50 protein-coding genes and 4 pseudogenes (1 of these 54 running past the window's edge) are annotated in these 57,671 nt (G+C 73.7%); 20 read left to right on the plus strand and 34 right to left on the minus strand.

What is annotated here, in order from left to right:
• The 3 genes from LPA42_RS20610 to LPA42_RS20620 form a co-directional block, all read right to left on the minus strand.
• A partial coding sequence (locus tag LPA42_RS20610; protein ID WP_228986786.1) for a DEAD/DEAH box helicase occupies positions 1–1,739 on the minus strand: 1,739 nt, incomplete at its 3' end.
• Between the two features lie 205 nt (positions 1,740–1,944).
• Complete coding sequence (locus LPA42_RS20615) at positions 1,945–2,595, minus strand: trimeric intracellular cation channel family protein (RefSeq protein ID WP_077936790.1); 651 nt, start codon at positions 2,593–2,595, stop codon at positions 1,945–1,947.
• Between the two features lie 40 nt (positions 2,596–2,635).
• Complete coding sequence (locus LPA42_RS20620) at positions 2,636–2,854, minus strand: DUF3039 domain-containing protein (RefSeq protein WP_043962508.1); 219 nt, start codon at positions 2,852–2,854, stop codon at positions 2,636–2,638.
• An 87-nt stretch (positions 2,855–2,941) separates the two neighbouring features.
• On the opposite strand from LPA42_RS20620, the gene LPA42_RS20625 reads away from it, so the two are divergent.
• Positions 2,942–3,868 carry a pseudouridine-5'-phosphate glycosidase gene (locus tag LPA42_RS20625; RefSeq protein WP_077936789.1) on the plus strand — a complete coding sequence of 309 codons (927 nt, stop codon included), beginning with the start codon at positions 2,942–2,944 and terminating at the stop codon, positions 3,866–3,868.
• Positions 3,865–4,782: a carbohydrate kinase family protein gene (locus LPA42_RS20630; RefSeq protein WP_077936788.1), complete on the plus strand. Its 918-nt coding sequence runs from the start codon at positions 3,865–3,867 to the stop codon at positions 4,780–4,782. The genes LPA42_RS20625 and LPA42_RS20630 overlap by 4 nt, the downstream gene beginning before the upstream one ends.
• Positions 4,783–4,831: 49 nt before the next feature.
• On the opposite strand, the gene LPA42_RS20635 is transcribed toward LPA42_RS20630, so the two are convergent.
• Positions 4,832–5,188, minus strand: a complete 357-nt coding sequence (locus tag LPA42_RS20635; protein WP_077936787.1) for a DUF3099 domain-containing protein — start codon at positions 5,186–5,188, stop codon at positions 4,832–4,834.
• Between the two features lie 125 nt (positions 5,189–5,313).
• On the opposite strand from LPA42_RS20635, the gene LPA42_RS20640 reads away from it, so the two are divergent.
• Positions 5,314–5,628 carry a hypothetical protein gene (locus LPA42_RS20640; RefSeq protein ID WP_228986787.1) on the plus strand — a complete coding sequence of 105 codons (315 nt, stop codon included), beginning with the start codon at positions 5,314–5,316 and terminating at the stop codon, positions 5,626–5,628.
• 12 nt (positions 5,629–5,640) lie between these two features.
• Entirely contained in the window at positions 5,641–5,952 is a 312-nt protein-coding gene (locus LPA42_RS20645) for a hypothetical protein (RefSeq protein WP_043964213.1), read from the plus strand.
• Positions 5,953–6,040: 88 nt separating this feature from the next.
• Here the strand turns inward: LPA42_RS20645 and LPA42_RS20650 are convergent, their stop codons facing one another.
• Entirely contained in the window at positions 6,041–7,246 is a 1,206-nt protein-coding gene (locus LPA42_RS20650) for a low temperature requirement protein A (protein WP_077936786.1), read from the minus strand.
• Between the two features lie 57 nt (positions 7,247–7,303).
• Positions 7,304–7,888 carry an HhH-GPD-type base excision DNA repair protein gene (locus LPA42_RS20655; RefSeq protein WP_077936785.1) on the minus strand — a complete coding sequence of 195 codons (585 nt, stop codon included), beginning with the start codon at positions 7,886–7,888 and terminating at the stop codon, positions 7,304–7,306.
• Positions 7,889–8,019: 131 nt separating this feature from the next.
• Here LPA42_RS20655 and LPA42_RS20660 point away from each other — a divergent pair, with 131 nt between their 5' ends.
• Positions 8,020–9,504 carry a methyltransferase gene (locus tag LPA42_RS20660; protein WP_228986788.1) on the plus strand — a complete coding sequence of 495 codons (1,485 nt, stop codon included), beginning with the start codon at positions 8,020–8,022 and terminating at the stop codon, positions 9,502–9,504.
• Between the two features lie 55 nt (positions 9,505–9,559).
• The gene (gene dtd, locus LPA42_RS20665; RefSeq protein ID WP_077936784.1) at positions 9,560–9,982 is read left to right on the plus strand and encodes a D-aminoacyl-tRNA deacylase; all 423 of its coding nucleotides are present in this window, start codon (positions 9,560–9,562) and stop codon (positions 9,980–9,982) included.
• Between the two features lie 85 nt (positions 9,983–10,067).
• On the opposite strand, the gene LPA42_RS20670 is transcribed toward dtd, so the two are convergent.
• Positions 10,068–10,856, minus strand: a complete 789-nt coding sequence (locus tag LPA42_RS20670) for a sporulation protein (RefSeq protein ID WP_043964209.1) — start codon at positions 10,854–10,856, stop codon at positions 10,068–10,070.
• 251 nt (positions 10,857–11,107) lie between these two features.
• On the opposite strand from LPA42_RS20670, the gene sigB reads away from it, so the two are divergent.
• On the plus strand, positions 11,108–12,112 hold the full coding sequence (gene sigB, locus LPA42_RS20675; protein WP_091277515.1) for an RNA polymerase sigma factor SigB: 1,005 nt from the start codon (positions 11,108–11,110) through the stop codon (positions 12,110–12,112).
• A 132-nt stretch (positions 12,113–12,244) separates the two neighbouring features.
• Here sigB and LPA42_RS20680 read toward each other — a convergent pair whose 3' ends face one another.
• The 3 genes and pseudogenes from LPA42_RS20680 to LPA42_RS20690 form a co-directional block, all read right to left on the minus strand.
• Positions 12,245–14,803 (minus strand): bifunctional GNAT family N-acetyltransferase/acetate--CoA ligase family protein, encoded by a 2,559-nt coding sequence (locus LPA42_RS20680; protein WP_228986789.1) that lies wholly within the window; start codon positions 14,801–14,803, stop codon positions 12,245–12,247.
• Between the two features lie 30 nt (positions 14,804–14,833).
• Complete coding sequence (locus LPA42_RS20685) at positions 14,834–16,015, minus strand: acetoin utilization protein AcuC (RefSeq protein WP_077936783.1); 1,182 nt, start codon at positions 16,013–16,015, stop codon at positions 14,834–14,836.
• A gap of 133 nt (positions 16,016–16,148) precedes the next feature.
• A pseudogene (locus LPA42_RS20690) lies at positions 16,149–16,985 on the minus strand (sulfurtransferase); the annotation flags it as partial.
• Positions 16,986–17,141: 156 nt separating this feature from the next.
• Here LPA42_RS20690 and LPA42_RS20695 point away from each other — a divergent pair.
• Positions 17,142–17,825 (plus strand): metal-dependent transcriptional regulator, encoded by a 684-nt coding sequence (locus LPA42_RS20695; RefSeq protein ID WP_043962497.1) that lies wholly within the window; start codon positions 17,142–17,144, stop codon positions 17,823–17,825.
• Between the two features lie 33 nt (positions 17,826–17,858).
• On the opposite strand, the gene LPA42_RS20700 is transcribed toward LPA42_RS20695, so the two are convergent.
• The 9 genes and pseudogenes from LPA42_RS20700 to nrdR form a co-directional block, all read right to left on the minus strand.
• Positions 17,859–18,410 (minus strand): hypothetical protein, encoded by a 552-nt coding sequence (locus LPA42_RS20700; protein WP_077936781.1) that lies wholly within the window; start codon positions 18,408–18,410, stop codon positions 17,859–17,861.
• 146 nt (positions 18,411–18,556) lie between these two features.
• Complete coding sequence (locus tag LPA42_RS20705; protein ID WP_043962494.1) at positions 18,557–18,799, minus strand: DUF5522 domain-containing protein; 243 nt, start codon at positions 18,797–18,799, stop codon at positions 18,557–18,559.
• Positions 18,800–18,909: 110 nt separating this feature from the next.
• Complete coding sequence (locus LPA42_RS20710) at positions 18,910–19,590, minus strand: class I SAM-dependent methyltransferase (protein ID WP_077936780.1); 681 nt, start codon at positions 19,588–19,590, stop codon at positions 18,910–18,912.
• A 96-nt stretch (positions 19,591–19,686) separates the two neighbouring features.
• Complete coding sequence (locus LPA42_RS20715; protein WP_228986790.1) at positions 19,687–21,135, minus strand: alpha/beta fold hydrolase; 1,449 nt, start codon at positions 21,133–21,135, stop codon at positions 19,687–19,689.
• Positions 21,136–21,212: 77 nt separating this feature from the next.
• The gene (locus tag LPA42_RS20720; RefSeq protein ID WP_077936779.1) at positions 21,213–22,166 is read right to left on the minus strand and encodes a DUF2332 domain-containing protein; all 954 of its coding nucleotides are present in this window, start codon (positions 22,164–22,166) and stop codon (positions 21,213–21,215) included.
• A 133-nt stretch (positions 22,167–22,299) separates the two neighbouring features.
• Positions 22,300–24,756: pseudogene (locus tag LPA42_RS34545) on the minus strand (vitamin B12-dependent ribonucleotide reductase); the annotation flags it as partial.
• A gap of 189 nt (positions 24,757–24,945) precedes the next feature.
• Positions 24,946–25,824 (minus strand): annotated as a pseudogene (locus tag LPA42_RS34550) (LAGLIDADG family homing endonuclease); the annotation flags it as partial.
• Positions 25,825–26,292, minus strand: a pseudogene (locus tag LPA42_RS34555) (vitamin B12-dependent ribonucleotide reductase); the annotation flags it as partial.
• A gap of 64 nt (positions 26,293–26,356) precedes the next feature.
• The gene (gene nrdR, locus LPA42_RS20730) at positions 26,357–26,869 is read right to left on the minus strand and encodes a transcriptional regulator NrdR (RefSeq protein ID WP_043962490.1); all 513 of its coding nucleotides are present in this window, start codon (positions 26,867–26,869) and stop codon (positions 26,357–26,359) included.
• A gap of 584 nt (positions 26,870–27,453) precedes the next feature.
• Here nrdR and lexA point away from each other — a divergent pair.
• A complete protein-coding gene (lexA, locus tag LPA42_RS20735) occupies positions 27,454–28,239 on the plus strand; it encodes a transcriptional repressor LexA (protein WP_043962489.1) in 786 nt (261 codons plus the stop codon).
• Between the two features lie 148 nt (positions 28,240–28,387).
• On the opposite strand, the gene LPA42_RS20740 is transcribed toward lexA, so the two are convergent.
• Positions 28,388–30,064, minus strand: a complete 1,677-nt coding sequence (locus LPA42_RS20740; protein ID WP_228986791.1) for a hypothetical protein — start codon at positions 30,062–30,064, stop codon at positions 28,388–28,390.
• Positions 30,065–30,393: 329 nt separating this feature from the next.
• Between LPA42_RS20740 and LPA42_RS20745 the strand changes: the two genes are divergently transcribed.
• Entirely contained in the window at positions 30,394–30,933 is a 540-nt protein-coding gene (locus LPA42_RS20745; protein WP_077936772.1) for a peptidoglycan-binding protein, read from the plus strand.
• Between the two features lie 570 nt (positions 30,934–31,503).
• Here the strand turns inward: LPA42_RS20745 and hflX are convergent.
• Positions 31,504–32,922 (minus strand): GTPase HflX, encoded by a 1,419-nt coding sequence (gene hflX / locus LPA42_RS20750; RefSeq protein ID WP_077936771.1) that lies wholly within the window; start codon positions 32,920–32,922, stop codon positions 31,504–31,506.
• Between the two features lie 206 nt (positions 32,923–33,128).
• On the opposite strand from hflX, the gene LPA42_RS20755 reads away from it, so the two are divergent.
• Positions 33,129–34,604, plus strand: coding sequence for an NAD-dependent malic enzyme (locus tag LPA42_RS20755; RefSeq protein WP_091277321.1), 1,476 nt, complete (start codon positions 33,129–33,131; stop codon positions 34,602–34,604).
• 129 nt (positions 34,605–34,733) lie between these two features.
• Here the strand turns inward: LPA42_RS20755 and dapF are convergent, their stop codons facing one another.
• Genes dapF through LPA42_RS20770 form a run of 3 tightly spaced genes read right to left on the minus strand, consistent with a single transcriptional unit; the run spans position 34,734 to position 37,346 of the window.
• Positions 34,734–35,579 (minus strand): diaminopimelate epimerase, encoded by an 846-nt coding sequence (dapF, locus tag LPA42_RS20760; protein WP_228986792.1) that lies wholly within the window; start codon positions 35,577–35,579, stop codon positions 34,734–34,736.
• Between the two features lie 7 nt (positions 35,580–35,586).
• Positions 35,587–36,525 carry a tRNA (adenosine(37)-N6)-dimethylallyltransferase MiaA gene (gene miaA, locus LPA42_RS20765; protein WP_096761607.1) on the minus strand — a complete coding sequence of 313 codons (939 nt, stop codon included), beginning with the start codon at positions 36,523–36,525 and terminating at the stop codon, positions 35,587–35,589.
• Positions 36,522–37,346, minus strand: a complete 825-nt coding sequence (locus LPA42_RS20770) for a hypothetical protein (RefSeq protein WP_198956487.1) — start codon at positions 37,344–37,346, stop codon at positions 36,522–36,524. Before LPA42_RS20770 ends, miaA begins: the two co-directional genes overlap by 4 nt.
• A gap of 152 nt (positions 37,347–37,498) precedes the next feature.
• Between LPA42_RS20770 and LPA42_RS20775 the strand changes: the two genes are divergently transcribed.
• The 3 genes from LPA42_RS20775 (at position 37,499) to LPA42_RS20785 (ending at position 42,015) form a co-directional block, all read left to right on the plus strand.
• Positions 37,499–38,707 (plus strand): DUF349 domain-containing protein, encoded by a 1,209-nt coding sequence (locus LPA42_RS20775; protein ID WP_077936770.1) that lies wholly within the window; start codon positions 37,499–37,501, stop codon positions 38,705–38,707.
• A 389-nt stretch (positions 38,708–39,096) separates the two neighbouring features.
• On the plus strand, positions 39,097–40,749 hold the full coding sequence (locus LPA42_RS20780) for a cellulase family glycosylhydrolase (RefSeq protein WP_077936769.1): 1,653 nt from the start codon (positions 39,097–39,099) through the stop codon (positions 40,747–40,749).
• A gap of 300 nt (positions 40,750–41,049) precedes the next feature.
• On the plus strand, positions 41,050–42,015 hold the full coding sequence (locus LPA42_RS20785; protein WP_077936768.1) for a polysaccharide lyase family 1 protein: 966 nt from the start codon (positions 41,050–41,052) through the stop codon (positions 42,013–42,015).
• Positions 42,016–42,064: 49 nt separating this feature from the next.
• Here the strand turns inward: LPA42_RS20785 and miaB are convergent, their stop codons facing one another.
• Positions 42,065–43,564: a tRNA (N6-isopentenyl adenosine(37)-C2)-methylthiotransferase MiaB gene (gene miaB, locus LPA42_RS20790; RefSeq protein WP_077936774.1), complete on the minus strand. Its 1,500-nt coding sequence runs from the start codon at positions 43,562–43,564 to the stop codon at positions 42,065–42,067.
• Positions 43,565–43,616: 52 nt separating this feature from the next.
• Between miaB and LPA42_RS20795 the strand changes: the two genes are divergently transcribed.
• Complete coding sequence (locus LPA42_RS20795) at positions 43,617–43,853, plus strand: DUF2277 family protein (RefSeq protein ID WP_043962479.1); 237 nt, start codon at positions 43,617–43,619, stop codon at positions 43,851–43,853.
• Between the two features lie 114 nt (positions 43,854–43,967).
• Here LPA42_RS20795 and LPA42_RS20800 read toward each other — a convergent pair whose 3' ends face one another.
• Positions 43,968–44,447 (minus strand): hypothetical protein, encoded by a 480-nt coding sequence (locus LPA42_RS20800; protein WP_043962478.1) that lies wholly within the window; start codon positions 44,445–44,447, stop codon positions 43,968–43,970.
• Between the two features lie 190 nt (positions 44,448–44,637).
• Entirely contained in the window at positions 44,638–45,627 is a 990-nt protein-coding gene (gene selD / locus LPA42_RS20805) for a selenide, water dikinase SelD (RefSeq protein WP_077936767.1), read from the minus strand.
• A gap of 194 nt (positions 45,628–45,821) precedes the next feature.
• On the opposite strand from selD, the gene LPA42_RS20810 reads away from it, so the two are divergent.
• The 4 genes from LPA42_RS20810 (at position 45,822) to LPA42_RS20825 (ending at position 49,174) form a co-directional block, all read left to right on the plus strand.
• Complete coding sequence (locus tag LPA42_RS20810) at positions 45,822–46,577, plus strand: amino acid ABC transporter ATP-binding protein (protein ID WP_077936766.1); 756 nt, start codon at positions 45,822–45,824, stop codon at positions 46,575–46,577.
• Between the two features lie 58 nt (positions 46,578–46,635).
• A complete protein-coding gene (locus LPA42_RS20815; protein ID WP_077936765.1) occupies positions 46,636–47,571 on the plus strand; it encodes a glutamate ABC transporter substrate-binding protein in 936 nt (311 codons plus the stop codon).
• 77 nt (positions 47,572–47,648) lie between these two features.
• Positions 47,649–48,305, plus strand: coding sequence for an amino acid ABC transporter permease (locus tag LPA42_RS20820; RefSeq protein WP_077936764.1), 657 nt, complete (start codon positions 47,649–47,651; stop codon positions 48,303–48,305).
• Positions 48,302–49,174 carry an amino acid ABC transporter permease gene (locus LPA42_RS20825; protein WP_077936773.1) on the plus strand — a complete coding sequence of 291 codons (873 nt, stop codon included), beginning with the start codon at positions 48,302–48,304 and terminating at the stop codon, positions 49,172–49,174. Before LPA42_RS20820 ends, LPA42_RS20825 begins: the two co-directional genes overlap by 4 nt.
• Before the next feature lie 91 nt (positions 49,175–49,265).
• Here the strand turns inward: LPA42_RS20825 and rny are convergent, their stop codons facing one another.
• The 7 genes from rny to LPA42_RS20860 all read right to left on the minus strand — a co-directional run bounded on the left by rny (position 49,266) and on the right by LPA42_RS20860 (position 57,582).
• Positions 49,266–51,032 (minus strand): ribonuclease Y, encoded by a 1,767-nt coding sequence (gene rny, locus LPA42_RS20830; RefSeq protein WP_043962473.1) that lies wholly within the window; start codon positions 51,030–51,032, stop codon positions 49,266–49,268.
• Between the two features lie 707 nt (positions 51,033–51,739).
• Positions 51,740–52,516, minus strand: a complete 777-nt coding sequence (locus tag LPA42_RS20835) for a regulatory protein RecX (RefSeq protein ID WP_077936763.1) — start codon at positions 52,514–52,516, stop codon at positions 51,740–51,742.
• A 14-nt stretch (positions 52,517–52,530) separates the two neighbouring features.
• A complete protein-coding gene (gene recA / locus LPA42_RS20840; RefSeq protein ID WP_043962471.1) occupies positions 52,531–53,577 on the minus strand; it encodes a recombinase RecA in 1,047 nt (348 codons plus the stop codon).
• Between the two features lie 184 nt (positions 53,578–53,761).
• Entirely contained in the window at positions 53,762–53,962 is a 201-nt protein-coding gene (locus LPA42_RS20845; protein WP_077936762.1) for a DUF3046 domain-containing protein, read from the minus strand.
• A complete protein-coding gene (locus LPA42_RS20850; RefSeq protein ID WP_077936761.1) occupies positions 53,953–55,314 on the minus strand; it encodes an MFS transporter in 1,362 nt (453 codons plus the stop codon). The genes LPA42_RS20845 and LPA42_RS20850 overlap by 10 nt, the downstream gene beginning before the upstream one ends.
• A 149-nt stretch (positions 55,315–55,463) precedes the next feature.
• Complete coding sequence (locus LPA42_RS20855; protein ID WP_077936760.1) at positions 55,464–56,168, minus strand: UdgX family uracil-DNA binding protein; 705 nt, start codon at positions 56,166–56,168, stop codon at positions 55,464–55,466.
• 76 nt (positions 56,169–56,244) lie between these two features.
• The gene (locus LPA42_RS20860) at positions 56,245–57,582 is read right to left on the minus strand and encodes an aminotransferase class I/II-fold pyridoxal phosphate-dependent enzyme (protein WP_228986793.1); all 1,338 of its coding nucleotides are present in this window, start codon (positions 57,580–57,582) and stop codon (positions 56,245–56,247) included.
• Between the two features lie 38 nt (positions 57,583–57,620).
• Here LPA42_RS20860 and LPA42_RS20865 point away from each other — a divergent pair, with 38 nt between their 5' ends.
• Positions 57,621–57,671, plus strand: the 5' end (the start) of a protein-coding gene (locus tag LPA42_RS20865) for a bifunctional pyridoxamine 5'-phosphate oxidase family protein/GNAT family N-acetyltransferase (protein WP_228986794.1). Its footprint extends 1,194 nt past the window's final position; 51 of the gene's 1,245 nt are visible here — the first part of the coding sequence; its start codon is at positions 57,621–57,623; its stop codon lies off the right edge, out of view.

Consider the following 57,671-nt stretch of genomic DNA (forward strand, 5'->3'; position numbering starts at 1 on the left):
CCCGGACACCGGGTCTGGACCGTGGCTATCCGTTCCTCGAGCTGTTCGATCGTGGCCTGGGCGCTGGGCGGGCCGCCGCACAGCCGGCGCAGCTCGGCGTGGATCTTGCCGTGCGGGAGGCCGGTGCGGTGGTGCCGCGCGGCCACGAGGGCGTTCAGTTGCCGCCGTAGCGCCACCCGGCGCTGGGCGGCGCTCATCGGCGGCGGAGGCGCCACCGTGGCCGTAGCGGCCGACTCAGCGGCCCGCTCGGTGGCCCGGCGGCGCTGGGCGGCCAGTTGCTCGGCCTGCCGCTTGGTGAGCAGCAGGGAGACCTGGTCGGCGGTGAGCAGCCCGGGCAGCCCCAGGTATTCCTCCTCCTCGGGGGTGCCGGCCTGGGCGGCCGTGCCGAAAGACGCGCCGTCGAAGATCACCTGGTCCAGCTCGGCGGTGGCGGACAGGGCGGCGAACCGCTTCTCCAGCTCCCCGCTGGCCTGGTCGTCGCGCTGGGCGCGCTCCAGCAGGTCGTCGTCGAAGCCCTCGCGGTCCTTCGGCTTGCCGAGCACGTGGTCCCGCTCGGCCTCCATCTCGCTGGCCAGCCCCAGCAGGTGCGGGACGCTGGGCAGGAACACCGACGCGGTCTCCCCGGGGCGGCGGGCCCGGACGAACCGGCCGATGGCCTGGGCGAAGTAGAGCGGGGTGCTGGCGCTGGTCGCGTAGACGCCGACCGCCAGCCGGGGGATGTCGACGCCCTCGGAGACCATCCGGACCGCCACCAGCCAGCGCTGCTCGGACGCCGCGAACGTCGCGATCCGGGCGGACGCGCCCTGGTCGTCGGAGAGCACCACCGCGGCCTTCTCGCCCGTGAGCCGCTCGATCAGCTTCGCGTACGAGCGGGCGGTCTGCTGGTCGCTGGCGATGATCAGCCCGCCGGCGTCGGGCATCCCCGCGTTGCGCAGCACGGTCAGCCGGGCGTCGGCGGCCCGCAGCACCTGCGGCATCCAGTCGCCGGCCGGATCCAGGGCGGTACGCCACGCCTGGGCGACGAGATCCTGGGTCATCGGCTCGCCCAGCCGGGCGGCCAGCTCGTCCCCGGCGTTCGTCCGCCACCGGGTCTCCCCCGAGTACGCCAGGAACAGCACCGGCCGGACCACGTTGTCGCGCAGCGCGTCGGCGTAGCCGTAGACGGCGTCGGCGCGGGACCTCAGCAGGCCGTCGCCGCCCCGCTCGTAGGTGACGAACGGGATCGGGTTGTCGTCGGAGCGGAACGGGGTGCCGGTGAGCATCAGCCGGCGCACGGCGGGCTCGAACGCCGCCTTCACCCCGTCGCCCCAGGTGCGGGAGTCGCCCGCGTGGTGGATCTCGTCGAGGATGACCAGGGTGCGTCGCGTCATGGTGCGCCGCCGGTGCACCTGGGGCGCCATCCCCACCTGGGCATAGGTGACCACCGCGCCGTGGAAGTCGGCGGACGAGTGCAGGTCGGCGTTGCGGAACGCGGCGTCGAGCTGGATGCCGACCCGGGCCGCCGCCTGCGCCCACTGGGTCTTCAGGTGCTCGGTGGGGGCGACCACGGTGACCGCCTCGACGGTGCCGTCGGCGAGCAGCTCGGCGGCGATCCGCAGGGCGAAGGTGGTCTTGCCGGCCCCCGGGGTGGCGACCGCCGTGAAGTCCTCGGTGCGTCGCCGCAGGTACTCCACCAGCGCCTTGCGCTGCCACGCACGCAGGGGCGGGAACGTCTCGAGCGCCGGCGTCCGGGCTGCCACGCGTCAGGCTCCTCTCCGACCGCGCGACGGCGGGCCCCGGTCGAGGGCCACGGGTGCCGCCGCCCATGAAAAGGCCCTCGCGCATCGGGTGCCGCGAAGGCCGGATCAGCATAACCAGCGCGGGCCGGTGGGCCCAGGCGACGCCACGCTGGTCACATCAGCACCCTCCGCACCACACGAACAGGCGGCACACGATCACCCTCGGTCAGGAGCCGGGGCCCCGGGCGCCGGTGCGGGGCGGGCGCAGCGTGGCCACCGGGGCGGACCAGCGCCGCCGCAGCGACACCAGGCGCAGCGCGAAGACGAACACCGCCGCAGCGGTCAGCCCGGCGGCGTCGGCCCGCCCGAACGCGTCGAGCAGCGCCACGGCGACCGCCCCGGCGAGGGCCGCCACCGCGTAGATCTCCCGGCGCAGCACCACGGGGATCTCGCCGGTGAGCAGGTCCCGGCCGAGCCCGCCGCCGATGGCGGTGAGCATGCCGAGCAGGCACGCGCCGACCGCCGGGACGCCGGCGTCGAGCGCCTTGAGGGTGCCGGTGACGGTGAACAGGCCGAGGCCGGCGGCGTCGAGCACCAGCACGGTGGTGCGCAGCCGGGCCAGTCTGGGGTGCAGCCAGAAGGTGGCGGCGGCGGTGAGCGCGGCCGTCGCCGCGTACCGCCAGTCGGCGAAGGCCAGCGGCGGCACCTCGTCGATCACCAGATCGCGGAGGATCCCGCCGCCGAGCGCGGCGACGAAGCCGACGAAGACGACGCCGAACAGGTCGAGACGCTTGGCCACCGCCGCCGAGGCCCCGGAGGCGGCGAAGACGGCCACCCCGGTCAGGTCGGCGAGGAGCAGGGCGGTGGAGGTGGTCACCGCCGAAGGTTACGTGGGCGGCCGGAGGGGCCGCCCATGGTCACTCGCCCCAGGATTCGTAGATCTCCTTGCACTTCGGGCAGACCGGAGAGCCCGGCTTGGCGGCCTTGGTCACCGGGAACTTCTCCCCGCACAGCGCGACGACGAAGGTGCCCATGACGGCACTCTCGGCGATCTTGTCCTTGCGGACGTAGTGGAACATCTCGGGACCGGTGTCGGCATCCTTCAGGTCCGGACGTTCGAGAACCTGTGTGTTCACTTCTGCACCTCCAACTTTCCAGTCTGGCAGGCCGACCTGGCCGGGTCCACCGCAGGCCACCCTTTCCCGGCCCGTACCGTAACGGACGTGAACAGCTTCCACACCCGCCTCGGCGTCGAGGTGGCCGCCGCCCTGCGCGACCGGCTTCCGGTCGTCGCCCTGGAGAGCACCATCGTCTCGCACGGCCTGCCCCGGCCCGACAACCTGCGGGTGGCCCGCGAGATCGAGCAGGCCGTCCGCGCCGCCGGGGCGGTCCCGGCGACCATCGGCATGGTCGGCGGTCAGCTCGTGGTGGGCCTCGACGACGCGGAGCTGACCCGGCTCGCGACCGTCGACGGCGTGAGCAAGCTCTCGGTGCGCGACCTCGCGATCGCCGCCGCGGCCGGCGCGGACGGGGCCACCACGGTCGCCGCCACCAGCGCGGTGGCCGCCGCCGCCGGGATCGGGGTCTTCGCCACCGGCGGGCTGGGCGGGGTGCACCGGGAGGCCGCGACGACCTTCGACGAGTCGGCCGACCTGGGCACCCTGGCCCGCACGCCGATCGCCGTGGTCTGCGCCGGGGTCAAGTCGATCCTCGACGTCGGGGCGACCCTGGAGCGGCTGGAGACCCTCGGCGTCGCCGTGGTCGGCTACCGCACCCGCCGGTTCCCCGGCTTCTATCTCACCGATGCCGGCTTCGACCTGGACTGGTCGGTCGACTCGCCCGAGCAGGTCGCCGACGTGCTGGCCGCGCGGGACGCCCACGGGGTGCACGGCGGGGGGCTGATCGTGGCCAACCCGCTGCCGGCCGACGAGCAGCTCGACCCCGCCCTGCACGACCGGACGCTCGCCGAGGGCCTCGCCCTGCTGGAGCGCGACGGGGTGACCGGCAAGGCCGTGACGCCGTACCTGCTCGCGCACTTCCACTCCGCCACCGAGGGCGCGAGCCTCGCGGTGAACGTGCGGATCATCCTGCGCAACGCCGACCTCGCCGCCCGGATCGCGGTCGCCGCCGCCGGCCGCGCCGCCGCATGACCGCTACGCGCCACCCGGCCGGGCCGGGCCGGATCGTCGTCGTCGGCGACCTGATCACCGACGTGGTCGCGGTGCTCGGCGGGCCGCTGGCCACCGGCTCCGACACCCCGGCCACGATCCGGGTCACCGGCGGTGGGCAGGCCGCCAACACCGCCGCCTGGCTCGCCGCCCAGGGCGTGCCGGTGACCATGGTCGGCGCAGTCGGCGACGACGACGCGGGCCGCGACCGGGTCGCCGAGCTGGAGCGGGCCGGCGTCGACTGCGCCGTCGAGCGGCACGTGGGCCGCACCACGGGCACCGTGATCGTGCTCACCGGCGACGGCGAGCGCACGATGGTGACCGAACGGGGGGCGAACCTGCGGCTGGGCGCCGGGCACGTCGACGCCGCCCTCGCCGCAGCGCCCGACGCGCGGCACCTGCACCTGTCCGCGTATCCCCTGCTGGACGTCGGGTCGCGCGGCGCCGGGCTGCGCGCGCTGGCCGCGGCGCGCGAGCGCGGGCTCACCACGAGCGTCGACGCGGCGTCCGCGGCGCCGCTGCGGCGGGTCGGCGCGGCGGCCTTCCTGACCTGGGTACGCGACGTCGACCTGCTCCTGGTCAACGCCGACGAGGCGGCCGTGCTGGCCGGCGGGCTGGACCCGGCGGCGCAGGCGCGGGCGCTGACGGCGACGGCCCGGCGGGTGGTGGTGAAGCGGGGCGCGGCCGGGGCGGTGTGGGCGGACCGGGCGGCGACGGTCAGCGTGGCGCCGACGCGGCGGGTGGCCGTGGCCGACGTCACCGGGGCCGGGGACGCCTTCGCGGCCGGGCTGCTGTCGGCCTGGCTGGCCGGGGCGGGGCCCCGGGCGGCGCTGGACCGGGCCGGCGACCTGGGCGCGCTGGCCGTGTCGACCATCGGCGCGCGCCCGACGGGCTGACGGCGGCCCGCCCTGCGCGCGCCGGCCGCCGGGGGCCGGGCCGTGCCGGTCAGGGCTCGGCGTCGATGACCTTGTGCGGGCGCTCCTCGGCGGCCAGGCTCATCGGCGGGGCCGGGTCGGTGTGCCGGGGCTGGAAGCGGTTGGCCAGCCGGTGCTTCTCCTTCGGCGGCCGGTCGTTGGCCAGCAGCACCGCCAGCCACGGGATGAGCACCATCCCGAGGCCGCACAGCGGCAGCCACAGCCAGAGCATGGGCGCCTGCGCGCCGACCAGGATCGCGCCGACGATCACGCAGGCCACCCGGACGCCCATCATCACGACGTAGCGGCGCTGCCGGCTGGTGAGCTGGTCGTCCTGGCTGCGGGCCGCGTCGGTGATCAGGATCGGCTGGTACGCCTGACGCTTCACCACGAACCTCCAAGAGGGATCGCCCCCATCCTGTCACCCCGGGGCGTTGATCGGTTCGTCGCGGGGCGTTGATCAGCGAAATCGACTCGTTCCGGCTCGTGTTACGCCCGTGGTACGCTCCGCTCGTGGGCAGCCGGTTCAGCTTCACCGACGAGGCGTTGGCCAACCTGCGGGTCTACGACGTCACGCCCGGGGAGGTCTGGGAGGCGCTGCACAGCCCGCGGCGGGTCATCCGGCACCTGGGCGACGACGTGATGGTCGTCTACGCCGCCGCCCGCCACGGCAGGCGGCTGGCCGTGCTGCTCGCCGAGGCCGACGGCGCCGACAACGACTGGGACGTGCTCTCCGCCCGGGAGCTGACCGACGCCGAGGCCAAGCGCTACGACGAGGCCGTCCGCCGGTTTCCCGACGACGACGCCGGCCGCAGATTCCGCCGATGAGGAGGCGTGGCGATGAACCGTAACGACGCGACCAAGCAGTTCCACGGCGGTGGCGACCCGCTGGCCGAGTTGATCGACACCGGCGCGCCCGTGGAGCTGCCCACCCCCGACACCGACGTGCCGATGGTCAGCCGCTCGGTGCGGCTGCCGCTGGAGACGTACGAGCGGGTGCGGGCCGCCGCCGACGCCCGGGGCATCGGGGTGACCACGCTGATGCGGCAGTGGATCGAGGCCGGCCTGGCCGAGCTGGACGACTCGGCGACGGTGTCCCTCGCCGACGTGCGGCGGGCCCTCGCCGCCCTCTCCCGGCCCACCGCGGCCTGAGCCCCGGGCCACAACCGCGCCTGAGCCCCGGGCCACGACCGTCTGGACCCCGGCCCCGGGGCGGCCCTGGATGGCGGTGGGCGGGCCGCTACAGCGGCGATGCGGGGCGCTCGGCCGGGCGGCCCCACGACCGCGCCGCGTCGCTCACGGCGATCGCCACCAGCACGGCGGCCGCCGACGCGAGCGCAACCATCGGCGACATGCGCAGCGCCAGCGGGGCCAGCGCGACCAGCACCAGCACCCCGGCCAGCCGAGAGCGGGAGACCCGGCCGAAGATCTCGTACTCGAAGCGTGCCCGGGCGGCCAGGAACAACGCGGGGCCGCCCATGACGAAGACTGCCCACGTCGACTCCGTCCGGGCGAAGGGATGGTCGATGACCAGCTCGTAGCCGACGCCCGTGACCAGCACACCGGCCACCATCACCAGGTGGGTCCAGCTCGCCGACTCGCCCAGCAGCCCCGGCGACCGGGCCACCCGGATCGCCTCGGCCAGCAGGTGCCCGGCCCGGTGGAAGTAGATCCGCCAGAACAGCGCCGTCACCAGGAACGAGAGGGCGAACGCCCCGAACCCGGCCGCAGAGAAGCCGCTGTTGCTGAACGTGAAACCGATGATGAGGATCGTCTCGCCGAGCGCGATCAGGAAGATCTGCTGGTACCGCTCCGCCAGGTGTTCGCCCATCACGGCCCAGCCGGAGACCCGGGTCGGCCCGAGACGCGGCACCGGCCAGCCGAGCGCCAGCCCCGTGTAGTCCCAGGTCAGTCCGGCGGTCCAGAGCACCGCCCGGAGGGCCGGCTGCGGCACCAGGGCACCGGCGAGCCAGGCCAGCGCGCCGACCGTCATCCAGGCCACGATGCGCGCCGTCACCGTCCGACGGGGGTGCCGGCGCAGCGCCACGGTGACCAGCAGCGGCCGGCCGATCTGCATCGCCAGGTATGCGCAGGCGAAGGTCAGCGCCCGCTCGGCGAAGGCCCGGGGCAGCGCGACGGCCATCACCATGCTGCCGAACATCGAGGCCACCACGACGAACTGGATGACCCCGCGCTCCGGCTCGTAGCGGCTGGTCACCCAGGCCGTGAGCGTCCAGACCAGCCAGAGCGCGAGGAACAGCAGCAGGGTCTGCGCGACCTCGCTCCACACGTCCCGGCCGGGGGACGCCACGTCGTCGATGATCCGCTGCGACACCCGGGTCAGCGCGAAGACGAACACCAGGTCGAAGAAGAGCTCCAGGAAGCTGGCCCGGGGCGAGCTCACCGCGCCCCGCAGCAGCGCCGTGCCCCGCTGGTCCTCCGTCATCGCCCACCCGTCGCCGACGCCCGACGGGCTCAACGAGCCCGAGCGGCGCGGGTTTCGTCAGCCCTTCGCGGCCTTCGCCTCCGCCTTCATCCGCTGCTTGTACTCGCGTACGCGGCGCAGCGAGTCCGCGTCGGCCACGTCGGCCACCGACCGGTACGCGTCGGCGTCGCCGTAGCCGCCGGCCGCCTCCCGCCAGCCGGCCGGGGTGACGCCGTACCGCTTGCCGAGCAGCGCGACGAGGATCTGCGCCTTCTGCCGGCCGAACCCGGGCAGCTCGGTGATCCGGCGCAGCAGTTCCCGCCCGTCGGCGACGTCGGCCCAGAGCCGGGCGGCGTCACCGTCGTACCGGTCGACCAGCACCCGGCACACCTCCTGCGTCCGGGCGGCCATCGCCTTCGGGAACCGGTGCAGGGCGGGCGGCTCGGCGAAGACCGCCACCAGGGCGTCCGGGTCGTAACCGGCCAGCTCGCGGGCGTCCGGCTCGTGCCCGAGGCGCTGGGTCAGCACGTACGGCGAGGAGAACGCCTTCTCCATCGGGATCTGCTGGTCGAGCGTCATTCCCAGCAGCAGGGCCAGCGGGCTGCGCTCCAGCAGCCGGTTGGCCTCGGGGTCGATGGGCAGCGAGAACGTCATGCGGTCCATCCTGCCCGTCCGCCGCCCGGGGACGACGCCGACTCCCCGACACCGGCTCCCGGCCCGGCCGGTCCCGCCCGGCGGTCGGATTTCGGGGCGGCGGTGCCGATGCGCGCCGCCTCGACAGGCAGGATGGCGACGTGGACGAACACGACATGCTGCTCTCCCCCGCCGGCGTCGAGGCGCTCCGGACGGCGCTCGCCCGCGCCGCGTACACCTCGAACGGCATCGCCGACCGGCTCGGACCGCAGGCCACCGGCGGGATCGCCCGCAACGACTTCCGGGCGGCCCTGCGCGCCACCGCCGACCTCGACCCGCTGGCCACCCTCATCCGGGTGTTCATCTGCGACCAGACCGAGCCGGAGGCCGCGGTGGCCGCCGCGCTCGCCCCGCTGACCGTGGCCGAGGCGCTGGCCGGGGGCCTGGTGGAGCGGCACGGCGACGGGCTGCGCGCGGGCGTCGACCTGGAGCCGTATGCCGACGACTGGTGGGTCCTCGCCGACCTGCCGGTCAGCTCCCGGCCGGGCCGGCCGCTGCACTCCGAGCACGTGCTCGGCATCGGCGGGGCGACCCAGACGCTGATCGGGGCGGCGGTGCGCCGGCCGGTGGAGACCGCGCTCGACCTGGGCACCGGCTCCGGGGTGCAGGCGCTGCACCTGGCCACCCACGCCCGCCGGGTCACCGCGACCGACGTCTCCGAGCGGGCTTTGCGCTTCGCCGCCACCACGGCCGCGCTCAACGGCCAGGACTGGGAGTTGCTGCGCGGGGACCTGGTCGCCCCGGTCGCCGGGCGCCGGTTCGACCTGGTGGTCAGCAACCCGCCGTTCGTGGTCGGCCCGGGCACCACCACCCACGTGTACCGGGACTCGGGCCGGGTCGGCGACGCGATCGGCGCCGAGCTGGCCGCCGCCGCACCGGGGCTGCTCACCGAGGGCGGCACCATGCAGTACCTGGCCAACTGGGTGCACGTCACCGGGGAGGACTGGGGCGAGCGGGTGGCCGGCTGGTTCACCGGCACCGGCCTGGACGCCTGGGTCATCCAGCGGGAGGTCGCCGACCCGATGGCGTACGTCAACCTGTGGCTGACCGACGTCGGGGAGGCCGCCGACCCGCACCGGGCGGCGGCCTGGCTCGACTGGTTCGACGCGCACAAGGTGGAGGCGATCGGCTTCGGCATCGTCTCGCTGCGCCGCGGCGGCCACGCCGACCCGGTGGTGCGGGTGGAGGACCTGCGGCAACGGGTGGAGCCGCCGCTGGGCGGCCAGATCGCCGCCTGGTTCGACCGCCAGGACTGGCTCCGGGCGCACGGCGCCGACGGGCTGCTCGACGCGCGCTACCGGGCCGCCGAGGGGCTCCAGCTGCGGCAGGAGGCGACCATGGGCGACGAGGGCTGGGCGGTGGACCGGCAGGTCCTGGCGATGCCGCACGGGCTGCGCTGGACGGAGGAGATCGACCCGTTGGTGCTGGCCCTGGTCGGCGGCGCGGACGGCCGGCTGCCGATGCGCGACCAGCTCGCCCTGCTCGCCGCCGCGCACGACGTGACGCCGCAGGAGCTGGCGGAGGCGGCCGGCCCGATCGTGGCGCACCTGGTGGAGCGCGGCGTCGTCGAGCCGGTGACCGACTGATGCGGGCGCTGAGAGCCACGCGGATGCCGGCGGCGGCGACACGGGCGGTGCTCTGATGCGGGCGGTCGTGCAGACCGTCGGCCGGGCCAGTGTCACCGTCGACGGGGAGGTCGTCGGCGCGGTCACCGACGGGCTGCTGGTGCTGCTCGGGGTGACCCACACCGACACCGGGGAGACCGCCCGCACCATGGCCCGCAAGATCCACGAGCTGCGCATCCTGGACGACGAGCGCAGCGCGGCGGACACCGGTGCGGGCATCCTGGTGGTCAGCCAGTTCACCCTCTACGGCGACGCCCGCAAGGGCCGGCGGCCGAGCTGGACCGCCGCCGCCCCCGCCGAGGTGGCCGAACCCCTGGTCGAGGCGGTCGTGGCGGCCCTGCGGGAGCGCGGCGCCCCGGTGCAGACGGGCCGCTTCCGCACCCACATGCTGGTGGAGAGCGTCAACGTAGGCCCCCGCACCCTCCTCCTGGACCTCTGACCCCGCCCTTGGTGATCAAGAGGTTTGCGTCAGCCGCCGGCCGGAACCGGACGCAAACCTCTTGATCACCGAAGAGGTCCCGGGGTCAGAAGAAGAGGCCGCGGCGCTGGATGGACTGGCGCAGCCAGCCGTCGAGCTGGGCGGCCCAGTCGGTGTTGTGCACCGTGGCGTGGTCGACGGTGAACCGGCCGAAGGCGTCCCGCCCCTCGGTGAACACGCCGCCCCGCTTGTCGATCTCCAGCACCACCTGCACCTGCTGCGGGTCGGTGACGAAGGTGACCTCCAGCTGGTTGATCGCCTGGGCGTACTGGGGGGCCGGGTAGAACTCGATCTCCTGGTAGAACGGCAGGTGCTGGCGTACCCCGTAGATGTGGCCCCGCTCGACGTCGGCGCGGGCGAACCGGAAGCCCAGCCGCAGCAGCGCCTCCAGCAGCGCCTCCTGGGCCGGCAGCGGGTGCACCGCCACCGCGTCCAGGTCGCCCTTGTCGACCGCCCGCGCCACCTCCAGCTCCGTACGCAGCCCCATCGTCATCCCGTGCAGGTGCTGCCCGTACAGCTCGGTGAGCGGGGTCTCCCAGGGCACGTCGAAGCGGAACGGGACGTCGTAGCGCTGCCCCGGCTCCAGCCGGAACGCCCCCGTCACCTGACGGCGGTGGAACTCCTGGGTGGTCTCGTACTCGCTGTCGCCGCTCTCCACCTCGACCCGGGTGACCAGGCCCAGCGCGACGTAGTCGATATCGACCGCGTGCTCGCCGCCCGCCACGTGCACGACGCCCTCCAACTGACCGCCCGGACGGCAGTTCGGATTGCTCAGCACCGTCTCCACCGACGGACCGCCCACACCCATCGCCTGCATGAGCCGCTTGAAGACCACGACGCCCTCCACCCTCTCGAAGATCGGCCGACGAGCCGCCGACCTGCTGATTCGGCCCGAACGACCGACTGCCGGCACGGTAGCCGGGCCTGGCAAGGTCAGGGGTCCGCCACACCCCTATCCGCTGTCGGTTCCCCGATCGCCTCACTCCCGTTTCACGTCCCGCTTGCCAGAGTGTGAGTCACCGGCACCACTGGGCCGGCAACGCGGCACCGACGTGGACACGGGGAGAGACAGAGATGGTCCTTCAGATGATCGAGAACCAGATCGGCCCGGCCGTCACCACCGACGCCGAGGCTGCCGCCGACACCCTGACCGACCTGGACGCCACCGACGAGCGCGGCGTCTCCACGGACCTGGTCCGGGCCTACCTCAACGGCATCGGGCGCACCAAGCTGCTCACCGCCGAGCAGGAGGTGGTGCTCGCCAAGCGGATCGAGGCCGGGCTGTTCGCCGAGGAGAAGCTGGCCACCTGCACGCCGGTCTCGACGGAGCTGCGCGCCGACCTGGAGATCGTCGTCGCCGAGGGGCGCACGGCCAAGGACCACCTGCTGGAGGCCAACCTCCGCCTCGTCGTCAGCATCGCCAAGCGGTACACGGGCCGGGGCATGGCGTTCCTCGACCTCATCCAGGAGGGCAACCTCGGCCTGATCCGGGCGGTCGAGAAGTTCGACTACACCAAGGGCTTCAAGTTCTCCACGTACGCGACCTGGTGGATCCGGCAGGCGATCACCCGGGCGATGGCCGACCAGGCCCGCACCATCCGCATCCCGGTGCACATGGTGGAGCAGGTCAACCGGATGGTCCGGGCCCGCCGCGAGCTGGCCGTCACGCTGGGTCGCGAGCCCACCGTGGCCGAGGTCGCCCGGGCCATGGACGTCCCCGAGTTCCAGGTCATCGAGCTGATCTCGTACGACCGGGAGCCGGTCAGCCTCGACCAGGCCGTCGGCGAGGACGGCGAGAGCGCCCTCGGCGACTTCGTCGCCGCCGTCGACCCGGCCGCCGAGCCCGGCGCTGCCGCCGCCGACGGCGAGCTGCGCAACGAGGTGCAGATCGTGCTGGCCACCCTGTCCCAGCGGGAGCAGGCGGTGATCCGCCTCCGCTTCGGCCTGGACGACGGCCGGCAGCGCACCCTCGACGAGGTGGGCAAGGAGTTCGGCCTGTCCCGGGAGCGGATCCGGCAGATCGAGAAGGTCACGCTGCTCAAGCTGCGCGCCCCGGAGCGGGCGCAGCGACTGGAGGCGTACGCCTGCTGAGCGGCACACGTAAGGAGGGGCCCCGGCGGTTCACCGGGGCCCCTCGCGTGTGCGGTGCGGCGCTGGGCGCGGGCCCAGCGGTGTTAGGAGGGGGCCCTTCCTATGCAGAATGCGTTAACAAGGTGCCCTTCCTTACAGGCGGCGGGGGCCCGTGTCGGGGCGGGCGCCCGCCGCGCCCACGCCCACCGTGGCGTGCAGCACCGAGATGCCGTCCGGGCGGGCCAGCACCGGGTTGAGGGTGAGCGAACGCACCCGGGGCTGCTCGTCGGCGAGCCGCCCCACCCGCAGCAGCAGCTCCGCCAGGGCGGCCCGGTCCACCGGCGCGGCCCCCCGGTGCCCGCGCAGCAGCGGCGCCGCCCGGGGCGCGTCCACCAGCTCGGCGGCGTCGGCGTCGGTCAGCGGCACCGCCCGCCACGCCCGGTCGCCGAGCAGCTCGGTGGCGACGCCGCCGAGGCCGAACCCGACCACCGGCCCGAACGCCGGATCCTCCACCAGCTCCACCACGCACGGCACGCCGGGCGGGACCATCGCCTGCACCAGGACGTCCGCGCCGAAGACCGCCGACATCTCCGCGTACGCCCGGCGCACCGCCGCCGCGTCGGCCAGGTCGAGCCGGACCGCGCCGAGGTCGAGGCGGTGCCGCAGCCCGGGGGCGGCGGCCTTCAACGCCACCGGGCAGCCGAGCGCCCCGGCGGCGGCGACCGCCTCGTCGGCCGACCCGGCGCGCACCGACGGCACCACGTCGATGCCGTACGCGCCCAGCAGCCCCGCCGGGTCGGCCCCGTCGGCGCGCAGCGCGGCGGACGCGGCGGCGGGGTCGATCCGGGGCAGCTCGGGCAGCGCGCCGGTCGGCCGGCGCAGCCAGTCGGCGTACGCGGCGACCCGGGCCAGGGCCCGCACCGCCTCCTCCACGCTCGGGTACGCCGGCACCCCCGCCGGCACGCGCCCGGCGAGGAAGGTCGCCACCACCGGCTTACCGGCGTCGAGCGCGCCGGGCAGGGCGGCGGCGAAGTCGGCCTCGGTGTCGGTGAGCTGGCCGGGCAGCGGCGGGGCGAAGACCGCGACGAGGGCGTCCACGCCGTCGTCGGCGGCGGCCGCGCCGAGCGCGGCGGCGAACTCGGCCGCCCCGGCCCGGGGGCCCACGTCGGACGGGTAGCCGGCGGCCACCGTCAGCCCCTGGGTGGCGCAGGCGGTGGCGGCCAGCCCGGTCAGCGCCGAGGAGTTGCCGACCACGGCGACCCGCCGCCCGGCGGGCCGGGGCTGGTGGGCCAGCAGCACGCCGACGTCGAGCAGCTCGGCGACCGTGTCGACCCGGATCACCCCGGACTGGGCGAACAGGGCGCTCACCGCGACCGCGTCGGGGCCGGGCGCGTCGCCGCCCAGGCCGGGCGGGCGGGCCGGGGACGCCAGCGCCACCACCGGCTTGTCCCGGCCGATCCGCCGGGCCAGCCGGGCGAACTTGCGCGGGTTGCCGAACGTCTCCAGGTACAACATGATCACGTCGGTGCCGGGGTCGTCCTGCCAGTATTGAAGCAGGTCGTTGCCGGAGACGTCGGCCCGGTTGCCGGCGGAGACGAAGCTGGACAGGCCGAGGCCCCGCCGGGCCGCCTCGGCGAGCAGCGCCACCCCGAACGCGCCGGACTGGCTGAAGATGCCCACCCGGCCGGGGGCCGGCAGCGCGGGGGCGAGGGTCGCGTTGAGGCGTACCTGATCGGCGGTGTTGGCCACGCCGAGGCAGTTCGGGCCGACGACCCGCATGCCGGCGGCGTGCGCGGCGCGGACCAGCGCCCGCGGGGCCGCCGCGCCGCCCGCACCGGCCTCGGCGAAGCCGGCCGAGATCACCACCAGGCCGTGCGCGCCGGCCGCCGCCGCGTCGGCCACCACCGAGCCCACCGCCTCCGGGGCCACCGCGACGACCGCCAGGTCGATCGGGTGGCCGGCGTCGACCGCCGACGGGTACGCGGGCAGCCCCGCCACCGTCGCCGCGCTCGGGTGCACCGGCACGACCGGCCCGGGGTAACCACCGTCGCGCAGATGCCCGAGCAGGGCCGCACCGACGCCCTGCCCGGTGGCGCTCGCGCCGTAGACGGCCACGCCCCGGGGGGCCAGCAGCCGGGCGATGGAGCGGGCCTCGGTGCGGTGCTCCCGGCCCCGCTGCACGGCGAGCGTCGCCTCGGTGGGGGCGATCGGGAAGCTCAGGTGCACCACGCCGTCGGCGTACTGGCGTTGGACCTGGTAGCCGAAGTCGGCGAAGACCCGCAGCATCGCCCCGTTGGCCGGGAGCACCTCGGCGACGAAGCGCACGATCCCGGCCCGGCGGGCCGCGTCGGCCAGGTGCTCCAGCAGCACCGAGCCGATCCCCCGCCCCTGGTGGGCGTCCTCCACCACGAACGCCACCTCGGCCTCGGGGGCCTGCGGGCCGAGCCGCTCGTAGCGGCCCACGGCGACGATCCGCCCGGCGGCGAGCACCACGAACGCCTCCCGGTCGCGGTGGTCGACGTGGACGAACCGGTTCAGGTCCCGCTCCGGGATGCGCGGGTACGGTGAGAAGTAGCGCAGGTAGCGGGTGCGCTCGGAGAAGCGGGCGTGCATCGCCACGATCCCCGACGCGTCCTCCGGGCGGATCGGGCGCAGCCCGACGGTGCTGCCGTCGCTCAGCAGCACGTCCACCGGCTGGTCGACCGTGGTCACCGGTTCCGGCCTCCTCCCCAGGTCGCCGGCTCAGTCCCGAGGGTCGTGCGGGTCGAGGCCGAGCAGGGGGAACACCGCCTTGCGGGTCGCCGCGATCGCCCGGTCCACCGAGCTCGGCTCGCCGGTCGGCTGCCAAGGCGCGAACGCGGGGTCGGCGTCGTCGGTCATCCGCAGCGGCACCTCCCGGCCGGGGCGGCGGGCGGCGGCCAGAGCACGCCAGCCGGGCGGGGTGAGCGTCGCCGGGTCGATCGGGTCGCCGGTCGCCACCGCGAGCAGATGGGTCCAGGCGCGGGGCACCACCTCGACGAGGGCGTACCCGCCGCCGCCGGTGGCCACCCAACGGCCCTCGCACAGCTCGTCGGCCAGCGCCCGCAACGCCAGGTAGGTGGCGCGCTGCCCGTCGACGCTCAGGTGCAGGTCGGCGAGGGGGTCGAGCCGGTGCCCGTCCGCCCCGCACTGGGTGACCAGGAGCTGCGGCCGGAACGCCCGCAGCACCGACGGCACGACCGCGTGGAACGCGCGCAGCCAGCCGGCGTCGTCGACCCCGGGCGGCAGCGGCACGTTCACGGCGGTGCCCTGCGCCTCCGGCCCGCCCGTCTCGTCGGGGAACCCGGTGCCGGGGAACAGGGCGAGCGGGGTCTCGTGCAGGCTGACGGTGAGCACCCGCGGGTCGTCCCAGAAGACGGCCTGTACGCCGTCGCCGTGGTGCACGTCCACGTCGACGTACGCGATCCGCTGCGCGCCGAGGTCGAGCAGGCGGGCGATGGCCACCGCCGGGTCGTTGTAGACGCAGAACCCGGCGGCGCGGGCCGGCATCGCGTGGTGCAGCCCACCGGCCACGTTGACCGCCCGCCGGGCCTCGCCCCGCCACACCGCCTCGGCGGCGGCCACCGTGGCGCCGGCGACCAGCGCGCTGGACTCGTGCATCCCGTCGAAGACCGGATTGTCCGACGTGCCCAGCCCGAACCCGGCGAACAGCGGGTCGCGGGGGGCGACGCGGACCGCGTCGAGGTAGCGCGGGTCGTGCACCCGGGTCAGCAGGGCGTCGTCGGCCGGCTCGGGCCGGACCAGCCGCACCCCGGGCCGGCCCAGGACGCCCAGCTCCCCGGCGAGCGCGACGGTCAACTCGACCCGCACCGGGTCGAGCGGATGGTCACCCATGTCGTAGGCGAGCAGGGCCTCGTCCCACACCACCACCGTGTCCTCGGACATGGGGTCATCGTCGCACGGGTCACCGACGCCGCCCAGCGCACGCGCTGCTGCGTGGCCGGTGTCTCCCTGGTCGGCGGGCTCGCCCGACGGCCGGCTCCCCTGGTGGTCGGGAGCCGGACGCGCAGCCGCCGGTGGCGACGGGGCGGGACGGGTCGGCCACCCAGTTGCTCCACGATCCGACGTAGAGGGCGGCGTCCGGGCGGCCCGCCAGGTGCAGGGCGAGCACGGCCTGCGCGGCGGTCACCCCGGACCCGCAGTACGCCCCCACGGGCGCGGCGTCGGCGACCCCGGCGGCGGCGAACCGCTCCCGCAGCGCCCCGCCCGACGGGAAGCGGCCGTCCGGTCCGACGTACTCCCCGGCGGGCAGGTTCACCGCGCCCGGCACGTGCCCGGCCACCGGGTCGACCGGCTCGTGCTCGCCCCGGTAGCGGGCCGCGGCCCGCACGTCGAGCAGCGTCCCGTCGCCGGTGGCGGCCAGCGCGGCGGCCGCGTCGGCGTCGAGCACCGGCAGCCCGCCCGGACGGACGGTCACGTCCCCGGGGGCCGGCGTGGGCACGTCGGTCGACACGGGCAGGCCGGCGGCCACCCAGGCCGGGAAGCCGCCGTGCAGCACCCGGACCGGCCGGTGCCCGGCCCAGCGCAGCGTCCACCAGGCCCGTGCCGCGCCGAGGCCGTCGCCGCCGTCGTACACGACGACGGGGTGACCGGCGCGGACCCCGGCGGCCCGCAGCGCGGCCTGGAGGACGGCGGGGTCGGGCAGCGGATGCCGGCCGGCCGCGCCCGGCGGCCCGCACAGCGCGGCGTCCAGGTCGACGAAGACCGCGCCGGGCAGGTGACCGGCGGCGTGGTCGTCGCGGCCGGGCGGCCCGGCGAGCCGCCACCGGACGTCGAGCAGGGCGGGCGGGTCGGCGGAGTCGAGCTCCGCCGCGAGCCGGTCGGCTTCGACCAGCAGCTCCTCGGTACCGGACATGGCGTCCAGTCAACACCATCCGGGCGGTCACCTCGCGATTCGGCCGCGGGCGATGTCCGGCGGCCGGGGTACCATCGACCTCCGGGAGGTCGCCGACGTGAAGCACCTGGTCGACACGAGTGGGCGCGGAACTGCCTCCGCCGAGAGGGGGAATCGATGCGCCACGATCTAGTGGACACGACCGAGATGTACCTGCGCACCATCCTGGAGCTCGAGGAGGAGGGCGTCCCGCCGCTGCGCGCCCGGATCGCCGAGCGGCTGCGGCAGAGCGGTCCCACCGTCAGCCAGACCGTCGCCCGGATGGAACGCGACGGGCTGCTCACCGTCGAGGGCGACCGGCACCTCGCGCTGACCCCGCTGGGCCGCGCGTCCGCCGTGTCCGTGATGCGCAAGCACCGGCTCGCCGAGCTGCTGCTGGTCAACGTCATCGGGATGCCCTACGAGGAGGCCCACGAGGAGGCCTGCCGGTGGGAGCACGTGATGAGCGACGCGGTGGAGAAGCGGGTGTACGACCTGCTCAACCGCCCCACCCGCTCCCCGTACGGCAACCCGATCCCGGGCCTGGAGGAGCTGGGCACGCCCGAGCAGCCGACCGACCGCAGCGACGGCGAGCGCAACCTCGCGTTCCCCGGGCTCACCGGCACGGTGGTCGTGCGGCGGATCTGCGAGAGCGTGCAGACCGACGCCGACGTGCTGCGCCAGCTGCACGCCGCCGGGGTCGACCCGGGCGCGACGGTCACCGTGGCCCAGGAGCGCGACGGCGTCTCCATCGACCGCTCCGGCGACCGGGTCCGGCTGCCCCGCGAGGTCGCCTCCCGGGTCTTCGTCGCCGCCCACTGACCTGACGCCGACACCCGGGCCCGGCGAAAAAGTTCACAGGGCCCGGGTGTCGACCGTTCCCGCCAGCGCGACCAGCTTCCCGGCCACCTCCTCGGCGGCGGCGCGCTCGGCGTCCTTCGGCAGCGTCCAGCGCAGCACGGCCAGCCGGTCCTCGGCGGCCAGCCAGCCCACCTCGGCGACCGGCCCCTGCCCCTTCGTCGCCGCCCCGGTCCGCCGGTAGGCGACCTGACCCAGCCGGCTGACCTTCCGGGCCCCGGCGGGCTGCACGTCGGCCGTGAAGTCGGCCACGTCGATCGACGTGTCGGTGACGGTGAGGGCCAGCTCCGGCAGCAGCGCCCGCTTCGCGCGCAGCACGCAGGTGCGGGTGTCGTCGCGCGTGCTCGCCGCCGCCACGTCGAACCGCTCCCCGGTGTGCTCCTCGACCACGGCGAAGTCGAGCAGCCGGCAGGCGCCGCCCGAGGACGCCGCCGGGACGTCGACCGCGACCGGCGTGCCGCGCGGCACCGCCACCGGCTCCGCCGCCTCCGCCCCGCACCCCGTCACCAGCAGCGCCGACACGCCCGCCAGGCAGATCCAACCGCGCACGCCAACCTCCGCGCCTCCCGGCGGTTCCCGCCGATGTCCGCCCGACACCGTACGGGTTGTCCGCCTCGGGCGAAAGCCCACGGTCGGCGGTGCTCCAGGCGGCCGAGAGCCAGGCGGCGGCGGTGGGCCGCCCGGGGCCGGCGGGCTCAGTCGGCCACGTACGGACAGTGTCGGCAGCCTCGCCCACAGCAGGTGCCCCGGCGGGCCAGGAAACCGGCGGTGAGCACGAACAGGCCGGTCTCCGGATCGGGATAGCCAGCCTGCCCCGCCGCGAGGGCGGCGGCGTGCGCGGCGAGGATCCGCCCCCGGTGCGGATGGTCCGGCGGCAGCCGCGACGGGTGCGGCTCGGTCAACGGCCGGTCCGCCAACGGCACCCGCTCTCCCCCCACCGCCGCAGTGTAAGGAAGGGCACCTTGTTAACGCATTCTGCATAGGAAGGGCCCCTTCCTAACACTCCTCGGCGCCCCACCGCCGCGCCCGCCGCGCGGCCCGCCGCCGCCTACGCCGGGTCGGCGTCGTGGGGCCGGCGGGCCAGCAGGTACGCCTGTGGGCCGCGCTCGTAGTCCTCCGGCTCCCGGACCAGGCGGGCGTGCACGGCGAACCCGGCGGCGGCGAGCTGCGCGGCGATCCGGTCCGGCGGCAGCCAGTGCACGTCGTAGGAGACCGTGTGGCCGTACGCCTGCTCCAGGCGGATCCGCCGGTCGCCGGCCTTGAACGCGAGCAGCAGCTCGCCGCCCGGGGCGAGCACCCGGTGGAACTCCGCGAAGACAGTCGGCAGCGCCTCCGGCGGCAGGTGGATGATCGAGTACCAGGCGACGAGGCCGGCGAGGCCGGCGTCGGGCAGCGGCAGGTCGGTCATCGAGGCGACGCCGAAGCGCAGCCCCGGCCAGGACTCACGGGCCACGGCGACCATCCCCGGCGACAGGTCGAGGCCGGCGACGCCCAGCCCGAGGCCGCACAGATAGGCGGTGATCCGGCCCGTGCCGCAGCCGACCTCCACAACCGGCCCGGACGCGGCCGCCCGGGTGGTCCCACCACCGCCCACCAGCTCGGCGAAGGCGGCCAGCAGGGCCCGCTCCAACGGCCTACGCGCCAGCTCGCCGTGGACCAGCCGGGCGTAGTCGACGGCCACCTCGTCGTACGCGGCGCGGGTCTCCCGCAGCCAGTTCGGTTCCCCCATGACGGGCGACCCTAGCCGCTGCCGGACACGACGCGCTGCCCGAGTGCCGCGCGCCGAGGCGGGCCGGGTCAGGAGGCGGCGTCGGCGGGCGACGCCTCAGCGGGCAACGCCCTCCGTCTCCGCGCGTACCCGGGTCATCAGCTCGACGAACGGGCCGGGCCGCTGGAACAGCGACCGGTGCCCGGCGCCGGGGATGACAACGTGCTCCTTGCGGGGGGCCTGGAGCTGGGCATACCACTGGTCGAGCAGGCGCAGCCGCCCCGGCACCTCGTGCTCACCGTCCACGAGGTACGTCGGGACGTCGAGCCGCCGGACCTCGGCGCGAAAGTCCAGGCCCTGCAGGCGCGGGTAGAGCGTGTCCCAACCGTCGATGAAGCCGGGAAGCAGGTGCGCCTTCTCCAGCAGCGTGTATTCCGGCACGCCGAGGTTCTCTACCACCCCGCCAGCCCCCTCGCTGTTGCCGGAGCGGTCGAAGTCGAACGCCGCCGGCTCATTGGTCAGCAGCGGCTCGTACGCCCAGATGTCCCTGTAGGGCGGCGGACCCTGCGCGCTCATCCGGTCGGCGAGGTCGGCCCGGCCCGTGCGCCGGGCCCAGGCCACCGTGTCGGCGTGCTGGCTGGCGTCGGCCTCGCGCAGGCTGACCACCTGGCCGACGCCGACGTAGGAGGCGAACAGCTCCGGGCGACGCTGCACGGCGAGCAGCCCGGGGATGGTGCCGCCCGAGTGGGCGAGCAGGTGCACCCGGTCGCGGCCGAAGCGCCGCCGCAGGTGTTCGGCGACGGCGACGAGATCGGCCACCTCGCCGTCGAGCGTCGGCGCGGGCGGGAAGGCCGACCAGGACTTCGGCGCGCCGGCCCGGTCCCAGGTGGCGACCACGAAGTGCCGCTCCAGGTCGGCCAGGTGGCGGCGCACCGAGCCGATCTCCGACCCGCCGGGCGGGCCGGGCACCACGAGCAGCACCGGCGCGGCCAGCTCCACGCCCCGGATCAACAGACCGAGGTCGCGACCGGCGGTGGTCACGGTGGTCAGCTCGGCGATCCCACCGGGGATCGGGTCGGTGCGGGCCGGCACCGCCACGCCGACCGTGACCAGCGCGAGCACCGCGGCGAGCACCCCCACCGCGCCGCGACCGGCCCAGCGCAGCACCGGCCCCCGGCCGTCGCCACCGGCCGACCGGCGGGCGATCCCGGCACCGTACGCGGCACCGACGAGCAGCGGCAGCAGGGAGAGCGCGCCGTGCACCCCGCGCCCGGTGAGGAGCACGACGACGCCGAAACCGCTCAGGTGCGGCCGGTCGACGCTCGGCCCGCGCAGCCGGATCCGGGCCAGCTCGACCGCCACCGCGTACGCAACGGGGGCGGCGACCATCGCCCACCGGGACCGGCTCAGCCAACCGGCGGCCAGCCCGACGGCGAGACTGACGCCGATCGAGACCAGCGCCGGGCCCTCGGCCCCGGGGCCGCGCGGGGTCCACCACCCCGCGACCAGCCCCCAGAGCGCGGGAAGCGGCACCGCGAGGAGCACACGAACGGCAGGCCTCGTCACGACGACCTCCCCCGTCAGGACGCCAGGAGGACCCAGCGTAGTGGGCGACGCCGCTCGGCGTGACCCCGCGCGGGGCGTCACGCGAACCAGGTGACCGCCTGACCGTGCGGCCTCGTCCAGGCCAGCGGCGTGCCGTCCAGCGTGAGCACGTTGTGCAGCGTCCCGTCCGGTGGCTCCGGCAGCGCGTCGTGCCCCAGCACCTCCGGGGTCTCGTTCGCGAGCCAGTGGCCGGGCAGCGTGCGTACCAGATCGGCGAAGGCCGCCCGGCGCGGAGCCGGCACCAGATAGAGCACGCTGGTGTGGAACACCACCAGGGTCGCGCCGGCGGGCGCCCGCGCGGCCAGCGCCGGCAGGTCGTCGACGAGGTCGCCGCGCACGAGCAGCGGCGGGTCGGCCGCCGCGACGGCCGCCGCGGCCCGCAGCCGGGCGCGGCGGTGGGCCTGCTCGGGCCAGACGAGGGCGTCGAGCCAGGCGATGTCGGCGGGGTCGGTCACGTCGAGGGGGTTCAGGTCCAGCCCGGCCCGCCACGCCACCACGGGCCGACGGTCCGGCGGCGCGGCACCGGTGAGCGCGCAGTCGAGAACGGGCTCCCCGGAGCCGACCCGGTGGTCGCCGTAGCGGTAGGAGTACCGGTCGGGATAGAGGCACAGCCCCGCCGACGCGCCGACCTCCAGCAACGCGAGGGGCTGCGGCAGCGCGGCCAGCACCGGCAGGAGCGCCGCGCACCGGCCGGCCTCGTTGGTCTGGGTCGCGCGGGTACGCAGCTGCGCCGCGACCGCCGGCCAGTGGGCCGCCGCGAACTCGCCGAACGCGGCCGGGTCCTCGACGGGCCCGCCGAGCAGCCGGACGACGGCGAACAGCAGATTGGGCTGCCGCTTGGCCTCCGGCACCGTGCCGAGCAGCGCGTGCAGGCGCCCGTCGCGGGCGACGGAGCGGGCCAGCCGCTCGTACGCGGGCGACACCCCGCGCGCCTCGCGGTCGGCGAACTCGACGTAGCTGGCGGCGACCGCCGCATCCACACCTGTCGTCATCGACGAAGGCTAGCCGCTCTGCGGGGTGTGAGAGGGGTGCCCTTCTCTACCGTAGGCGTTAACAAGGTGCCCTTCCTTACCAACAAGGTCGGGCCCGGGCGCTGACGCGCCCGGGCCCGACCTGTTGCCGCAATCAGCTACAACCGCTGGTCGACCCGCAGCCCTCGCAGACATAGCAGCTGCCCGCCGGGCGCATCTTCGTGCCGCAGGTGAAGCAGAGCGGCGCGTCGGCGGCCTTGCCGATCACGGCCTCCAGCAGCTCCGTGCTGGAGCCCACCGACGGGGCCGGCTTCGCGGCGGCGACGTCGGCCAGCTCCTGCGCCGGCTGGGCGACCGCACCGACCGTGGCCTGCTGGCCCGGCCCGGCCTTGGTCTCGGGCGACTCGACCGGCGCGGAGGCCGCCATCGCGGTGAGGTCCGCACCGCTGACCGTGGCGCTCTCCGCCTCCGCCTCGGCCCGCAGCTGGGCGGCCCGCTCCTTGGCGGTGAAGATGCCCAGCTCGGCGCGGCGCTCGTACGGCAGGAAGTCCAGGGCCAGGCGACGGAAGATGTAGTCCATCACCGAGGCGGCCATCCGCACGTCCGGGTCGTCGGTCATGCCGGCCGGCTCGAAGCGCATGTTGGTGAACTTGCTGACGTACGTCTCCAGCGGGACGCCGTACTGCAGGCCGATGGAGATGGCCACCGAGAAGGCGTCCATCACGCCGGCCAGGGTCGAGCCCTGCTTCGACATCTTCAGGAAGACCTCGCCCAGGCCGTCGTCCGGGTACGACGAGGCGGTGAGGTACCCCTCCGCGCCGCCGACGGAGAAGCTGACGGTCTCCGAGGGACGCTTCTTCGGCAGCCGCTTGCGCACCGGGCGGTACTCGACGACCTTCTCCACGACCTTCTCGACGGCCTTCTCCGCCTCGGCCGGGGCCTCGACCGACGCGGTCGTCTTGTTGGGCTTGGCCACCGACAGCGGCTGGCCGACCTTGCAGTTGTCCCGGTAGATCGCCAGCGCCTTCAGGCCGAGCTTCCAGCCCTCGAAGTAGATCTTCTCGACGTCCTCGACGGTCGCCTGCTCCGGCATGTTGACCGTCTTGGAGATGGCGCCCGAGATGAACGGCTGGACGGCCGCCATCATCCGCACGTGCCCCATCGGCGCGATGGACCGCTCGCCCATGGCGCAGTCGAAGACCGGGTAGTGCTCCGGCTTGAGGCCGGGGGCGTCCACCACGTGACCGTGGTCGGCGATGTGCTCGACGATCGCCTCGACCTGCTCCTCGGGGTAGCCGAGGCTGCGCAGGGCGCGCGGGACGGTCTGGTTGACGATCTGCATCGAGCCGCCGCCGACCAGCTTCTTGAACTTGACCAGCGCCAGGTCGGGCTCGACGCCGGTGGTGTCGCAGTCCATCATCAGGCCGATGGTTCCGGTCGGAGCGAGTACTGCGGCCTGGGAGTTGCGCCAGCCGTACTTGTCGCCGACCTTGTTGCCCTGGGTCCACTGCTTCGTGGCCTCCCGGACGATCGCGGTGGCGACCGTGCTCGTGGGCTTGATCTCGTCGTTGGCGGCGGCGTGCTTGCGCATGACCCGCTTGTGCGGCTCGGCGTTGCGGGCGTAGCCGTCGTACGCGCCGACGATGCCGGCCAGCTCGGCCGAGCGGCGGTACGCCGTGCCGGTCATCAGGGAGGTGATGGCGGCGGCGACGGAGCGGCCCTGCTCCGAGTCGTACGGCAGGCCCGAGGCCATCAGCAGCGCGCCGAGGTTGGCGTACCCGATGCCGAGCTGCCGGTAGGCGCGGGTGGTCTCGCCGATCCGCTCGGTCGGGAAGTCGGCGAAGCAGATCGAGATGTCCATCGCGGTGATGACGAACTCGACCGACCGGACGAACTTCTCCACCTCGAAGCCGCCGTCGGCCCGCAGGAACTTCATCAGGTTCAGCGAGGCCAGGTTGCAGGACGAATTGTCCAGGTGCAGGTATTCGCTGCACGGGTTGGACGCGGTGATCCGCCCGGTCTCCGGGCAGGTGTGCCAGTCGTTGATCGTGTCGTCGTACTGGAGGCCGGGGTCGGCGCACTCCCAGGCGGCCTGGGCGATGGTGCGGAACAGCTTCTTGGCGTCGATGGTCTCGATGGTCTGCCCGTCGAGCCGGCCGCGCAGGTCGAAGCCGCCGCCGTTCTCGACGGCCGACATGAACTCGTCGGAGACGCGCACCGAGTTGTTGGCGTTCTGGTACTGCACGCTGACGATGTCGTTGCCGCCGAGGTCCATGTCGAAGCCGGCGTCCCGCAGCGCGCGGATCTTGTCCTCCTCGCGCGCCTTGGTGATCACGAACTCCTCGATGTCCGGGTGGTCCACGTCGAGGATGACCATCTTCGCCGCGCGCCGGGTGGCGCCGCCGGACTTGATCGTGCCGGCGGAGGCGTCCGCGCCGCGCATGAAGCTGACCGGGCCGGAGGCGGTGCCGCCGGAGGAGAGCAGCTCCCGGGAGGAGCGGATCCGGGAGAGGTTGACCCCGGAGCCGGAGCCGCCCTTGAAGATCAGCCCCTCCTCCTTGTACCAGTCGAGGATCGAATCCATCGAGTCGTCGACGGAGAGGATGAAGCAGTTGTGCACCCGGAGGTTACCGGCGAGGAACTCGCCGCTCTCCGTCTGGATGTCGTAGACCTCCATCGCGCCGAGCGGCTCGATGCGGTCGATCTCCAGCCGCTTGACGCCGCCGGCCGACCGGCCCGCCTTGGCGAAGCTCTGCTCGAGCTTGGCCATCTTCTCCGCGCCGACGAACCCGATGTGGGTGGCGAAGAGGTCGCGGTCGCCGTCGTTCTGGATGCGGACCGACCAGCAGTCCTTGCGGTTCGAGCGCGGGTCGGGCTTGTGCGCGACGCGGGAGAAGATCCCGAAGCGCAGCAGCAGGCTCTGCACGCCCCGGATCAGCTTCTCCGAGACCATGTCCACCGCGAGCGTCGAGTGCTCGCGCGCGGAGACGTAGCCCTCGGCCTGGAAGATGCTACGCAGGTACGCCGCGACGACCGGCAACGGCGCGGTGAAGAGTTGCCGCGGCACCTCCATCTCGACGCCGCGGGTGAGCAGGTCCCACTTCTGCACGAACGGGCGCAGGTGCTCGCCGTAGAGGCGGGTACGCCGACAGTCCAGCTCGTCGCTCTGCGTCGTCACCGTGCGCTCGTGCCGGTGCGCGTCGCCGAAGACCTCGTCGAGGGTGACGGTGACCCAGTCCAGCTCGTCGTCGTTGACGGTCATCGCCTCGATCGTCAGCGACCGGTTGGTGCCCTCGTCGTACTGCCCCACGAAACCATCGGACTGCAACCAGCCGGCGAGGGCGGCCTCGCGGATCTCCCGCAGGTCGATCTCACTCTCGCCGTAGGCGTAGGTGCGGTGCCATTCCAGCTTGTCGCCGGGCGCGAGCGTGCCGGCCTCGACCCACTGGCCCGTGCCGTCGCCCGTGCTCTTCCACACCACGTGGTCCGGCGTGACGTCGAGTTGGTAACCCGCCTTGGTGTGCAGCCGGATGACCTCGCGCACCCCGTTGGCCTTGACGGCGACGATTCTGGTCAGGCCGCCGCCGTCGTACACCTTGGCCCCGACGGCGTTCTCCTCGACCAGCTTGCCGATCGGCACCAGGCCGCCGGGGGTGCTGACCAGCGAGTCGTAGGGCAGGCACGCGCTGACCTGCTGGGGTGAGGGCGTGCCGACGTTGAACCAGACCGGCGAGTTGAAGCTGAACACCTGGTGCAGCAGCATCCAGGTCAGCTCCTGGGCGAACACCTCGGCGTCGGCCGGGGTCGCGAAGTAGCCGTGCTCCTCACCGGCGGCGCGGTAGGTGCTGACCACCCGGTCGATGAGCTGCCGCAGCGACCACTCCCGCTCGGGGGTGCCGACGGCGCCCCGGAAGTACTTGGTGGTGACGATGTTGGCCGCGTTGACGCTCCAGGACTCGGGGAACTCGACCCCGCGCTGCTCGAAGTTGATCGAGCCGTCCCGCCAGTTCGTCATCACGACGTCGCGGCGCTCCCACGTCACCTCGTCGTAGGGGTGGACTCCCTCGGTCGTCCACACCCGCTCGACCTTCAGGCCGGTGCTGGCCTTCGTCCGCGTCCGGCTTGCTGTCACGCCGTCCCCCGCCATCTCATCCGCCCCCTCGTCTGCGCGGTCACCCGCCGCGCGTCCAAACTGTCAGAAACCAGGAAAATCAATTGGTACGGCCGGCGGCCCCCGCCGCGGCCGCCCCGTCGCCGGCCCCGGCGCCCTCCCGGGCGCGGGCGGCGGCCCGTAGGGTCTCGATCTCGCGCTCGAAGTCCGCGAGGGAGTCGAACGAGCGGTAGACGCTGGCGAAGCGCAGGTAGGCCACCTCGTCCAGGTCCCGCAGCGGGCCCAGGATCGCCAGGCCCACGTCGTGGCTGGGGATCTCGGCGGCCCCCTTGGCCCGGATGGTCTCCTCGACCTTCTGCGCGAGCAGGGCGATCGAGTCCTCGTCGACCGGTCGCCCCTGGCACGCCTTGCGCACCCCACCGACGATCTTGATGCGGCTGAACGGCTCGGTCACCCCGCTGCGCTTGACCACGGCGAGCACCGCCTCCTCGACGGTGGTGAACCGCTTGCCGCACTCGGGGCAGGACCGCCGCCGCCGGATCAGCTGGCCGTCGTCGGCCTCCCGCGAGTCGACGACCCGGGAGTCGGCGTGCCGGCAATATGGGCACCGCATCGCCTGACCTCCTTCATCGACGGCGGGCCGACAGGCATCCCCGGGCACGCGAAACCGCGGCGCCGGCCCCGCTCGGGGACCACCACCGGGTGCGGTAGCGGGGAGTGCGGTCGGTAGTCGAACCCAACCTGTAGGCGACTTACGCCCGTGTGACTACTACATCTAGGGGTTGACCGTATGCGTCCGGCGGACCGTGGTCAAGTTCGCCGGGGCGTGTCCGGCGCGTCGCCAGAATCACGTCGGCACCCCCTCCGCAGGACCGCCGAAAGCCCCAACGCGGCATGCGTCCTCCCGGTCACGCCCTGCGGCCGACCAGCCCTCGAACGAGGGCCGGGCAGGGCGAACGTCGAACTGACGTTCGAGCGCGCGTACCATTTATCAGAACAGGCGTTCGGATTTCCCGCTTTTCGAGTCCGACACGCCGACGAAGGTCGTACAGATGTTTGAAAATGACCGATCTCACCTATACGGTCAAGAACAACCGGGCCGGCGAGCCACGCGGACCGGTCGAGGCAACCGCGCGCGGCTCCGACCCCACAGCCCCCGAGCCGCCGGGCACCGAGCGCCGACCAGGGAGGACGGACGTGACCGAGGACCGGGCCAGCCGGCCGAAGAACCCGCAGCAGAGCACCGAGGCGGGTCCGCCGGCCACCCGGCGCCCCCGCGCCGCGCGCAGCCGGGCCGCCCAGCCGGCCGTGCGTCCGGTCACCCCGGTGGTCAGCAGCTTCCCCGACCCGGCCACGGTCGACCTGACCGCGCGGCAGCGCCGCATCCTGGAGTTCATCCGCACCTGGGTCGAGCGGCACGGCTACCCGCCGAGCGTGCGGGAGATCGGCGAGGCCGTCGGCCTCGTCTCCCCGTCCAGCGTCGCCTACCAGCTCAAGGAGCTGGAGAAGAAGGGCTTCCTGCGGCGCGACCCGAACCGCCCGCGCGCGGTGGACGTGCGGACTCCCAGCGACACCCTCGACGACGAGGCGAGCCGCTCGCAGCGCCCCGCCCCGGCGTACGTGCCGATGCTCGGCCGGATCGCCGCCGGTGGCCCCATCCTCGCCGAGCAGGCGGTGGAGGACGTCTTCCCCCTCCCCCGCGAGCTGGTGGGCGAGGGTGAGGTCTTCATGCTCCAGGTCAAGGGCGACTCGATGCTGGACGCGGCGATCTGCGACGGCGACTGGGTGGTGGTGCGGCAGCAGCCGACCGCCGAGGCCGGCGACATCGTCGCCGCGATGCTCGACGGCGAGGCGACCGTGAAGACCTACCGCCGCCGCGACGGCCACGTCTGGCTGATGCCACAGAACCCGGCCTTCGACCCGATCCCGGGCGACGACGCCACCATCATGGGTCGCGTCGTCGCCGTCCTGCGCCGCATCTGACGGTTTGCCGGCCCCCGGCCCCGGCCGACGGGTAGCCGGAGGGCGCCGGCCCCGCGAGGAAGGCCCGGGTGCCCGCGCACCCGGGCCGGAAGATCAACGGCGGTCGCCGCCGCGAACAGCCCGGCCCTGCGCCGGGGCGCGACGACGGTCAGTAGCGGTCGCCCCGGTATTCGCGGCCTCCGCCGGGCGGCTGGCCGTAGCCGCCGCGCTCGTCGCCGGGCCCGCCGTCGCCGTGTCGTCCTCCGCGTGGGTCCCGGGGGTCGCGCCCGCGCCGGGGCGGCTCGGCCCGCCCGCCGTAGACCCCGCCACGGCCCGGCTGGGCCGGCCGGTCCGGCTGCGCCGCCCCGCCGCCCCGGCCGGGGGGAACGCCGCCGGGCTGCCCGCCGCCGTAGCCGCCGCCGGCGGGCCGCCCTCCGCCGCCGCCGTACACACCGCCGCCCTGTGGTGGGCGGGCGGCACCCGCCGGGCGGGCCGCGCCGCCGTACACGCCGCCGGAGGGTGGGCGCGGTCCGCCGGCGGGAGCCGGGGTCGCGGGGTAGCCGCCACCGCCCGCCGGCGCTCCGCCGTAGACGCCGCCCCGGCCCCGGCCGCCGCCGGGCGGCGGGTCCTCGACCGGCCGCCCCCGCGCGGGTCCGCCCGGACCGGCGTTGAGCGGGAACTCGTCGCGCTCCGGCAGGTCGGCGTCGCCCGCCGGGTCGTCGGGCGGCGCGGGACGCCGCCGGGCCCGCAGGATCCCGACGATGCCGGCACCGACCATCAGCGCGCCGATCACGCCGACTGCCGCGATGAGGTATGTGATCTCGTCGAGGCTCAGCCCCTCCATCCACGACTTCTCCGCCGCCGGCTTCGCTACGTCGTCCCCGCCGGCGACTGGCTTCGCACCTTCCGTCGAGGGCGTGTAGCTCAGAATCTCGATCGGCTCGCCCTCCTCCATGGACCCGCCGTCGGACACGGTGACGAAGGACTTCCCGTCCGGCGTGTAGGCGATCGCCTCGCCGAACGGGTCAGCCAAGGGGGTAACCCGGGGTTTTCCGGCAGTCAGAGCAGCCAGGACATCACCGTTCGCCACGTCGAACTCGAACGCGTCTGCGTACGTACGCAGCACCACGCGGGTGCCGTCGGGAGACCGAGCGGCCCCGGTAATCGCGATCCGGCCGAGCGGGCCCATCCGAGTATCGGTGTCAGTCTTCGGCAGCGAGACCTCGCCGACCCTGGTCATCGGCACGGGGTCGGTGTCGCCGCTGTTGAGCTTGCCCTCCGGGGTGAAGATCTCGGCCTTGCCGCTGGCCACCTTCGTGATGATCAGCGGCTTGCCGTCGTCGCCAATCAGCAGCGCCTCGGCGTCGTGCGGCTTCTTCTCCGGGTACGACAGCCGGTGCAGCACCGGCCGGGTCGATCCGTCGGCCGGCATGCTCCACACCGCGACCCGCTCCCGGCGCTGGGTGCTGGTGATGTTGTCGCCGATGTCGCCGATCCAGAGCTTCCCGCCGTCCGGCGAGAGCGCCAGGTCCTCCGTGTCGAGCGGGCCGTTGCCCGAGTAGCGGACCTCCTTCGTCACCTGGCACTTGGTATCGAGGAAGAACACCCGCTTGCGGTCCTCGATGGTGGTGCCGTCGTTGATCACGACGTAGCCGCTCTTCGTCGCCACCAGGCCGGAGAGCTCGCGCAGCCGCTCGTCGGTGACGGCGCAGCGCTTCTTGCCGGGGGTCGGCTCGGGGGCGGCGGCGGCCCCGGGGGCGGGCGCGGCCAGGGCGACTCCGGTGAGCGCCACGGTCGCCCCGAGCAGGCCGAGGGCAACCGTGACCGAGGAAACAGCGCGGCGCATGGGGTCAGTGTCGCATGCCCGTGTAAACGCGAGGAGCACGCCGGACCGCCCGCGACGGGCGGTCCGGCGTGCCCCTCGCCGCCCGAGCCCTGAGTCGGAACCGGGATCCGAGACGTGTTCACCAGTGCAGGGGCGCGCCCTTCGCTCACAGCAACGGTGCTAGAGCTCACAATGCGGCAACAATTTATCCAACACTTAGTCGTTATTTAACACCCGGACAGGCCAGGAGTAATGTCCCACCTTCCGCCATTGACACAATGCCGCTAGTCGATATTATTTGAATCAGGTCACCACCAATTTCAGCCAACAGTGCCAGAGGTAGGAGTCTCATGACCAACTGGAAACAGCGGGCGGCATTCACTATGGCCGCAGCCCTCGTTGGAGCTGCAGCCTTCGCAGCACCGGCCGAAGCCAACACCAGCGAGGGGTATGTCGCTGGCGGCGGAGTCGTCACCGACGACTTTGGAGACGAGGGCACGGTATCCCAAAGTTCCCATCGTTACAGCGGGGCAACCGGGCTCTGGCAGCTAATTCTTTGGGCTGACGGCGCAAAGGAAAGCGATGGAACCAACTACGACTACGCTGACATCGATTGCGACTTTGGCCCAAACACCGTGGCGGCAACCAAGAACTGGCAGCAACGATACGGTCTAACCGCTGATGGAGTGGTTGGCACTGCAACTTTTGGGCGAGCGGACGCCAACCTTTCCCAAATCAGCGATCTTGGCGACCAAATCGAAGTAAGATATAACGGTTCGGTCAATAGCTTCACCATGTACCGAAACGACTCCAGCGGCTCCATGCCGAACGCATACTCAGTAGGATTCTCCTATTTCCGATACGATTCGGCACCATCCCCCTGCTTTTAGCGTCTTGCCATGCAGCCTAGAACGGGTCACTCTGGTAGTAAATCTTGTCGCCGGGTGGCGAATGCGATTTCGGCTGGCCCATTCGGTGCGTGACTGCAGTGGTCGATGCCATTGAAGGCGAAGCAGGACGGTAGTGCAGCTCACCGGCAGTTTGGTCCTAGTCAGGTCCAAGGCAGTGACCATGCATAAGCCTTGACCTCGGGGGATGCAGATAGACACTCAGTCGCACCGGTGTGCCCGGAATCATCAGGCCGCGGCCGGAGGGGTTTGTAGATTCAACGGCCAAACTTCGTCGGCGCAGAGGACCCTGCCGTCTGCGGGTGGTGGTCGTAGAGGCAAAGAATACGGGCGCATCTTCGACGCAATGTCAGGGCGGCGCTGACCTTTAATGCATTGGCGGCCTGCGACGAAACCTCGCACTCGTACAGGGTGGTCTCGACGCTGATCATCGGGACGTGGAGACGGGGGGCGGCACCGGGCAATCAGGCAGATCCAGTCTCTGGTTTGATCATCGATCCGTCTCGGTGCGCCCCCACACCCGTTAATAAGGATTCCCATTCACCACGATGCTCAGGCGAACGGCGCCAGTTCGGCGGCGAGCGCCTCGCTGACCCGTACGTGCAGCATCGTGCCCTCGGGCAGGTGGGCGGAGCTGAGCACCTCGCCCTGCCGGTGCACCCGGGCGACCAGGGCCCCCCGGTCGTACGGCAGCACGGCCCGGACCTCCACGGCGGGGCTGGGCAGCCGCGTCTCGATGGCCGCCCGCACCTCGTCGATCCCCCGCCCCGAGCGGGCCGAGGCGAAGACGGCGTCGGGCCACAGCCGCTTGAGCCGCAGCAGGGTCTCCTCGTCGGCCGCGTCGGTCTTGTTGACCACCAGCAGCTCGGGGAGCCGGTCCGCGCCGACCTCGGCCAGCACCTCGCGGACCGCCCGGACCTGCTCCTCCGGGTCGGGGTGGGTGCCGTCGACGACGTGCACCACCAGGTCGGCCTCGGCGACCTCCTCCAGCGTCGAGCGGAACGCCTCGACGATCTGGTGCGGCAGGTGCCGGACGAAGCCGACGGTGTCGGACAGGGTGTAGATCCGCCCGTCGGGGGCGGTGGCCTTGCGGGTGGTCGGGTCCAGGGTGGCGAACAGGGCGTTCTCCACCAGCACGCCGGCGCCGGTCAGCCGGTTGAGCAGGCTGGACTTGCCGGCGTTGGTGTAGCCGGCGATGGCCACGGCGGGCACCGCGTTGCGGGACCGGCGGGCGCGCTTGGTCTGGCGTACCGTCCGCATGGCCTTGATCTCGCGGCGCAGCCGGGAGATGCGGTGCCGGATGCGCCGTCGGTCGGTCTCCAGCTTGGTCTCACCGGGGCCGCGGACGCCCACGCCGCCGCCCGCGCCGCCGCCGCGGCCGGAGCCACCGGTCTGCCGGGACAGCGTCTCGCCCCAGCCGCGCAGCCGGGGCAGCAGGTATTCGAGCTGGGCCAGCTCGACCTGCGCCCGACCCTCCTTGCTCTTGGCGTGCTGGGCGAAGATGTCGAGGATCAGGGCGGTGCGGTCGACCACCTTGACCTTGGTGCGCTGCTCCAGGTTGCGCAGCTGGGACGGCGACAGCTCGCCGTCGCAGATCACCGTGTCGGCGCCACTGGCGAGCACCACCGCGCCGAGGTCGTCGACCTTGCCCCGGCCGATGTAGGTGGCAGGGTCGGGGCGGCTGCGGCGCTGGATGAGCCCTTCGAGGACCTGCGAGCCGGCCGTCTCGGCGAGCAGCGCCAGCTCGGTGAGGGAGTTCTCGGCGTCGGTCTGCGTGCCCTCGGTCCAGACCCCGACGAGGACGACCCGCTCCAGCCGGAGCTGGCGGTATTCGACCTCGGTGATGTCGGTGAGCTCGGTGGAGAGGCCAGGGACCCGCCGCAGCGCCTGCCGCTCCGACAGCTCGAACTCCCCGGTGGTCGCCTCGAGCTCGTCGTCCGTGAAGGGTACGTAGGTCTCCTGGTCGCGCAAGCCGCGCCTCCTGTCCGTTATATGCCGTGGCGACGGATTCTGTCGCGTACGACCAATCCTGACACGTGTCAACGCCGGACGCACCCGCTATATGCCCGTCGCGTGGACCACCGAACGTGGGGGTGAGTGCTCCGCGATCCGGGCGGGCGAGTAGAAATGCGGGCGAGGTACGACCGACCCCGATCAGCGTTGACGGAGGGAATCCTGTGGCCATCACCCGACTTCCGAGCGCGGGATTCTCGATCACGATCCGGATCTCCGTGCCGGCGGACGCGTCCTCGATCGGCCGGCTGACCACCTCCGTCGGCGAGGCCGGGGCGATCGTCACCGCGCTGGACGTGGTCGACTCCGACCCGACCCACGTGCTGGTCGACCTCACCTGCGACACCGCCGACGCCGGCCACGCCGACCAGGTCGTCGACGCGCTCACCGCCCTGGACGGGGTGGACGTGCGCAAGGTGTCCGACCGCACGTTCCTGCTGCACCTCGGCGGCAAGATCGAGGTGAGTTCCAAGGTCGCGCTGCGCAACCGCGACGAGCTGTCCCGGGCGTACACGCCGGGGGTGGCCCGGGTCTGCATGGCGATCGCGGAGAACCCGGCCGACGCCCGCCGGCTGACCATCAAGCGCAACACGGTCGCGGTGGTCAGCGACGGCTCGGCGGTGCTGGGCCTGGGCAACCTCGGGCCGGCGGCGTCGCTGCCGGTGATGGAGGGCAAGGCGGCGCTGTTCAAGCGCTTCGGCGGGGTGGACGCCTGGCCGGTGGTGCTCGACACCCAGGACACCGACGAGATCGTGGCGATCGTCAAGGCGATCGCGCCCGCGTACGGCGGGATCAACCTGGAGGACATCGCCGCGCCGCGCTGCTTCGAGATCGAGGCCCGGCTGCGCGCGGCGCTGGACATCCCGGTGTTCCACGACGACCAGCACGGCACCGCGATCTGCGTGCTGGCCGCGCTGACCAACGCCCTGCGCGTCGTGGGCAAGCAGCTCGCGGACGTGCGGGTGGTCGTCTCCGGCGCGGGCGCGGCCGGCACCGCGATCATGAAGCTGCTGCTGCGCCAGGGTGTGGGCGACATCATCGCGTACGACCGGCAGGGCGCCCTGCACCGCGGCCTGCCCGGGCTCAACCCGGCCTGGCAGTGGCTGGCCGAGAACACCAACAAGGAGAACTACTCCGGCGACCTGGCCGGGGCGGTGCGCGGCGCGGACGTGTTCATCGGGGTGAGCGCGCCCAACCTGCTCACCGGCGACGACATCGCCACGATGGCCAAGGACGCGATCGTCTTCGCGCTGGCCAACCCCGACCCGGAGGTCGACCCCCGGGAGGCGCGCAAGCACGCCGCCGTGGTCGCCACGGGCCGCTCCGACCAGCCCAACCAGATCAACAACGTGCTCGCCTTCCCGGGCGTGTTCCGGGGCATGCTCGACGCGCACGCCGAGGAGTTCACCGAGGAGATGGCGATCGCGGCGGCCCGGGCCATCGCGGACGTCGTCGGCGAAGACAAGATCAACCCGACGGTCATCGTGCCCAGCGTCTTCGATTCCCGGGTGGCCCCGGCGGTCGCGGCGGCCGTCCGCGCCGCCGCGCAGACCCCCGCCGCCGCGACTCCCCCGCCGGCCGCCGACCCGGGCCCGGCGGACCTCCCCGAGATCGCCGCCGCCGCCAGCGCCACCCCCTGACCCACCCCACGTCCCCCCGGTTCGCCTCGGTGATCAAGAGGTTTGCGTCATCGTCGAGGTCAACCCTGACGCTTCTCTCTTGATCACCGACCCGAGCCGCCGGGGGGCGGCGGGGCGGGACGGGACGGGTCAGTGGGGCATGGTCGTGGGGGTGACCGTGCCGGTGGCGATCAGGAGGGCCGGGCCCGCGAGCCAGCAGGAGTCGTCGGTCACCGTGACCGTCAGGCGACCGCCGGGCACGTCGACCGTCATCGTGCCCGTGTCCCGGCCGGCGTCGCGTAGGGCGACCGCGGCGACCGCGCAGGCGCCCGTGCCGCAGGACAGCGTCTCGGCGGAGCCCCGCTCGTGGACCCGCATCAGCACGTGCCCGTCGGTGCCGTCGACCGGGTCGCCGGGGACGGTGAACTCGACGTTCACCCCGGCCGGGAAGAGCGCCGGGTCGAAGGCGGGGGCCCGGGTGAGGTCGAGCGCGCCCAGCTCCAGCCCGGCCGGCAGGGCGCAGACCAGGTGCGGGTTGCCGACGTCCACGGCGGTGCCGGTGAGGGTCAGCCCGCCCAGGGCGGCGGTCGACGTGTCGTACAGCCGGGGGCGGCGCATCTCCACGGCGATGTCGTCGCCCTCGACGCGGGCCCGCACCAGGCCGGCCCGGGTGAGCACCGGCACGGTGCCGTCGACGGGCGCGGCCAGCCCCTGCTCCAGCAGGTAGCGGACGAAGACCCGCGCGCCGTTGCCGCACATCTCGGCGAACGAGCCGTCGGCGTTCCAGTAGTCCATGAACCACTCGGCCTCGCCGGCCCGGCCCGTCCCCTCGGGGTGCTTGGCGGCCCGCACCACCCGCAGGACGCCGTCCGCGCCGAGGCCCCGCCGCCGGTCGCACAGCGCCGCTACCAGGCCCGGGGTCAGGTCGAGCGCGCCGTCCGGGTCGGGGAGGATGACGAAGTCGTTGCCGGTGCCGTGTCCCTTGGTGAACTCCACGCCCCCATCATCGCGCAACCGCGCCGACGAGACTCAGGGCCGCCTCGGCCAGCCCCGGGTCGGCGGAGTCCAGCCAGTGGATCCGCGGGTCGCGCCGGAACCAGGAGCGCTGCCGGCGGACGAACCGCCGGGTGGCCCGGATCGTCTCGTCGTGCGCCTCGGCCTCGGTCAGCTCGCCGGCGAGGAAGCGCAGCACCTGCTGGTAGCCGAGTGCCCGGCTGGCCGTGCGGCCCTCGGGCAGCCTTCGGTCGAGCAGGCCCCGGACCTCGGCGACCAGGCCGTCGGCCCACATCCGGTCCACCCGCAGCGCGATCCGCTCGTCGAGGGCTGCGGTGTCCAGGTCGACGCCGAGCTGCACCGACGGGTAGTACGGGGTGGGTTCGGGCAGCGCCGCCGTGAACGGGGCACCGGTCAGCTCGATGACCTCCAGGGCCCGGACGATCCGCCGGCCGTTGCCGGGCAGGATGCCCTCGGCCGCCGCCGGGTCCGCCGCGCGCAGCCGGGCGTGCAGGGGGGCGGGGCCGGCGGCCGCCAGTTCCGCCTCCAGCCGGGCGCGCAGCGCCGGGTCGGTGCCGGGGAACTCGAACCGTTCCAGCACCGCCCGCACGTACAGCCCGGAGCCGCCGACCAGCAGCGGCACCCGGCCCCGGGCCAGGATGTCGTCGACCGCCGCGCGGGCCAGCCGCTGGTATTCCGCGACGCTGGCCGGCTCGGTCACCGGCCAGATGTCGAGCAGGTGGTGCGGCACCCCGTCCCGCTCGGCCGGGGTGAGCTTCGCCGTGCCGATGTCCATGCCCCGGTAGAGCTGCATCGAGTCGGCGTTGACCACCTCGCCGCCGAGGGCGTGGGCGAGGGCGATGCTCAGCGCCGATTTCCCGGCGGCGGTCGGCCCGACGACGGCGACGACGGTGCCGCGCCCGGCACGCCCGTCGCTGCCCGCGGTCACGCCGGCTCCCAGGTGGCCACGAAGTAGGCGACGCCGTAGGGCGCGTCGTGGTAGGTCAGGTCGCCCCGCCAGTCGCCGCCCGCCGCCCGGGCCGCGCCGGCCAGCACCTGCCAGGGCGCGCGCCCGGCGACCTTCAGCCGCGCCGACACCGCCGGGTCGAGGCCGAGCAGCGCCTCGGCGTCCGCGCCGGCCAGGGCCCGGGCCACCCCCTCGTCGTACGCTCCCGCGAGCGGGTCGGCGTAGCCGGGGGCCTTCGTGCCGTGGCACGCCGAGCCGTCCCCGAGCACCAGCAGCGCCACCCGGGGGCGGTGCCGGTGCACCTGCCCGGCCAGCGCGGCCAGCTCGGCGGGGGTCGCCGCGGCGGCCACCTGGGCGGCGTCGACCGGCACCCCGACCCGGTGCCGGGCGAGCAGCCACGCGCCCACGGCGAGGCTCAGCGGGAGCGTGGGGGCGTCCGCCGTCGCCGGGGCGTCACCGGCGACCGGGACGGCGCGCGCCGGCAGCGGGCTGTCGTCGTGGGGCCCCGCCGGGAGCGGGACGGACAGGTCCGCTCCCCAGGGGCGGAAGGAGCCGACGGCCGGCGGCGCGATCCACCCGGTGGCCGGCCCCGTGCCCAGCAGCACCAGCCCGTCGGGGGCGCAGGCGAGCAGCCGGGCCACGGCGGCGTCGGCGGCGGCGCGGAGTTCGTCCAGCTCAGCGGCGGCGGCGCCGGCCAGCTCGGGCACGATCAGGGGCGGGTGGGGGCAGACGGCGGCGGCGACCAGAGGCACCCGTTCACCGTAGCGGGACCCGCCGGTGCGTCCCCGCGCCGATCCGGTCATCGGGGGGCTAGGACACCGTATGGTCACGGTCGACGACAGGCGCTCGACGCGGACGGGGGCGGACCTGTGACAATGCCGGGAGTAACTTTGCTGCGCCGTGGCGGCGCTCGCGGGCCCTGGCCCGTCGACGCCGGGAGAACGAGGATGGGCACATGAGCGACTGGACGGCCTTCGGACGGGTGGACGCGGACGGCACCGTGTACGTCAAGACCGCCGAGGGCGAGCGAGTGGTCGGATCCTGGCAGGCGGGCGCTCCGGAGGAGGGACTGGCCCACTTCGCCCGCCGCTTCGCGGACCTGGTCACCGAGGTGGACCTGACCGAGGCACGGCTCAACTCGGGCGCGGCGGACGCCGGACACTCGTTGACCACGATCCGCCGGATCCGCGCCTCCCTGGCCGAGGCGCACGTCGTCGGCGACATCGACGCCCTGGCCGCGCGGCTGGACAAGCTCGCCGCGGTCGCCGAGGAGAAGGCGGGCGAGGCGCGCGCCGCACGGGAGGCCGCGCGGGGCGAGGCCCTGGCGCGCAAGACCGCCCTCGTGGAGGAGGCGGAGAAGCTGGCCGCCGAGTCGACCGGCTGGAAGACCGCCGGGGACCGGCTCAAGGAGATCCTCGACGAGTGGAAGACCATCCGGGGCGTCGACAAGAAGGTCGACGGCGAGCTGTGGAAGCGGTTCGCCGCCGCCCGGGACGGTTTCACCCGCCGCCGGGGCGCGCACTTCGCCTCCCTGGACTCGCAGCGCAAGCAGGCGCAGCAGGTCAAGGAGGACCTGGTCGCCGAGGCCGAGAAGCTGCGGGACTCCACCGACTGGGCGGCCACCGCCAACCAGCTCAAGGACCTGATGAACCAGTGGAAGGCCGCCCCGCGCGCCGCCAAGGAGGCCGAGCAGAAGCTCTGGGAACGGTTCCGGGCGGCCCAGGACGCGTTCTTCACCCGGCGCAGCGAGGTGTTCTCGGCGCGGGACAACGAGCAGCGGGCCAACCTGGAGCGCAAGCAGGCGCTGCTCGCCGAGGCGGAGGCGCTCGACGTCGACGCCGACCCGAAGGGTGCCCAGGCCAAGCTGCGCGAGATCCAGGCGCAGTGGCACGAGGCCGGCCGGGTGCCGCGGGAGGCCGCGGCCGGGCTGGAGCGGCGGCTGCGGGTGATCGACGACAAGGTCCGCGAGGTGATGGACTCGGCGTGGCGTCGGACCACCAAGGAGGACAACCCGCTGCTGGCCCAGATGCGTTCGCAGGTGGCCGAGGCCGAGGAGCGGCTGGCCCGGGCCCAGGCCGCCGGGGACAACCGGCGGATCAAGGAGGCCGAGCAGGCGCTCGCGTCGAAGCGGCAGTTCCTCCAGCTCGCAGAGCAGGCCGGCTGAGCTGACCGTCCCGGAAGCCCCCGGTCCCCCATGCGGGGCCGGGGGCTTCCGGCTGTCCGGGGCGAGTCCCCCGCAGGTTGACGCATCCAGGTGAGCTGATGACAATGGTCCGCGGAGCTAGGTAGCAGCACCGGCGCGAGGGGCACCGACGGCGGGTTCGCCGTCGCGCGTCGCCGGTTCACCGCGAGCAGTTGCGTCCACGTCGCCGTCGTATCCCCGCATCGCGCGTCCCGGGTCGGCACCCCGTGCCTGCCCGTCGACACGCCGGTCGGCAGCACCCCGTGCCTGCCGGTCGGCACGCCGCCCTGCGGGCACCGGGCGACGGCCCTCCCCCTGGTTCCCCGCCCGCGCCGCCCCGTGCGGCCGCCGGCATCCGAAGTGGAGTCCGCATGCACAGATCCACCGCCCTCGGCGGCGCGCTCACCGCGCTCGCCACCGCCGCGGCCGGCGTCCTCGTCGCCGCCGCCGTCGGCACCGCGCCGGCAGCCGCCGCCACCGGCGGCACCGGCACCGGCTACCTGCACACCAACGGCAGCAAGATCGTCGACAGCACCGGCGCGACGGTCCGCCTGACCGGCATCAACTGGTTCGGCATGGAGACCGACAACAAGACCTTCCACGGCCTGTGGTCGAACAACCCGTGGCGCGGTCAGCTCGACACGATGGCCCGCCTCGGCTACAACACGCTGCGCATCCCGTACTCGAACGACGCGCTGAAGCCGGGTGCGACGGCCAGCGGCATCAACGACTTCGTGAACCCCGACCTGGTGGGGCTGTCGCCGCTGCAGATCCTCGACAAGGTCATCGCCTACGCGGGCAGCAAGGGGATGCGGGTCATCCTGGACCGGCACCGGCCGACGGCGGCCGGGCAGTCGCCGCTCTGGTACACCTCCACCGTCTCGGAGGCGACCTGGATCAACGACTGGAAGATGCTGGCCCAGCGGTACGCGAACAACCCGACCGTCATCGGGGCTGACCTGCACAACGAGCCGCACGCCGAGGGCACCAACCCGGCGGCCACCGGCGCCTGCTGGGGCTGCGGCGACACCGCCCGGGACTGGCGGCTGGCCGCCGAGCGGGCCGGCAACGCGATCCTCGGGGTGCAGCCGAACTGGCTGATCTTCGTCGAGGGGGTGAGCTGCCCCAGCGGCGGCCTGTCGGACGTCTGGGACAACGACCCCAGCAACGACGAGGACTGCGGCTGGTGGGGCGGCAACCTGTCCAAGGCCGGGCAGTTCCCCGTCCGGCTGAACGTGGCGAACCGGCTGGTCTACTCCCCGCACGAGTACGCCACCAGCGTCTACGAGCAGAACTGGTTCAAGGCCCCGGACTACCCGGCGAACCTGCCGGCGATCTGGGACAAGTACTGGGGATACCTCTACAAGCAGAACATCGCCCCGATCATGATGGGCGAGTTCGGCAGCACCCTGGCCGACCCGCGCGACAAGGTGTGGCTGGAGAACCTGATGGCGTACACGGGCACCGGGGTCAACGGGATGTCGTTCACCTACTGGTCGTGGAACCCGAACTCGGGTGACACCGGCGGCATCGCGCTGGACGACTGGACCAACGTCAACACCGCGAAGCAGGCGATCCTCCAGCCGTACCTGATCGCGCCGCTGGGCGGCGGGGCCGACCCGACCGGCACGCCCACGCCCACCCGGACGCCCACCGACCCGACGCCCACGCCGACGCCGACCTCCACCCCGCCGCCGACCTCCACGCCGCCGCCGGCCGGTGGCTGCACCGCCACCTACAAGCAGGTCAACTCGTGGGCGGGCGGCTTCCAGGGCGAGCTGACCGTGAAGAACGGCGGCTCGTCGGCGGTCAACCCGTGGTCGGTGACCTGGAACTGGCCGGCCGGGGTCACGCTGGTCAGCGGATGGAACGCCACCGTGACCCAGTCCGGCACGGCGGTGACGGCCGCCGCGCCGGCCTGGTCCGCGTCGCTCGCGGCGGGCGCCTCGGTGACCGTCGGCTTCACCGCCAACGGGTCCGCCTCGGCGCCCGGCACGGTCAAGCTGAACGGCGTCGCCTGCTGAGCCCGCGCGTCACCGCATGACGGCGGCCGGCACCCGACACGGGTGCCGGCCGCTGATCTTTGCGCAGGTCGGGATGGTCGGCACAAAGGGTTTACATCGATCTATGTCTGTGTTTACATCGGAAAGCGCTTGCCTGAGTCTTTCGGCGGGCCAGCACGGGAGCCGCTTCTCACCCCAGGGCAGTCCACACCGGCGGGGAACCCGGACCACCGTCTCCGGCCGACCCAGACGCCGCACCGGGCACCGGCGTCAGCGGTCGGCCGACCGGTCCGCGCACCCGCGACCACCGAAGGGAAGCACATGCGCATCACGGCACGACGTCGCACCACGCTGCTCGCCGCAGCCGCCACCGCCTCCGCCCTCGTCGCCGGAGCCCTCACCGTCGCCACCGCCCCGGCCTCGGCCGGCCCCACCGACCTGGTCGGCTGGGCCACCCAGAACGGGGGCACCACGGGCGGCGGCAGCGCCGCGACCACCACGGTCACCAGCGCCTCCGCGCTGACCACCGCCGTCGGATCCAGCAGCGCGGCGGTGATCCGGGTCTCCGGCACCATCTCCTGCACCGGCATGCTGCGGGTCCGGTCGAACAAGACCATCCTCGGCAACCCGGGCGCGACCATCTCCGGCTGCGGCTTCAACATCAGCGGCGACCGCAACGTGATCATCCGCAACATCACGTTCAGGAGCTGGAACGACGACGCGATCAACGTGCAGGAGTCGGCGACCAACGTCTGGGTCGACCACAACACCTTCACCGGCGGCTACGACGGCGCGGTCGACATCAAGCGCGGCTCGGACTTCATCACCGTGTCGTGGAACCGGGTCTACAACCACGACAAGTCGATGCTGCTTGGGCACAGCGACGACAACGCCAGCCAGGACACCGGCCACCTGCGGGTGACCTACCACCACAACTGGTTCGACGCGAGCACCCAGCGCCACCCCCGGGTCCGCTTCGGCAACCCGGTGCACGTCTACAACAACTACTACTACCGCAACAGCGGCTACGGCGTGGCCTCCACCATGAGCGCCGGCGTGCTCGTCGAGGGCAACTACTTCGAGAGCGTCAGCGACCCGTTCCACCTCGGCGAGGGCAGCTCCGGGCCCGGCACCCTGGTCGCCCGCAACAACTACTTCGTCAGCTCCGGCAGCGGCCAGACCGGCGGCAGCGTGAAAAGCATCCCGTACTCGTACACCCTCGACAGCGCGAGCAGCGTCAAGTCGATCGTGACGGGCGGCGCGGGCGCGGGCCGGATCTCGGTCTGACCCGGCGCAACCTGGTCGGGGCCCGCCGGTGCGGCGGGCCCCGATCGCGTCAGTGCGCCGCGCAGCCGGTCGTCTGCGCGGGCGCCGCGGCCGGCGCGCCGACCGTGGGCAGCCCGAGCAACACCCCGGGGGTACGCGGGGCGCGGCCGGCCTCGGCGGCGTCGCCGGCCCGGGTGCGCCGGTGCGCCAGCGGCTCCCCGTCGGCGTTGAGGTGGTGCGGGGCGGCGTAGGTGACCGTGCTGTGCACGATGTCGCCGGGGCGGATCTGGCCGGCGAGCGACCCCACGTCGAAGTGGACGAGGCGGCCGTCGCGGGCCCGGCCCGACATCCGGCCCGTGCGCTCGTCCTTGCGGCCCTCGCCGACGGCGACCAGCACCTCGACCTGCTGCCCCACCAGCTTGCGGTTCTCCGCCCAGGTGATCTCCTCCACCGTCGCGATCAGCCGCTCGTAGCGCTCCTGCACCACCTGCTTGGGCAGCTGGTCGGGCATGGTGGCGGCCGGCGTGCCGGGGCGCTTCGAATACTGGAACGTGAACGCCGAGGAGAAGCGGGCCTCGCGGACCACGTCCAGGGTGCGCTGGAAGTCGGCCTCGGTCTCGCCGGGGAAGCCGACGATGATGTCGGTGGTGATCGCCGCGTCGGGCATCGCCGCCCGGACCCGCTCGATGATCCCCAGGTATTTCTCCGACCGGTACGACCGGCGCATCGCCTTCAACACGTCGTCGGAGCCGGACTGCAGCGGCATGTGCAGCGAGTGGCAGACGTTCGGGGTCTCGGCCATCGCGGCGATCACGTCGTCGGTGAAGTCCTTCGGGTGCGGGCTGGTGAACCGCACCCGCTCCAGCCCGTCGATCTCGCCGCAGGCCCGCAGCAGCTTGCCGAAGGCGAGCCGGTCGCCGAACTCGACGCCGTAGGAGTTGACGTTCTGCCCGAGCAGGGTCACCTCCAGCACGCCCGAGTCGACCAGGGCGCGGACCTCGGCGAGGACGTCGCCGGGGCGGCGGTCCTTCTCCTTGCCGCGCAGGGACGGCACGATGCAGAACGTGCAGGTGTTGTTGCAGCCCACCGAGATCGACACCCAGCCCGCGTACGTCGACTCGCGCCGCGTCGGCAGCGTCGAGGGGAAGACGTCGAGCGACTCCAGGATCTCCACCTCGGCGGCGGCGTTGTGCCGGGCCCGCTCCAGCAGCGCCGGCAGCGAGCCGATGTTGTGCGTGCCGAACACCACGTCCACCCAGGGGGCCTTGCGGACGATGTCGCCGCGGTCCTTCTGGGCGAGGCAGCCGCCGACGGCGATCTGCATCCCGGGGTGCTTGTCCTTCACGGGGCGCAGGTGACCCAGGTTGCCGTAGAGCCGGTTGTCGGCGTTCTCCCGGACGGCGCAGGTGTTGAACACCACCACGTCGGGGTTACCGTCGGCATCGGCGGCGCGCACGTAGCCGGCCTGTTCCAGCAGGCCGGAGATGCGCTCGGAGTCGTGCACGTTCATCTGGCAGCCGTACGTGCGCACCTGGTAGGTGCGGGGGCTGCCCGCGGCTGCGGTAGTCATGACCCGCACAGCGTATCCGCACGAGCCGACAGAACCCGAACGAGGAGGAGCCGTGTGCCGCAGCATCAAGACCCTGCGTGAGCCGTACGTGCCGGAGGTGAGCCGGGCCGACATCGAGGCGGCGGCGTTGCAGTACGTCCGCAAGATCTCCGGGTTCCGCGCGCCGGCCGCGCACAACGCGGCGGCGTTCGACGCGGCGGTGGCCGCCGTCGCCGAGGCCACCGCGACGCTGCTCGACCAGCTCGTGGTGCGCGGCGGCGCCCCGCAGCGCCCGGCCACCGAGGGCTGAGCCGGGGACGCCGCGGCCCCGGGCCAGCGAACGCTGAACCGGGGCCGCCGGGGGCCGGGCTGGACCGGGGCCGCCGGGCAGCGCCCGGGGCTCCGGGTCGGTCGACCCCGGCGGTCAGGCCGCGGCGAGGGCCGGGAAGACCGAGTCCGGGGCCCACCTCGACCGGTGGCAGCGCGACCAGCCCCGGCAGCCGGGGTGTGCCACGGTGCACAGCCGCTGGTTGCTCAGCACCTCGCCGTCGTCGGTCTCCCGCACGTCGAAGTGCACCGGGCGGATGGTGCCGTCGGGCGCGACCAGCAGGTGCCGGCCGGCGTCGAGGGTGTCGTCGCGCAGCACGCAGTTGCGGCCGAGCAGCCGGGCCAGCGCGGCGACGCAGGGCAGCTCCGTCAGGCTCTCGGGCACCCCGTAGCAGTCCACCATGGTGCCGAACACCCCCGGTGCCTCCCAGACGTCGCAGATCACCGCGTACGTCGGCAGCCGCGCCGGATCGGCCACCGCGAGCGGCATCACCACCCGCCCCAGGGCCTCGGCCAGCGCCGGGTACACCTCCACCGGGGGTGCCCCGTCGATTCTCCAGTTCCACAGCTCGGTCACGCCGCCTCCTCGCTGCGTTCGTCCCACCGGCCTCCGGATCGGGCCTTACTGACGATGGTGGGGGGCATTTGACCGCAGCCGGGGGCAAGTTACCGGTCTGTGACCATTCCGGGCAAAATTTCCTGCACCGCCGTCGCGGACAGTGGCGGAAAGACGACAGTTTATCGGCTATGGTGCCAGCCCCTCGCCGTCAGCGCACGACCAGCAGGTGCTCGCCGCGCGGCAGCAGCTCGCCGATCACCGTGGCCCCCGGCAGCTCCCCGGCGACCAGCAGCCCGCCCGAGGTCTGCGCGTCGGCCAGCAGCAGCCGCTCCCCCTCGTCGGCGCCGCCGAAGTCGGTCCAGGGCGTCACCCAGTCCAGGTTGCGCCGGGTGCCGCCGCTGACGTACCCGTCGCGCAGCGCCTCCCGCGCGCCCGGCAGGTAGGGCACCCGGGCCGCGTCGATCGCCACCGTGAGCCGGCTGGCCCGGGCCAGCTTCGAGGCGTGCCCCAGCAGGCCGAACCCGGTCACGTCCGTGCCGCACCGGATGCCGGCGGCGACCGCCGCCCGGGCCGCGTCCCGGTTCAGCGCCGCCATCGAGGCGACCGCCTCGGCGAACCGCTCGCCGGTGGCCTTGTGCCGGGTGTTGAGCACCCCGACGCCGAGCGGCTTGGTCAGCGACAGCGGCAGCCCGGCCCGCCCGGCGTCGAGGGTGATCAGCTCCTCGGGCCGGACCACGCCGGTGACCGCGAGCCCGTACTTCGGGCCGTCGTCGTCGACGCTGTGCCCGCCGGCCAGGTGACAGCCGGCCTCCCGGGCCACGTCCTGGCCGCCGCGCAGCACCTCCCGGGCCAGCTCCAGCGGCAGCCGCTCGCGCGGCCAGCAGAGCAGGTTGAGCGCGACGAGCGGCGTGCCGCCCATGGCGTACACGTCGGAGAGCGCGTTGGCGGCGGCGATGCGCCCCCAGTCGTAGGCGTCGTCGACGACCGGGGTGAAGAAGTCGGCGGTGGTCACCAGGCCGGTGCGCTCGTCGAGGCGGACCACCGCGGCGTCGTCGCCGTTCTCCAGCCCGACCAGCAGGTCGGCCGTGCCGCTGGCCGGGCCGAGGCCGGCGACCATCGCCTCCAGCTCCCCGGGCGGGATCTTGCACGCGCAGCCGCCGCCACGGGCGTAGTCGGTCAGGCGAAGCGGCTCGGTCATCCCCCCATGATCGCCTCGATCCGGCCCCGCCGCCAGCCGGACGGGCCGGTCGAAGACGGATACCGGACTCCCGGTGCGGATCGTTACCGGTGTTACCGCACCGTGACCAGATGAGTGGCGATCCGCCATGTCGGCCCGCCTACAGTGGCCGGACCGGGGGTCATCCGACCCAGACGTACGTGACGACAGGGACGGTGGACGACGTGACGACGGCCGAACCGCTCATCGTGCTGGACGGGGTCAACAAGCACTTCGGGCCGCTGCACGTGCTGCAGGACGTCTCGCTCTCGGTCGGCCGGGGCGAGGTCGTCGTCGTGATCGGACCGTCGGGCTCGGGCAAGTCGACGCTGTGCCGGGCGATCAACCGGTTGGAGCCGATCAGCTCCGGCACCATCACCTTCGACGGCACCCCGCTGCCCGCCGAGGGCAAGGCGCTGGCCCGGCTGCGCAGCGAGGTCGGCATGGTGTTCCAGTCGTTCAACCTCTTCGCGCACAAGACGATCCTGGAGAACGTCACGCTCGGCCCCGTCAAGGTCCGCAAGGAGAAGCCGGCCGCCGCGCGCGAGCGCGGGCTGGCCCTGCTGGACCGGGTCGGCATCGCCAACCAGGCCGACAAGTATCCTGCCCAGCTCTCCGGCGGCCAGCAGCAGCGGGCGGCGATCGCCCGCGCGCTGGCCATGCAGCCCAAGGCGATGCTGTTCGACGAGCCCACCAGCGCGCTCGACCCGGAGATGGTCGGCGAGGTGCTGGAGGTGATGACCTCCCTGGCCCGCGACGGCATGACCATGGTGGTGGTCACCCACGAGATGGGCTTCGCCCGGCACGCGGCCAACCGGGTCATCTTCATGGCCGACGGCCAGCTCGTCGAGGACGCTCCCCCGGCCGAGTTCTTCGCCAACCCGCGCAGCGATCGCGCCAAGGACTTCCTGTCGAAGATCCTGACGCACTAGGCGTCCGTCCGTGGAGCGCGTCGTCCCCCGGCGGGCTCCGTCGAAGAAGGAGAGAAGTATGCGTATGAAGCGCGTGGCGGCCGTCGCCATGATGGCCTCGCTCGCCCTGTCGGCCGCGGCCTGCGGCAAGGAGGGCACCCCGGCACCGAGCGGCGGCGGCAACGCCTCCGGCGGGGCCCAGGGCGACACCTGCACGACCTCGGGCGCGACCTTCACCCCGAAGGCGGACGCCACCGTCGCGGGCAGCCCCACCTTCGACAAGATCAAGTCCGCCGGCAAGGTCACCGTGGGCGTCAAGTTCGACCAGCCGAACCTCGGCTACAAGGACGCCCAGGGCAAGCGGTGCGGCTTCGACATCGAGATCGCCCAGTACGTCGCCAGCACCCTCGGCGTGGACCCGGCGAAGATCGAGTACAAGGAGATCGCGTCGGCCAACCGGGAGACCGCGATCAAGGGCGGCGAGATCGACTACTACGTCGGCACCTACTCGATCACCGACAAGCGCAAGAACGACATCTCCTTCGCCGGCCCGTACTTCGTCGCCGGCCAGGACCTGCTGGTCCGCAAGGACGAGACGGCGATCACCGGCAAGGACACCCTCAAGGGCAAGAAGGTCTGCTCGGCCACCGGCTCCACCCCGATCCAGAAGGTCCGCGACGAGGGCCTGACCGAGCCGGACAACATCGTCGAGTTCAAGACCTACTCCGAGTGCGTGTCGCAGCTGCTCGACAAGAAGGTCGACGCCGTCACCACCGACGACGCGATCCTCAAGGGCTACGCCGCGCAGAACCCCGACGAGCTCAAGGTCGTCGGCCAGCCGTTCAGCACCGAGAAGTACGGCATCGGCCTGCCCAAGGACGACAAGGCCCTGCGCGACTACGTCAACGACCAGATCGAGGCCGCGGCCAAGGACGGCACCTGGCAGAAGATCTACGACGGCACGCTGGGCAAGTCGGGTTCGGCGGGCAGCCCGCCGGCGCTCGAGCGCTACTGACCGTCGGTTCACCACGTGACGTGGTGCCGGGCGGGGGTCTCCCCGCCCGGCACCCGCCCGAGGACTGAGAGCGAGGCATGGGCGAGTTCCTCCGTGTCCTGACGGACAACTGGACCCTGTACCGGGAAGGGTTCACCAACACCGTTCAGCTGTTCCTGATCGCCGCGGTCGGCAGCCTCGTCCTCGGCACCCTCCTCGGCGCGATGCGGGTCTCCCCCGTGCCGGCGCTACGGGCCTTCGGCGCGACGTACGTCAACATCGTCCGCAACACCCCGCTGACCCTGGTCTTCGCGTTCCTGGTCTTCGGCGTGCCGAAGCTGGACGTGAACATCGATTACTTCGACAGCGCCTGCATCGCGCTGACCGTCTACACCTCGGCGTTCGTCTGCGAGGTGATCCGCTCCGGCGTCAACACGGTCGGCACCGGGCAGGCCGAGGCGGCCCGGGCGCTGGGCATGACCTTCGCCCAGGTGCTGACCCTGATCGTGCTGCCGCAGGCGCTGCGGGCGATGGTGCCGCCGATGATGAGCGTGTTCATCGCAATGCTGAAGAACACCACGATCGCGGCCGGCTTCTCGGTGCTGGAGGCCGGCGCGATCCCGTTCTACATGTCCGAGCGCGGCGAGCCGCAGTTCGCGGTGCTGCTCTGGATCACCATCGGCTTCCTCATCCTGATCCTGCCGCTGGTGGCGCTCCAGCGGTTCCTCGAGCGCAAGTGGAGGGTCGCCCGGTGAGTCAGGCCTCGGTTCTCTACGACCTGCCCGGCCCCAAGGCCCGCCGGCGCAACGCGATCCTCGGCGTCGCCACGATCGCCGGCATCGTCGCGCTGCTCGCGTACGTCGGCTGGAAGTTCTACGAGACGGGCCAGTTCGAGGCCCGCAAGTGGGAGCAGTTCGAATACGCCGCCGTGCAGCGCGAACTCCTCGCCGGGCTGTGGGCCACCCTCAAGGCCGCCGGCATCGCCGCCGTGCTGGCCCTGCTGTTCGGTGCCGTCTTCGCCAGCGGCCGGCTCAGCGACAAGTGGGTGCTGCGGGCACCGGCCAGCTTCGTGGTCGAGCTGTTCCGGGCCATTCCGCTGCTGATCCTGATCTTCTTCGGCTACTACGTGCCGTTGCAGTACGGCTGGTCGATCGACAAGCTGTGGGCCCTGGTCATCGGCCTCATGCTCTACAACGGCTCGGTGCTGGCCGAGATCTTCCGGGCCGGCATCAACGCCGTGCCCTACGGCCAGACCGAGGGCGCGTACGCGATCGGCCTGCGCAAGAACCAGGTGCTGCGGCTGATCCTGCTTCCGCAGGCGTTCCGCTCGATGCTGCCGGCGATCGTCAGCCAGCTCGTCGTGCTGCTCAAGGACACCGCGCTCGGGTTCATCATCACCTACCCGGAGCTGCTCTTCGTCGGCAAGCAGATCGGCGGCCGGCTGGCCTTCGGGCTGCCCTACGTGCCGACGTACCTGATCGTCGCGGCGATCTACATCGCCATCTGCGGGCTGCTGTCGATCTTCGCGTGGTGGCTGCAGCGGCGGCTGGGGCGGATGCCGCGCACGGCCGCGAAGGTGCTGCCGGCCCAGGACGTCGGCGAGGACGCCGCCCGGATGGTCTGACCCCACCCTGATTCACCCCGTTTCGCCGATGTGGCGGTGTCCCAGCGCTGGGACACCGCCACATCGGCGACATGGTGGGTGGCAGAGCTGGTCAGCGGGCGATCTCGGTGACCCGGGACTCGCGGACCACGGTCACCCGGATCTGCCCCGGGTAGGTCAGCTCCTCCTCGATCTGCTTGGCCACGTCCCGGGCCAGCACCGCCGCGCCGATGTCGTCGACGTCGTCGGGCTTGACCATCACCCGGATCTCCCGGCCCGCCTGCATCGCGAAGACCTTCTCCACGCCGAGCTTCCCGGCCGCGATCTCCTCGATCCGCTCCAGCCGCTTGACGTACGCCTCAAGGCTCTCCCGCCGCGCCCCCGGCCGCCCGCCGGAGCAGGCGTCGGACGCCTGGGTGAGCACGGCCTCGATGGTCTGCGGCGGCACCTCGTTGTGGTGCGCCTCGATCGCGTGGACGACGTCCTCGCTCTCGCCGTACTTGCGGGCCAGGTCGGCGCCGATGATGGCGTGACTGCCCTCCACCTCGTGGGTGAGCGCCTTGCCGATGTCGTGCAGGAACGCCGACCGCTTGATGGTCGGCACGTCCAGCCGCAGTTCGGCGGCCATGATCCCGGCGATGTGCGCGGTCTCCACGAGGTGCTTGAGCACGTTCTGCCCGTACGAGGTGCGGTAGCGCAGCCGCCCGAGCAGGCTCACCAGCTCGGGGTGGATCTCGGTGATGCCGACCTCGACGAGTGCGTCCTCGGCGGCCCGGTGGCAGAGCTGCTCCACCTCCTGCCGGGCCAGATCGTAGACCTCCTCGATCCGGTGCGGGTGGATCCGGCCGTCGAGCACCAGCTTCTCCAGCGTCAACCGGCCGACCTCGCGGCGCACCGGGTCGAAGCAGGACAGCAGCACGGCCTCCGGGGTGTCGTCGATGATCAGGTTGACCCCGGTGACCGACTCGAAGGCGCGGATGTTGCGCCCCTCCCGGCCGATGATCCGCCCCTTCATCTCGTCGCCGGGCAGGTGCAGGACGCTGACGACGCTCTCCGCGGTCTGCTCGCTGGCCACCCGCTGGATGGCGTCCACCACGATGTGCCGGGCGCGCTGTTCGGCGGTGTTGCGGGCGTCGGACTCGATGTCCCGCACCAGCAGGGCGGCCTCCCGCTTCGCCTGGGTCTCGATCACCTCGATCAGCTCGGCGCGGGCCGCGTCGGCGGTGAGCCCCGCGACGCGCTCCAGCTCGCGGCGGCGCTGCTCCTCCGCCTCGGCGACGGCCTGCTCGCGCTCGGCCAGCGCGGACTCACGGGCGGCGAGGGCGGCGCTGGCGGCGGTGAGCTGCCGCTCCCGGTCGGCCAGCCGCTCCACCTCCTCGGTGTGCAGGCGCTCCCGCTCGTCCATCCGGGCGGCCCGCCGTTCCACCTCGGCGGCCTGCTCCCGGGTGGTCGCGGCGAGCACCGCGACCTCGCGTTCCCCGCTGCGGCGGGCCGCCGTGCGCAACTGCTCGGCATCGGCCTCGGCCTGCTTGTGGGCCCGCTCCAGGACGGTGTCGGCCTCCGCCCGGGCATCGTCGAGCACCCGGCGGGCCTCGGCCCGGGCCGCCTTCGCCTCCGCCTTCGCGGCGGCGGCCTCGGCGCGCGCCGCCGACGCGGCGGACTTGGCCACGTCGATGGTGCTGTTCACCTCGTCGGCGGCGGTGCGCAGGGCGGCCAGCGACTGCTCCTGGCGGTCCTTCTCGGCGATGTAGGCCGGGTCCTCCGGGCGGGGTGCCGCGCTGAGCCGGCGCATCGTCCGCACGCCCACCAGCACCGCGCCGACCACGACCAGGACGAGGAGCAGCACCACCCCGAGGAGGACGGCGTCGAAGGCGTTCACGGCCGCGTCCCCGCGCCGGACCGGGACTGCGCCGCCCGTACGCCGTTGCCGGCCACCGGTCGCGTAACACTGCCTGCGGCCGCCCGTGCACCGTTGTTGGCCATCGCCCGTGCGCCACGGCGTGCGCCGTCGCCGACCGCCGTCCCGCCGGGACCACCCGTGGACCTCTGCCGCCCCGCCATGGCCGCCTCCCCTGAACGTCGGCGCCGCAGTGAGCGTGCCGGGTGGGCACGTGCGCTGCGGCTCTGAGACGCCCGACCTGAGCGACTGGCCGTGGGTAGCTTTCCGCCGACGGTGCCCACGGGGCATCGCCGACGGCTGGGTGCAGTTGTCGTGCCGGCCCCGGACCGGCCTGTCCGGAGCTGACACCGCAGGCCGGCGAGCCGGCCAAAGTGATGCTGTTCTGTTACGCGATCTATGTTGTGCGCTTTGCTTGCGCTTGGTCGGGCAATGTGAGCCTGTATGGCGAGGCTAGGTCTCCGGGTGCCGTCTGGTCAAGGACTCATGATCAAACCCCCCGAACGGAGAGAAGTTGACGAGTCACCCAACGCTGATGGCACGCCGGACACGACCGGACAAAGAAGACCGGATCCGGCGGGTGCCGTCGTAATCGTCGGCACCCCTCGGCCGGGCCGCACCGGCGTGCTCACCCGGCCGGGCCGGGCTGCGGCGGCTCGCCCACCGACCGGGCGCCTCGGCCCGGCCGCTCAGTCGAGCGGGCGCGTGTCCGGGGTGAGGTCGCCCTCCGCGTCGGCGAGCGCGTCGGCGTCGATGCCGTCGGCGAACTCGGCCGCCTCGGCGCTCTGCGCGGCGAGCGCCTCCTTCACCGCCCGGATCGCCACCCCCGGCGGGTAGCCCTTGCGGGCGAGCATGCCGACGAGGCGACGGAAGACGGCGTCCGGCTCCCCCCGGGCCGTACGCAGCTTCCGGTCGACCAGCGCCCGGGCCGTCTCGGCCTCGGTCTCCTCGTCCAGCTCGTCGAGGGCCTCGCTGGCCACCTCGCCGTCCACGCCCCGCCGCCGCAGCTCGTTGGCGAGAGCCCGGCGGGCCAGCCCCCGGCCGGCGTGCCGGCTGGACACCCAGGCGCGGGCGAACGCGGCGTCGTCGATGATGCCGACCTCGTCGTACCGGTCGAGCACCCCGGCGGACACCTCCTCGGAGATCCCCCGCTTGGCCAGCGCGGCGGCCAGCTCGGCCCGGGTGCGCGGACGCACGGCGAGCTGACGCAGGCAGATCTCCCGGGCCAGTTCCGCCTCGTCACGTGGCGGAGCCCCAGTGCCGCGCGGAGCATCGGCGTCCTGCGGCACCCCGGTGGCACCCCGGTCGTCGGCGTCGCCCGGGGCATCGGCGTCGACCTGCGGGGAGAACGCCCCGCCGGAGGAGCCGCGCCGGCCGCGCCGGGGACGGGGCGAACCGTCGGCGTCACCCGCGCGGGGCGGGCTGGCATCCCAGCCCCGCCCCGTGCGGGCGCGTCGTCCTGTCACTGGTCAGCGGCCGGTCAGAAGTCGACCGGCGGCAGCTCCGGGCCACCGGCGGCGTCGCCCGCGCCGACCCCGACGCCGAGCTTCTCCAGGATCTTCTTCTCGATCTCGGCCGCCACGTCCGGGTTCTCGCGGAGGAACTCGCGGGCCTTCTCCTTGCCCTGGCCCAGCTGGTCGCCGTCGTACGTGTACCAGGCGCCGGACTTGCGGATGATCGCCTGCTCCACGCCCACGTCGATGAGCGAGCCCTCGCGGGAGATGCCCTTGCCGTACATGATGTCGAACTCGGCCTGCTTGAACGGCGCGGCGACCTTGTTCTTCACCACCTTGACCCGGGTGCGGTTGCCGACCACGTCGGTGCCGTCCTTCAGGCTCTCGATGCGGCGCACGTCGAGCCGGACCGAGGCGTAGAACTTCAGCGCCCGGCCACCGGTGGTGGTCTCGGGCGAGCCGAACATGACACCGATCTTCTCGCGGAGCTGGTTGATGAAGATCGCCGTGGTGCCGGTGTTGTTGAGCACACCGGTGATCTTCCGCAGCGCCTGGCTCATCAGCCGGGCCTGGAGGCCCACGTGGCTGTCGCCCATCTCACCCTCGATCTCGGCGCGCGGCACCAGGGCCGCCACCGAGTCGATCACGATGATGTCGATCGCGCCGGAGCGGACCAGCATGTCCGCGATCTCCAGCGCCTGCTCGCCCGTGTCGGGCTGCGAGACCAGCAGCGCGTCGGTGTCGACGCCGAGGGCCTTCGCGTATTCCGGGTCGAGCGCGTGCTCGGCGTCGACGAACGCGGCGATGCCGCCGGCCCGCTGGGCGTTGGCCACCGCGTGCAGGGCCACCGTCGTCTTACCGCTGGATTCCGGGCCGTAGATCTCGACCACCCGGCCCCGGGGCAGGCCCCCCACGCCGAGGGCCACGTCGAGGGCGATGGACCCGGTCGGGATGACCGAGGTCTGCACGACAGGGCGCTCCCCCAGGCGCATCACCGAACCCTTGCCGAACTGCTTGTCGATCTGAGCGAGAGCAAGGTCGAGCGCCTTCTCCCGGTCAGGACCTGCCGCCATCGTTGCCACCCCTGCCTTCGCCGGCGTCTTTCCTGAGCTTCGCGTCACGCGGACACGCTAGGCGCTGGGTCCGACAGAAAACCAGCCGACGGGCCGCGAGCTGTGGACGAGCACCCCGCTGTGGACAATAGCCGAACAGGTGTACGACTCGGCAAGCGACACGCGGGAGGAAAGAAAAGGCTGCTCAGCGTAGTCGCGCGGGCACCCGGTCGGGGTATGCGGCGACCACCGCCCGCCACACGACGTGGGTCTGCTCACCCGACCGGAGGGCCTGCTCGATGGTCCGCCCGCCGAGCTGGGACAGCACCTGGTCCGAGGCGATGCTGGTCGCGTACCCCGGGCCGAACGCCTCCTCCAGCCGGGTCCAGAAGTCGGTCAGCCGCACGGTCGGTCCTCCTCGTCCGGCGCCCGCCCGGGCACCGCACGCAACGCTAGCGCCAGCAGCGGCACCGTCGCGATCGCCGCCAGGACGGTCAGCGTCGGATACCCGGCGACCTGCATGACGAACCCGCTCAGCGCCCCGGCGGCGGCCCCCGCCAGGCCCATCGTCAGGTCGGAGAGCCCCTGCACGCTGGGCCGCACGTCGGCCGGCACCGACTCCGACAGCAGGGTGGAGCCGGCCACCATGGTCCCCGACCAGCCCAGCCCGAGCAGGACCAGGCCGACCGAGAGGCCGGGCGTGTGGTGCCCGGAGGCGCCCGCCACCGCGCAGGCGACCAGCAGCACGGCCAGGCCGCCGAGGATCACCGGCCGCCGGCCGAGCCGGTCGGTAAGCCAGCCGACCACCGGGGAGAACGCGTACATGCCGGCGATGTGCAGGCTGAGCACCACCCCGACCACCCCGAGCACGGCGGAGTCGTCGTGGTACTCGCCGAGGCGTACCGGGGTCATCGACATCACCGCGACCATCACGAGGTGGCCGACCGCGACGGCGGCGATGCCGAGCCGGGCCGCCGGCCGCTCGCGGACCACCCGCCAGGCGGTCCGCATCCCCGCGCCGCGCCGCCGGTCCGCCGCCGGCCCGGCGGCTCTGCCGGCGGCAGCGGGAGCGGCGTCGGCAGCGGCCTCGGGAGCGGGAGCGGCCTCGGCGTCCGCCAACCGGCGCGCGGTCAACAGCGGGTCGGGCCGCAACAGCACCAGCAGTACGCCGGCGGTGAGGGCGAACGCCACCGCGCTGAACGCGAACGGGCCGGCCAGCGACGGCAGCCCCCACCCCCGGGTGGTGCGGTCGGCCAGCGCGGCGAAGTTCGGCGCGGCCACCGCCCCGATCGTGGTGGCCCAGACGACCAGGGAGAGCTGGCGGCCCCGGCGGGCCGGCTCGGCGAGGTCCACGGCCGTGTAGCGGGCCTGGAGGTTGGCCGCCGAGCCCCCGCCGAACAGCAGCATGCCGAGGAAGAGCAGCGGCACCTGGCGGGTCGCCGCGGCGACCACCACCAGCACGCCCCCGGCCGCCCCGACCAGGTACGCGGTGACCAGCCCCGGCCGGCGGCCGTGCCCCGTCATGATCCGGGTGACCGGGACGGCGAGCAACGCGCCGCCGACCACGGCGGCGCTCTGCGCCAGGCCGGCGACCGCCGTGCCGGCGACCCGGGCGGCGAGCAGCGCGCCGACCGAGATGCCGATGGTGACCCCGATGCCGCCGATGATCTGGGTCACGACGAGCAGCCGCAGCGTGCGGCGCTGGATCGGGGCGACGTCGACGCGGCCGGGGGCCGACGCGGTGAGGTCGGTGGCCATCGGTGGCTCCTCGGTGACGGCCGGGGCTCCGGCGGGGGGTGCGGCTCGCCCCATCCTCACGCAACCCCCCGGACCTTGGACAGTTGCGGTCCCGTCGCAACGACAACTGCCCAGGATCGAGGCAGGCCGGACCGGGGGGTGGGGGTGGGTCAGGTCCGGAGGGCTGCGGCGGCGACCTTGAGGTCGGCGACCAGTCCGGCGTACGCGGTGTCCTGGTCGTCGGCGCGCAGCACCGCCGACGGGTGGATCGTGGCCAGGAGCCGGGCCGCCGGTGCGTCGGCGACCCCGCCGGCCGAGTCGACCGGCACCCGGGCGAAGTCCTCCGGCCGCTCGGCCGACGCCGGCCAGGGCCTCAGGGTGCCGCGCTGCCGGGTGACCCGGAACGACGGGCCGAGCAGCGCCTTTGCCGCGGTCGCACCGAGCACCACGACGACCTCCGGGCGCAGCCGGGCGAACTCGGCCACCAGCCAGGGGCGGCACGCGGTGACGTGCACCCGGTCCGGGGTCTGGTGGATGCGCCGCTTGCCGCGCAGCTCGAAGCGGAAGTGCTTCACGGCGTTGGTGAGGTAGAGCCCCGTCGGGTCGAGCCCGGCGTCGTCGACCGCCCGGCGCAGCAGCCGACCGGCCGGGCCGACGAACGGCAGCCCCTTCTGGTCCTCCATGTCGCCGGGCTGTTCGCCGACCAGCACCACCCGGGCGTCGGCGCCGCCCCGGCCGAAGACCGTCTGGGTGGCGTCCCGGTGCAGCTCGCAGCCCCGGCAGCCGCGCGCGGCGGCGCGCAGCGCGTCGAGGGTGTCGGCCTGCGGCGGGATGAACTGCTGCGCCCCGGGGGCGGTGTCGGTCTTGTCGGTCATGGCGACCTTTCTACCCGCCGTGGCCGCGCCCACCCGGGCACCCCCACCCGGCGCGCCCCGCCCCGGGGACGGCCCCTCAGGCGGTGAAGGCCGACGGGGGGCGGGGGTGGACGGCCCTGGCCATCGCGTCGGCCAGGGCCGGGAGGTCGGCGGGGTCCAGCTGGCTGACCGTGACGCGCACGCCGGGGGCGGCGGCGATGCGGAACAGCGCGCCCGGGGCCACCGCCCAGCCGGCGTCGCGCAGGGCGGTGACGGCGCTGGTCTCGTCGGGCACCGGGAGCCAGACGTTGATGCCGGTGCGGCCGTGCCCGGCCAGCCCCCGCGCGGCCAGCGCGGCGAGCAGGTCGCCCCGGCGGCGCTCGTAGTCGGCGCCGGCCCGGTCGACGAGGGCGGCCGTGGCCGGGTCACGCCAGAGGGCGAGCACGAGGCGTTGCAGCACGGTGGAGACCCAGCCGGCGCCGACGCGGGCCCGGCCGGCGACCCGGGCGACGGTGGCCTCGTCGCCGGCCAGCACGGCCAGCCGCAGGTCGGGCCCGTAGGGCTTGCTCACCGACCGGACGAAGGCCCACGCCCCGGTCGCCCCGGCGAGCGGGTGCAGCGGTACGCGGGCCAGCTCGGCGGCGTGGTCGTCCTCGATCAGCAGCAGGTCCTCGCGGCCGGCGAGGAGGGCGCGCAGCGCGGCGGCCCGGTCGGCGGAGACGGCCGCCCCGGTCGGGTTCTGCGCCCGGCTGGTCACGACCAGGGCGCGGGCCCCGGCGGCCAGCGCGGCGCGCACGCCGGGCTCGATCGGGCCCTCGTCGTCCACCGGCACCCCGATCGGGCGCAGCCCCAGGGCGGCGACGAGGTCGAGGAGGTTGGCCCAGCCCGGGTCCTCGACGGCGACCGCGTCGCCGGGGCGCAGGTGGGCGGCGAGCAGCCGCTCGATGCCGTCGAGCGCCCCGCCGGTGACCGTGACGTCGGCGGCGGGCACCCCGTCGGCGGCGAGCCGCTCCCGGGCCGCGTCGGCCAGCTCGGGCAGGACGCCGGCCGACGCGTACCCGATGGGGGTGCCGAAGTCGGCGGCGAGCGCGGCCAGGTGCGGGCCGAGCGGCGGGAGCAGCCGGGTGTCGGGCTCGCCGAGGGACAGGTCGCGGACGCCGGGCGCGGTGCTCGGGCGCAGCGCGCGGCGGGTGGCGACCGGCGGCCGGGGGCGGACCCGGGTGCCGTGCCGGCCGGCGGTGGCGAGCAGGCCGCGCTGGCGCAGGTCCTGGTAGGCGCGGGCCACCGTGGCCGGGCTGACGTCCAGCTCGGCGGCGAGGGCCCGCACCGGGGGCAGGGCGGCCCCGGCGGGCAGGTCGCCGACGCGGACGCCCGACTCGATGCTGGCGGAGATCTCGGCGGCCGTCCGGCCGGTGACCTGATAGCGTGCTGACACAATTCGAGGATTGTACTAGTACGAAAGCGGGTCCTCGCATGTACCCACCCACCCCCCGGACCACCGCCACCCGCAGCCGCGACCGGATG

The sequence above is a fragment of the Micromonospora sp. DH13 genome, assembly GCF_020873825.1.
In the GTDB taxonomy this organism is placed as follows: domain Bacteria; phylum Actinomycetota; class Actinomycetes; order Mycobacteriales; family Micromonosporaceae; genus Micromonospora; species Micromonospora haikouensis.

Coding starts and splice junctions, on each gene's coding strand:
- sigB (WP_091277515.1), top strand. CDS start 11,108: ATGATCGAGAACCAGATCGGCCCGGCCGTCACCACCGACGCCGAGGCT.
- LPA42_RS20820 (WP_077936764.1), top strand. CDS start 47,649: ATGGGCGAGTTCCTCCGTGTCCTGACGGACAACTGGACCCTGTACCGG.
- LPA42_RS20855 (WP_077936760.1), bottom strand. CDS start 56,168: ATGACCGACAAGACCGACACCGCCCCCGGGGCGCAGCAGTTCATCCCG.
- LPA42_RS20775 (WP_077936770.1), top strand. CDS start 37,499: ATGAGCGACTGGACGGCCTTCGGACGGGTGGACGCGGACGGCACCGTG.
- LPA42_RS20780 (WP_077936769.1), top strand. CDS start 39,097: ATGCACAGATCCACCGCCCTCGGCGGCGCGCTCACCGCGCTCGCCACC.
- selD (WP_077936767.1), bottom strand. CDS start 45,627: ATGACCGAGCCGCTTCGCCTGACCGACTACGCCCGTGGCGGCGGCTGC.
- miaB (WP_077936774.1), bottom strand. CDS start 43,564: ATGACTACCGCAGCCGCGGGCAGCCCCCGCACCTACCAGGTGCGCACG.
- LPA42_RS20850 (WP_077936761.1), bottom strand. CDS start 55,314: ATGGCCACCGACCTCACCGCGTCGGCCCCCGGCCGCGTCGACGTCGCC.
- LPA42_RS20655 (WP_077936785.1), bottom strand. CDS start 7,888: ATGGACCGCATGACGTTCTCGCTGCCCATCGACCCCGAGGCCAACCGG.
- LPA42_RS20650 (WP_077936786.1), bottom strand. CDS start 7,246: ATGACGGAGGACCAGCGGGGCACGGCGCTGCTGCGGGGCGCGGTGAGC.
- LPA42_RS20815 (WP_077936765.1), top strand. CDS start 46,636: ATGCGTATGAAGCGCGTGGCGGCCGTCGCCATGATGGCCTCGCTCGCC.
- LPA42_RS20745 (WP_077936772.1), top strand. CDS start 30,394: ATGACCAACTGGAAACAGCGGGCGGCATTCACTATGGCCGCAGCCCTC.
- LPA42_RS20710 (WP_077936780.1), bottom strand. CDS start 19,590: ATGGGGGAACCGAACTGGCTGCGGGAGACCCGCGCCGCGTACGACGAG.
- LPA42_RS20645 (WP_043964213.1), top strand. CDS start 5,641: ATGAACCGTAACGACGCGACCAAGCAGTTCCACGGCGGTGGCGACCCG.
- LPA42_RS20740 (WP_228986791.1), bottom strand. CDS start 30,064: ATGCGCCGCGCTGTTTCCTCGGTCACGGTTGCCCTCGGCCTGCTCGGG.
- LPA42_RS20630 (WP_077936788.1), top strand. CDS start 3,865: ATGACCGCTACGCGCCACCCGGCCGGGCCGGGCCGGATCGTCGTCGTC.
- LPA42_RS20785 (WP_077936768.1), top strand. CDS start 41,050: ATGCGCATCACGGCACGACGTCGCACCACGCTGCTCGCCGCAGCCGCC.
- nrdR (WP_043962490.1), bottom strand. CDS start 26,869: ATGCGGTGCCCATATTGCCGGCACGCCGACTCCCGGGTCGTCGACTCG.
- recA (WP_043962471.1), bottom strand. CDS start 53,577: ATGGCGGCAGGTCCTGACCGGGAGAAGGCGCTCGACCTTGCTCTCGCT.
- LPA42_RS20720 (WP_077936779.1), bottom strand. CDS start 22,166: ATGACGACAGGTGTGGATGCGGCGGTCGCCGCCAGCTACGTCGAGTTC.
- LPA42_RS20695 (WP_043962497.1), top strand. CDS start 17,142: ATGCGCCACGATCTAGTGGACACGACCGAGATGTACCTGCGCACCATC.
- LPA42_RS20685 (WP_077936783.1), bottom strand. CDS start 16,015: ATGTCCGAGGACACGGTGGTGGTGTGGGACGAGGCCCTGCTCGCCTAC.
- dtd (WP_077936784.1), top strand. CDS start 9,560: ATGCGGGCGGTCGTGCAGACCGTCGGCCGGGCCAGTGTCACCGTCGAC.
- LPA42_RS20770 (WP_198956487.1), bottom strand. CDS start 37,346: ATGACCGGATCGGCGCGGGGACGCACCGGCGGGTCCCGCTACGGTGAA.